General features: G+C 41.3%; 56 protein-coding genes, 5 pseudogenes and 1 riboswitch (2 of these 62 cut by a window edge). Of the genes and pseudogenes, 52 read left to right on the forward strand and 9 right to left on the reverse strand.

The window, feature by feature from the left end:
* The 6 genes from O3602_RS06030 to O3602_RS06055 all read left to right on the forward strand — a co-directional run.
* Positions 1-233: the 3' portion of a GNAT family N-acetyltransferase gene (locus O3602_RS06030; RefSeq protein ID WP_371611341.1), read on the forward strand. Its footprint begins 319 nt before the window's first position; the window shows 233 of its 552 coding nt (coding positions 320-552); the start codon falls outside the window, past its left edge; the stop codon is at positions 231-233.
* On the forward strand, positions 226-1,503 hold the full coding sequence (gene spxR, locus O3602_RS06035; protein WP_003011594.1) for a CBS-HotDog domain-containing transcription factor SpxR: 1,278 nt from the start codon (positions 226-228) through the stop codon (positions 1,501-1,503). Before O3602_RS06030 ends, spxR begins: the two co-directional genes overlap by 8 nt.
* 21 nt (positions 1,504-1,524) lie before the next feature.
* Positions 1,525-2,385: a methionyl aminopeptidase gene (locus tag O3602_RS06040; RefSeq protein WP_003012160.1), complete on the forward strand. Its 861-nt coding sequence runs from the start codon at positions 1,525-1,527 to the stop codon at positions 2,383-2,385.
* Between the two features lie 82 nt (positions 2,386-2,467).
* Entirely contained in the window at positions 2,468-3,439 is a 972-nt protein-coding gene (locus O3602_RS06045; protein WP_003012087.1) for a YihY/virulence factor BrkB family protein, read from the forward strand.
* A gap of 253 nt (positions 3,440-3,692) precedes the next feature.
* Positions 3,693-4,157 (forward strand): MarR family winged helix-turn-helix transcriptional regulator, encoded by a 465-nt coding sequence (locus O3602_RS06050; RefSeq protein WP_003012235.1) that lies wholly within the window; start codon positions 3,693-3,695, stop codon positions 4,155-4,157.
* Entirely contained in the window at positions 4,154-4,861 is a 708-nt protein-coding gene (locus O3602_RS06055) for a B3/4 domain-containing protein (RefSeq protein ID WP_371611342.1), read from the forward strand. Before O3602_RS06050 ends, O3602_RS06055 begins: the two co-directional genes overlap by 4 nt.
* A 24-nt stretch (positions 4,862-4,885) precedes the next feature.
* On the opposite strand, the gene O3602_RS06060 is transcribed toward O3602_RS06055, so the two are convergent.
* Entirely contained in the window at positions 4,886-5,329 is a 444-nt protein-coding gene (locus O3602_RS06060) for a GtrA family protein (protein WP_371611343.1), read from the reverse strand.
* 28 nt (positions 5,330-5,357) lie between these two features.
* A riboswitch (PreQ1 riboswitch) is annotated at positions 5,358-5,464 on the forward strand.
* On the opposite strand from O3602_RS06060, the gene O3602_RS06065 reads away from it, so the two are divergent.
* The 4 genes from O3602_RS06065 to pulA all read left to right on the forward strand — a co-directional run bounded on the left by O3602_RS06065 (position 5,462) and on the right by pulA (position 11,375).
* The gene (locus O3602_RS06065; RefSeq protein WP_003003677.1) at positions 5,462-5,971 is read left to right on the forward strand and encodes a QueT transporter family protein; all 510 of its coding nucleotides are present in this window, start codon (positions 5,462-5,464) and stop codon (positions 5,969-5,971) included. It overlaps the preceding riboswitch by 3 nt.
* Positions 5,972-6,056: 85 nt before the next feature.
* A complete protein-coding gene (ligA, locus tag O3602_RS06070) occupies positions 6,057-8,015 on the forward strand; it encodes an NAD-dependent DNA ligase LigA (protein WP_003012085.1) in 1,959 nt (652 codons plus the stop codon).
* Between the two features lie 9 nt (positions 8,016-8,024).
* Positions 8,025-8,987 carry a diacylglycerol kinase family lipid kinase gene (locus O3602_RS06075; protein ID WP_371611344.1) on the forward strand — a complete coding sequence of 321 codons (963 nt, stop codon included), beginning with the start codon at positions 8,025-8,027 and terminating at the stop codon, positions 8,985-8,987.
* A gap of 78 nt (positions 8,988-9,065) precedes the next feature.
* On the forward strand, positions 9,066-11,375 hold the full coding sequence (gene pulA / locus O3602_RS06080) for a type I pullulanase (RefSeq protein ID WP_151379005.1): 2,310 nt from the start codon (positions 9,066-9,068) through the stop codon (positions 11,373-11,375).
* Between the two features lie 52 nt (positions 11,376-11,427).
* Here the strand turns inward: pulA and O3602_RS06085 are convergent, their stop codons facing one another.
* Positions 11,428-13,587 carry an LTA synthase family protein gene (locus tag O3602_RS06085; protein ID WP_371611345.1) on the reverse strand — a complete coding sequence of 720 codons (2,160 nt, stop codon included), beginning with the start codon at positions 13,585-13,587 and terminating at the stop codon, positions 11,428-11,430.
* 217 nt (positions 13,588-13,804) lie between these two features.
* Here O3602_RS06085 and O3602_RS06090 point away from each other — a divergent pair, with 217 nt between their 5' ends.
* From O3602_RS06090 to O3602_RS06205, 24 genes and pseudogenes are all read left to right on the forward strand, one after another.
* Positions 13,805-14,968, forward strand: a complete 1,164-nt coding sequence (locus O3602_RS06090; protein ID WP_270298530.1) for a class I SAM-dependent rRNA methyltransferase — start codon at positions 13,805-13,807, stop codon at positions 14,966-14,968.
* On the forward strand, positions 14,965-15,642 hold the full coding sequence (gene aroD / locus O3602_RS06095; RefSeq protein ID WP_371611346.1) for a type I 3-dehydroquinate dehydratase: 678 nt from the start codon (positions 14,965-14,967) through the stop codon (positions 15,640-15,642). The genes O3602_RS06090 and aroD overlap by 4 nt, the downstream gene beginning before the upstream one ends.
* Positions 15,632-16,501 carry a shikimate dehydrogenase gene (locus O3602_RS06100; RefSeq protein ID WP_371611347.1) on the forward strand — a complete coding sequence of 290 codons (870 nt, stop codon included), beginning with the start codon at positions 15,632-15,634 and terminating at the stop codon, positions 16,499-16,501. The genes aroD and O3602_RS06100 overlap by 11 nt, the downstream gene beginning before the upstream one ends.
* 396 nt (positions 16,502-16,897) lie before the next feature.
* A complete protein-coding gene (aroB, locus tag O3602_RS06105) occupies positions 16,898-17,971 on the forward strand; it encodes a 3-dehydroquinate synthase (protein WP_371611348.1) in 1,074 nt (357 codons plus the stop codon).
* Between the two features lie 6 nt (positions 17,972-17,977).
* On the forward strand, positions 17,978-19,144 hold the full coding sequence (gene aroC / locus O3602_RS06110; protein ID WP_371611349.1) for a chorismate synthase: 1,167 nt from the start codon (positions 17,978-17,980) through the stop codon (positions 19,142-19,144).
* A gap of 16 nt (positions 19,145-19,160) precedes the next feature.
* Positions 19,161-20,267, forward strand: a complete 1,107-nt coding sequence (locus O3602_RS06115; protein WP_371611350.1) for a prephenate dehydrogenase — start codon at positions 19,161-19,163, stop codon at positions 20,265-20,267.
* Between the two features lie 100 nt (positions 20,268-20,367).
* Entirely contained in the window at positions 20,368-20,706 is a 339-nt protein-coding gene (locus tag O3602_RS06120; RefSeq protein ID WP_003011745.1) for a YlbF/YmcA family competence regulator, read from the forward strand.
* Positions 20,707-20,878: 172 nt separating this feature from the next.
* Entirely contained in the window at positions 20,879-22,162 is a 1,284-nt protein-coding gene (gene aroA / locus O3602_RS06125) for a 3-phosphoshikimate 1-carboxyvinyltransferase (RefSeq protein ID WP_371611351.1), read from the forward strand.
* The gene (locus tag O3602_RS06130; RefSeq protein WP_371611352.1) at positions 22,155-22,640 is read left to right on the forward strand and encodes a shikimate kinase; all 486 of its coding nucleotides are present in this window, start codon (positions 22,155-22,157) and stop codon (positions 22,638-22,640) included. Before aroA ends, O3602_RS06130 begins: the two co-directional genes overlap by 8 nt.
* Positions 22,631-23,485: a prephenate dehydratase gene (pheA, locus tag O3602_RS06135; RefSeq protein ID WP_371611353.1), complete on the forward strand. Its 855-nt coding sequence runs from the start codon at positions 22,631-22,633 to the stop codon at positions 23,483-23,485. The genes O3602_RS06130 and pheA overlap by 10 nt, the downstream gene beginning before the upstream one ends.
* A complete protein-coding gene (locus O3602_RS06140; RefSeq protein WP_371611354.1) occupies positions 23,482-24,795 on the forward strand; it encodes an LCP family protein in 1,314 nt (437 codons plus the stop codon). The genes pheA and O3602_RS06140 overlap by 4 nt, the downstream gene beginning before the upstream one ends.
* A gap of 64 nt (positions 24,796-24,859) precedes the next feature.
* Positions 24,860-26,215 (forward strand): 23S rRNA (uracil(1939)-C(5))-methyltransferase RlmD, encoded by a 1,356-nt coding sequence (gene rlmD / locus O3602_RS06145; RefSeq protein WP_371611355.1) that lies wholly within the window; start codon positions 24,860-24,862, stop codon positions 26,213-26,215.
* Between the two features lie 529 nt (positions 26,216-26,744).
* On the forward strand, positions 26,745-27,467 hold the full coding sequence (locus O3602_RS06150; RefSeq protein ID WP_000493320.1) for a MurR/RpiR family transcriptional regulator: 723 nt from the start codon (positions 26,745-26,747) through the stop codon (positions 27,465-27,467).
* Between the two features lie 8 nt (positions 27,468-27,475).
* Positions 27,476-27,937 (forward strand): MurR/RpiR family transcriptional regulator, encoded by a 462-nt coding sequence (locus tag O3602_RS06155; protein WP_371611356.1) that lies wholly within the window; start codon positions 27,476-27,478, stop codon positions 27,935-27,937.
* Between the two features lie 29 nt (positions 27,938-27,966).
* Entirely contained in the window at positions 27,967-28,227 is a 261-nt protein-coding gene (locus O3602_RS06160; RefSeq protein ID WP_371611357.1) for an SIS domain-containing protein, read from the forward strand.
* A 148-nt stretch (positions 28,228-28,375) separates the two neighbouring features.
* Positions 28,376-29,806 carry a 6-phospho-beta-glucosidase gene (locus tag O3602_RS06165; protein ID WP_371611358.1) on the forward strand — a complete coding sequence of 477 codons (1,431 nt, stop codon included), beginning with the start codon at positions 28,376-28,378 and terminating at the stop codon, positions 29,804-29,806.
* Positions 29,807-29,818: 12 nt separating this feature from the next.
* A complete protein-coding gene (locus O3602_RS06170; protein ID WP_001020606.1) occupies positions 29,819-30,121 on the forward strand; it encodes a PTS sugar transporter subunit IIB in 303 nt (100 codons plus the stop codon).
* A 10-nt stretch (positions 30,122-30,131) separates the two neighbouring features.
* Positions 30,132-31,445, forward strand: a complete 1,314-nt coding sequence (locus tag O3602_RS06175; protein WP_003011592.1) for a PTS sugar transporter subunit IIC — start codon at positions 30,132-30,134, stop codon at positions 31,443-31,445.
* Between the two features lie 13 nt (positions 31,446-31,458).
* Entirely contained in the window at positions 31,459-31,779 is a 321-nt protein-coding gene (locus tag O3602_RS06180; protein WP_003012163.1) for a PTS lactose/cellobiose transporter subunit IIA, read from the forward strand.
* A 29-nt stretch (positions 31,780-31,808) separates the two neighbouring features.
* A pseudogene (locus tag O3602_RS06185) lies at positions 31,809-32,255 on the forward strand (alpha-amylase family glycosyl hydrolase); the annotation flags it as partial.
* A pseudogene (locus tag O3602_RS06190) lies at positions 32,246-32,929 on the forward strand (recombinase family protein). The pseudogenes O3602_RS06185 and O3602_RS06190, both read left to right, overlap by 10 nt.
* 531 nt (positions 32,930-33,460) lie before the next feature.
* Positions 33,461-34,501 (forward strand): hypothetical protein, encoded by a 1,041-nt coding sequence (locus O3602_RS06195; RefSeq protein WP_371611359.1) that lies wholly within the window; start codon positions 33,461-33,463, stop codon positions 34,499-34,501.
* Positions 34,502-34,666: 165 nt separating this feature from the next.
* On the forward strand, positions 34,667-35,452 hold the full coding sequence (locus O3602_RS06200) for an alpha/beta fold hydrolase (RefSeq protein ID WP_371611360.1): 786 nt from the start codon (positions 34,667-34,669) through the stop codon (positions 35,450-35,452).
* A gap of 21 nt (positions 35,453-35,473) precedes the next feature.
* Positions 35,474-36,328 (forward strand): ADP-ribosylglycohydrolase family protein, encoded by an 855-nt coding sequence (locus O3602_RS06205; protein WP_371611361.1) that lies wholly within the window; start codon positions 35,474-35,476, stop codon positions 36,326-36,328.
* Between the two features lie 106 nt (positions 36,329-36,434).
* Here the strand turns inward: O3602_RS06205 and O3602_RS06210 are convergent, their stop codons facing one another.
* From O3602_RS06210 to O3602_RS06220, 3 genes are read right to left on the reverse strand one after another with little or no spacing between them, the layout of a single operon-like run.
* Positions 36,435-37,151, reverse strand: coding sequence for an ABC transporter permease (locus tag O3602_RS06210; protein ID WP_371611362.1), 717 nt, complete (start codon positions 37,149-37,151; stop codon positions 36,435-36,437).
* Positions 37,148-37,963 carry an ABC transporter ATP-binding protein gene (locus O3602_RS06215; protein ID WP_371611363.1) on the reverse strand — a complete coding sequence of 272 codons (816 nt, stop codon included), beginning with the start codon at positions 37,961-37,963 and terminating at the stop codon, positions 37,148-37,150. Before O3602_RS06215 ends, O3602_RS06210 begins: the two co-directional genes overlap by 4 nt.
* On the reverse strand, positions 37,960-38,763 hold the full coding sequence (locus O3602_RS06220; protein WP_371611364.1) for a MerR family transcriptional regulator: 804 nt from the start codon (positions 38,761-38,763) through the stop codon (positions 37,960-37,962). Before O3602_RS06220 ends, O3602_RS06215 begins: the two co-directional genes overlap by 4 nt.
* A 356-nt stretch (positions 38,764-39,119) precedes the next feature.
* On the opposite strand from O3602_RS06220, the gene O3602_RS06225 reads away from it, so the two are divergent.
* The 3 genes and pseudogenes from O3602_RS06225 (at position 39,120) to O3602_RS06235 (ending at position 40,903) form a co-directional block, all read left to right on the forward strand.
* The gene (locus O3602_RS06225) at positions 39,120-39,686 is read left to right on the forward strand and encodes a hypothetical protein (RefSeq protein ID WP_371611365.1); all 567 of its coding nucleotides are present in this window, start codon (positions 39,120-39,122) and stop codon (positions 39,684-39,686) included.
* Between the two features lie 142 nt (positions 39,687-39,828).
* Positions 39,829-40,048 (forward strand): annotated as a pseudogene (locus tag O3602_RS06230) (hypothetical protein); the annotation flags it as partial.
* Positions 40,049-40,096: 48 nt separating this feature from the next.
* Positions 40,097-40,903, forward strand: coding sequence for a hypothetical protein (locus tag O3602_RS06235; protein ID WP_155125803.1), 807 nt, complete (start codon positions 40,097-40,099; stop codon positions 40,901-40,903).
* A gap of 30 nt (positions 40,904-40,933) precedes the next feature.
* Here O3602_RS06235 and O3602_RS06240 read toward each other — a convergent pair whose 3' ends face one another.
* Positions 40,934-41,953, reverse strand: a complete 1,020-nt coding sequence (locus O3602_RS06240) for a hypothetical protein (protein WP_371611366.1) — start codon at positions 41,951-41,953, stop codon at positions 40,934-40,936.
* A gap of 118 nt (positions 41,954-42,071) precedes the next feature.
* Here O3602_RS06240 and O3602_RS06245 point away from each other — a divergent pair, with 118 nt between their 5' ends.
* The 14 genes and pseudogenes from O3602_RS06245 (at position 42,072) to O3602_RS06310 (ending at position 54,817) form a co-directional block, all read left to right on the forward strand.
* The gene (locus O3602_RS06245) at positions 42,072-42,578 is read left to right on the forward strand and encodes a YfbM family protein (RefSeq protein WP_371611367.1); all 507 of its coding nucleotides are present in this window, start codon (positions 42,072-42,074) and stop codon (positions 42,576-42,578) included.
* Between the two features lie 31 nt (positions 42,579-42,609).
* Positions 42,610-42,939: pseudogene (locus O3602_RS06250) on the forward strand (colicin E2 tolerance protein CbrC-like protein); the annotation flags it as partial.
* Between the two features lie 273 nt (positions 42,940-43,212).
* Positions 43,213-43,656, forward strand: a complete 444-nt coding sequence (locus O3602_RS06255; RefSeq protein ID WP_371611368.1) for a GNAT family N-acetyltransferase — start codon at positions 43,213-43,215, stop codon at positions 43,654-43,656.
* Positions 43,657-43,841: 185 nt separating this feature from the next.
* Positions 43,842-44,861, forward strand: a pseudogene (locus O3602_RS06260) (DNA/RNA non-specific endonuclease).
* 194 nt (positions 44,862-45,055) lie between these two features.
* On the forward strand, positions 45,056-46,813 hold the full coding sequence (locus O3602_RS06265) for a glycoside hydrolase family 13 protein (protein ID WP_371611369.1): 1,758 nt from the start codon (positions 45,056-45,058) through the stop codon (positions 46,811-46,813).
* A 110-nt stretch (positions 46,814-46,923) separates the two neighbouring features.
* Complete coding sequence (locus O3602_RS06270) at positions 46,924-47,235, forward strand: hypothetical protein (RefSeq protein WP_314652622.1); 312 nt, start codon at positions 46,924-46,926, stop codon at positions 47,233-47,235.
* Between the two features lie 521 nt (positions 47,236-47,756).
* Positions 47,757-48,164, forward strand: a complete 408-nt coding sequence (locus tag O3602_RS06275; protein WP_371611370.1) for an Ltp family lipoprotein — start codon at positions 47,757-47,759, stop codon at positions 48,162-48,164.
* 200 nt (positions 48,165-48,364) lie between these two features.
* Positions 48,365-49,252, forward strand: a complete 888-nt coding sequence (locus tag O3602_RS06280; RefSeq protein WP_371611371.1) for a DUF4300 family protein — start codon at positions 48,365-48,367, stop codon at positions 49,250-49,252.
* A 3-nt stretch (positions 49,253-49,255) separates the two neighbouring features.
* Positions 49,256-49,672, forward strand: a complete 417-nt coding sequence (locus tag O3602_RS06285; protein ID WP_371611372.1) for a hypothetical protein — start codon at positions 49,256-49,258, stop codon at positions 49,670-49,672.
* A gap of 22 nt (positions 49,673-49,694) precedes the next feature.
* The gene (locus O3602_RS06290; protein ID WP_371611373.1) at positions 49,695-50,450 is read left to right on the forward strand and encodes a lysostaphin resistance A-like protein; all 756 of its coding nucleotides are present in this window, start codon (positions 49,695-49,697) and stop codon (positions 50,448-50,450) included.
* Positions 50,447-51,202: a CPBP family intramembrane glutamic endopeptidase gene (locus O3602_RS06295; protein WP_371611374.1), complete on the forward strand. Its 756-nt coding sequence runs from the start codon at positions 50,447-50,449 to the stop codon at positions 51,200-51,202. The genes O3602_RS06290 and O3602_RS06295 overlap by 4 nt, the downstream gene beginning before the upstream one ends.
* Before the next feature lie 157 nt (positions 51,203-51,359).
* Positions 51,360-52,031, forward strand: coding sequence for an ankyrin repeat domain-containing protein (locus O3602_RS06300; protein WP_371611376.1), 672 nt, complete (start codon positions 51,360-51,362; stop codon positions 52,029-52,031).
* Positions 52,032-52,218: 187 nt separating this feature from the next.
* Entirely contained in the window at positions 52,219-53,727 is a 1,509-nt protein-coding gene (gene glpK / locus O3602_RS06305; protein WP_371611377.1) for a glycerol kinase GlpK, read from the forward strand.
* Between the two features lie 325 nt (positions 53,728-54,052).
* Complete coding sequence (locus O3602_RS06310; RefSeq protein WP_003006860.1) at positions 54,053-54,817, forward strand: (S)-acetoin forming diacetyl reductase; 765 nt, start codon at positions 54,053-54,055, stop codon at positions 54,815-54,817.
* Positions 54,818-54,931: 114 nt separating this feature from the next.
* Here the strand turns inward: O3602_RS06310 and O3602_RS06315 are convergent, their stop codons facing one another.
* The 3 genes from O3602_RS06315 to O3602_RS06325 form a co-directional block, all read right to left on the reverse strand.
* On the reverse strand, positions 54,932-55,174 hold the full coding sequence (locus O3602_RS06315; protein ID WP_023023047.1) for a type B 50S ribosomal protein L31: 243 nt from the start codon (positions 55,172-55,174) through the stop codon (positions 54,932-54,934).
* A gap of 161 nt (positions 55,175-55,335) precedes the next feature.
* Positions 55,336-55,920 carry a lantibiotic ABC transporter permease gene (locus O3602_RS06320; RefSeq protein WP_371611378.1) on the reverse strand — a complete coding sequence of 195 codons (585 nt, stop codon included), beginning with the start codon at positions 55,918-55,920 and terminating at the stop codon, positions 55,336-55,338.
* A 94-nt stretch (positions 55,921-56,014) separates the two neighbouring features.
* The gene (locus O3602_RS06325) at positions 56,015-56,959 is read right to left on the reverse strand and encodes a bifunctional oligoribonuclease/PAP phosphatase NrnA (protein WP_371611379.1); all 945 of its coding nucleotides are present in this window, start codon (positions 56,957-56,959) and stop codon (positions 56,015-56,017) included.
* 289 nt (positions 56,960-57,248) lie between these two features.
* On the opposite strand from O3602_RS06325, the gene O3602_RS06330 reads away from it, so the two are divergent.
* Positions 57,249-57,671, forward strand: the 5' portion of a protein-coding gene (locus O3602_RS06330) for a flavodoxin (protein ID WP_003007049.1). 21 nt of this gene lie beyond the right edge of the window; 423 of the gene's 444 nt are visible here — the first part of the coding sequence; its start codon is at positions 57,249-57,251; the stop codon falls past the right edge of the window.

Below are 57,671 nucleotides of genomic sequence, written 5' to 3' on the forward strand. Positions count from 1 at the left end.
GGGGAAAGGGTCTGATGACAGAAGCGGTCAAAGAGTTGGCCTACCTATCATTTGAAAAATTTCAACTGAAGGAGCTTAAGATTGTCACCCATGTTGAAAATGCAGGGAGTCAAAAGGTCGCTTTAAAGGCTGGTTTTCGTCTCTTTCGTCAATTCAAAGGGAGTGACCGCTATACGCGTAAAATGCGCGATTATTATGATTTCCGCCTAGGTAGAGGGGACTTTTATGAGTAAACACCAAGAGATTTTAGACTATCTCGAAAAATTACCGATTGGGAAACGGGTCAGTGTCCGCAGTATCTCCAATTTTTTGAATGTCAGTGATGGGACAGCCTATCGTGCCATTAAAGAAGCTGAAAATCAAGGAATTGTCGAAACGCGTCCTAGAAGCGGGACCATCCGTGTCAAATCGCAAAAAGCTGTACTAGAGCACCTGACTTATCGGGAAATTTTAGAAATCACCGGTTCTGAAATATTAGCAGGTGAGGAAGGTCTCGAAAAAGAATTTAATAAATTTTACATCGGTGCCATGACGGAGAAGCACGTCCTAGACTATGTGTCTGAAGGTGGGCTTTTGATCGTGGGAGACCGCACTAACATCCAACGATTGGCTCTTAAGCATGACAATGCGGTCTTAGTGACAGGTGGCTTTGAGGTCAGTGAGGATGTAATTGATCTGGCCAATCAGGTACAAATCCCAGTCATACGAACTTCACACGATACCTATACCGTCGCGACCATGATCAATAAGGCCTTGTCCAACATGCAGATTAAGACGGACATCTTGACAGTCGAGCAGGTCTATCGCCCCTTCCATGAGTATGGTTTTCTTTCTGAGACGGATACGGTTCGGGATTATTTAGATTTGGTCCGAAAGAATCGCTTTAGTCGCTTTCCGGTTGTCAATCAGCACCAGATGGTGGTGGGCGTCGTGACCATGAGAGATGCTGGAGATAAGGTGCCTCAGACGACCCTTGATAAGGTGATGTCACGGACCATCTTTACTACCAATTTGTCCACAAGCATTGCGACGATTAGCCAACGGATGATCGCTGAAGATTATGAAATGATTCCTGTTGTTCGTAATAACCAGACCTTGCTGGGGGTTATTACGCGGAGGGATGTCATGGATCGGATTAGCAAGGTGCAGTTTTCGAGCTTACCAACCTTTAGTGAGCAGATTGGTCAAAAGATTCAAACAGAGAATGACCATTACCAATTCACAGTGGAACCAAGTATGCTGGAGAAAAGTGGTGTTTTGGCCAATGGGGTGATGATCGAAGTGCTGATGAAGGTTGTTCGCAAGATGATGCAACACAGTGGGCGTAGCTTGATTGTCGAACAGTTGATCATCAATTTTTTACAGGCTGTGCAGGTGGATGATGTGATCCGCATTGAACCCCAACTTGTACGACGAACCAGACGTTCAGCCTTGGTTGATTTTAGCTTGTATTTAGATTTGCAGCTAGTCGCAAAAGCAACCATTACGATTAAGATTAATTAAACAAAAAGAAATGAGGAGACAATGATTACATTAAAATCACAACGTGAAATTGAAGCCATGGATCGTGCAGGAGATTTCCTTGCCAGTATCCATATTGGATTACGTGACTTGATCAAGCCAGGGCTTGATCTTTGGGAAGTTGAAGAATATGTCCGTCGTCGCTGTAAAGAAGCCAATGTCTTGCCGCTTCAGATCGGTGTAGAAGGCAGTCTCATGGACTATCCTTATGCGACTTGCTGTGGTTTGAATGACGAAGTAGCCCATGCTTTTCCACGTCATGTCATTCTCAAAGATGGTGATCTCCTCAAGGTAGACATGGTCTTGTCAGAACCGCTGGATAAGTCTGTTTTGGATGTTTCAAAATTAGATTTTGATAATGTGTCGCAAATGAAGAAGTACACTGAGTCCTATTCTGGCGGCTTGGCAGATTCTTGCTGGGCTTATGCGGTTGGAAATGTTTCTCAAGAAGTTAAAGATTTGATGGACGTGACCAAAGAATGTCTCTATAAAGGAATTGAAAAAGCAGTCGTCGGCAATCGCTTGGGAGATATTGGCGCAGCGATTCAAGAGTATGCAGAAAGCAAGGGCTATGGCGTGGTGCGTGATTTGGTCGGACACGGTGTCGGGCCTACCATGCATGAAGAACCAATGGTACCGCATTATGGTCGTGCTGGACGCGGTCTTCGCTTACGTGAAGGGATGGTCTTGACGATTGAGCCAATGATTAATACCGGTACTTGGGAGATTGATACAGATATGGAAACTGGTTGGGCCCATAAGACCCTCGACGGTGGCCTTTCTTGTCAATACGAGCATCAATTTGTGATTACAAAAGATGGTCCAGTGATCTTGACTAGTCAAGGTGAAGAAGGAACATACTAAAAAATAGAGAGGAAAGAATGGAGCTGAAGGCAAGTGTCTGGTTTCGCTCTTTGCTCTTTTTAGTAAAATGGGGAGGTGACGAATGAAAAAGATCCTACAAAAAGTACTGGGGCAGCCATTTATAAAGGGCTTCGTGCGGTTTTATCAGAGTGCAGAGTCTGATATCACCAGTATTGCGGTTGCCTATTATTTGTTGATCTCCATTTTCCCTTTGATGCTGATTGCAGCCAATATTCTGCCTTACTTTCATATTCGTCCTACCCAGATTCTTTTGAGCTTACAAAAAGTCTTGCCAGCGTCCTTATATAGAATAGTGGCACAGATGATTTCGAGTGTGTTGACCAAACCGTCAACAGGCTTACTGAGTTTTTCGATCGTTTCCGCTTTGTGGATCTTCTCTCAGAGCATTGCCTACCTCCAAAAAGCCTATAACAAGAGTTATGGGGTGGAAAAGGAGCGTGGTATTATCTGGGGGCGACTCTTTAGCTTTCTGATCAGTTTTGCCTTGCAGGGCTTGTTCGGACTCTCGCTGATCCTTTCCATGTTTGGGAAAATGATCGTTCGTTATCTCTATCAGACCTTTTCATTTGATCGGACGATTTATGTGCGCTTACTGAATTTGACAGAGCCGACCATCTATCTCTTGCTTTTTGTCAGTCTGGTCTTGCTCTATTACACCCTTCCAAATGTCAAAATTCCGAAATTTAGATATGTATTGCCAGGGGCGACCTTTGTTGTTGCTGTCCTGTATGCGATCTTGAATATCTTTTGGAAATATGTGGATCGTTATGTGAGTCATTTCTTAGATGCTCGTTTCTTCGGTTCGGTCGTCCTAGCGGTCATTATGTTCTGGTTCATCTTGGTAGCTAAAATCATGATTATTGGTTGTATTTTAAACGCTAGTATCCAGTTTGCTAGAGAAGCCAAGTTCCAAACACGCAATGGAGAAATTGTCTCCAAATTAAAAACAGAAGAAGTAGCCTTTCGGCATAAAGAAGCTTCACAAACATTAAAGCGACGGTTACGCTTGATAAAAAAAGATAAAAAGGAATAAGGGAGAGTGGGACAGAAATCGGTAATTCGTTAGAATTCGATTTCGTCGTCCCACCTCCGCACAGTTTAGTAGGGCTGTAAAAGCTGATGAAATCAGCGTAGTAGAGCCCACTCAACCACTGCGTCTTGCTCGACAATTCAAAAATAATTGAGAGGCTAGAACTTTTGTCCCAGCCTCTTTTTTTGTTATCTATTTTTGTTGCATTTGCAACAAAAATGTGTTATGCTATTGTCAATAGGAAAGGAGGAGTGAGATGAGTATTTTGCGTGAGATTGGCATCATTGCGCGAGCACTGGATTCTATAGCAAATATTGAATTTCGAGATTTGGATCTGGCGCGTGGTCAATACCTTTACTTGGTGCGAATTGCGGAGCAACCTGGAATGATTCAGGAAGAACTCTCTGAGCTCTTAAAAGTAGATCGCTCAACTGTTGCCCGATCCGTAAAAAAACTAGAAGAACGAGGCTTGATTCAACAGCGCCCAAGGGGTGAAAACCTCAAAACCAAGGAATGGGAATTAACTGAAAAAGGCAAGAAGATTTACCCCTTCATTTTAGGGGAGCATCTTTACTCTGAAACAACTGCCTTAAAAGGATTTTCCAAAGAAGAAGTCTCACAGTTAGAGGAGTATCTCATCCGAGTTCGTGAGAATATCACCTTGGATTGGGAGCTAGTCAAAAAAGGTCAAAAAAGAAATTATAGTGAGGTAAAGCAATGAAAGTGACAGTCGATCAAGCTTTTTGGGATTTATTCCCAACAGCTAGAATTACAGTGATGTCCTTGTATGGCATTGATAATACAGTAGATGAAGCCAAGGATCCTTATTTCAAAGAATTGTTGGACGAGGGTGCCAAGCGAGCATGGGAATTTATCGATGAAGAAAACTATACCCAGAGTGAGTTCGTTCAAGAGTGGCGCCAAGCTTTTAGCAAGTTTAAAACAAAAAAAGGAGCCCGATCTTCGATCGAGGCACTCTTAAAACGGGTTCATCAGGGACGTGAATTCTATCCGATTAATCCTTTGGTGGATCTTTACAATAGTGTGTCTATGGCTTATGCCCTTCCTTGTGGGGGAGAAGATATGGATAAATTGGTGGGGGGACTCTCTCTAGGACAAGCGAAAGGAGGCGAACCTTTCTTTCCGTTAGGAGCTGAAGAAGATGCGCCAGCTTTGGAAGGGGAGATCATCTACTACGACCAAGAAGGAGCCGTTTGTCGTTGCTTGAATTGGCGTGAGGCTCAAAGAACCATGCTAACAGAAGATACCAAGGACGCTATCCTGGTTATTGAAGCCATCAATGAGGAGCAGGCCAAACGGGCTCAAACAGCCATGCAGGAATTGAAAGATCTAGCCAAGGATTATTTTGGGGTTGAAGGCACCATCTATCAATTAAGTGCAGAGCATGCAAGTATAGAAGTTTAAAAGAATAAGGCTGAAACAATCGTTTCAAGCCTTGTTTTTATTTTTAAAGACGAAGAGTTTACTAAAGACGTAATTGAGGACCACAATGGCCACTTGTGCAAAGAGGGTTTCGATTAGATTGATCTGGCTTTTGTTATTGTGGACAAATTGCCCGATAATTCCTGGGAATTGCTTGACAAAGATTTCTGTTAAGGCCATGTCCAGTATAAAGGTCCCAGAGCGCGCAATCGAAAATCGGATTAGGCGCTGAAACCAGCCTTTTCTCTCTTGCTTAAAGACGATGGTATCATTGGTCGCAAAGGCAAAAAGGATCCCAGCAATGTTTCCAATCGCTGTCGCTAATCGTTCATCACGAGACATATGATAGATGAAGAGGCGGGTTCCGACGGAAACAATGGTTGTTGCTACTCCAAAAAATAGATAAGATAAAATCTCATTATCAAAAAATCTTTTAATTAGTGTTTTCATAAATTTAGTCTACCATAAAACCTTAAAATATGCTATACTTGAAAGGTTGAAAAAATAAATTATTCAACCCTTGGTGCTTAAAATCCTTTCGCCAAGCATATTATACGCGGGAAAACCGCTAAAGGAGAATAAATGAAACAGTTAACTGCTCGTGATATGGCACAAATTGCCATTGTTGCCGCGATTTATATCGTATTAACGATTACCCCTCCTCTCAATGCCATGGCCTATTATGGCTATCAATTCCGTGTTTCGGAGATGATGAATTTCTTAGCCTTTTACAATAAGAAGTACTTGATTGGGGTGACTCTTGGTTGTATGATTGCTAACTTATTTAGTTTTGGATGGATCGATGTCTTTGTCGGTGGAGGTTCAACCTTTGTCTTCTTAGGACTTGGACTCATTCTATTTAGTCGTTTCAAAAACAAGTTCTTGTTTGACGGTCTTATTCGCTTGGACCATTTCTTGTTTGCGATTTTCTTTTCCATCTCCATGTTTACGATTGCCTTGGAACTTTATTACCTTCAAGGCCAACCATTCTTCTATAACTGGTTGACCATGGGATTGGGTGAATTTGCATCCTTGATTTTTGGAGCGATTGTGATCAATCAACTTTCTAAACGGATCGATTTTACAAAATAAGAAAAGGGAGCTTTGGCTCCTTTTTTTAATGCTAAGAATGCAGTAAATTCAAGGCTAAATTAAGATTTTATGATAAAATAAGAACATGAAAACCAGAATGAAAGAATTAGTGGAATTACTCAATCGTTATGCTTATGAGTATTACACAAAAGATGCTCCATCAGTTTCAGATAGTGAGTATGATCAATTATATCGGGAGTTGGTGGAACTAGAAACTGCTCATCCAGATGAGATCTTACCAGAGAGTCCAACTCACCGTGTAGGTGGGGTGGTTTTAAAAGGCTTTACTAAATACCAGCACCAGTATCCCCTTTATAGTTTGCAGGATGCTTTTTCGCGTGAAGAATTAGAAGCCTTTGATCAGCGTGTCCGTAAGGAATTTCCTTCCATCAGCTATGTATGTGAGCTGAAGATCGATGGCTTGTCCATTTCCCTCACCTATGAAAATGGTGTCCTTGTAACGGGGGCAACACGTGGGGATGGTTCTGTCGGTGAGGATATTACAGAGAACCTCAAGAGGGTCAAGGACATTCCTTTGGTTTTACCAGAGCCAGTGAACATTACTGTTCGAGGCGAGTGCTACATGCCACGGGCTTCCTTTGATCGGGTCAATCAGATCCGTCAAGAAAACGGCGAGCCGGAGTTTGCTAATCCGCGGAATGCTGCTGCAGGAACACTTCGCCAATTGGATACGAAAATCGTGGCCAAGCGAAATCTAGCGACCTTCTTGTATCAAGAAGTGAGTCCGACCGATCAAAGCAGTCAGGAAGGCGTGCTTGAGAAATTAGCCCGCTTAGGGTTTGTCGTGAACCAAGAGCGAGTGCTGGCTGAAGATATGGAGCATATTTGGGACTTTATCCAAAAAGTAGCTCAGCTTCGAGAGGATCTTCCCTACGATATCGATGGGATTGTCATCAAGGTCAATGATCTAGCTGTTCAAGAAGAACTAGGCTTTACCGTAAAAGCTCCTAAATGGGCTGTAGCCTATAAGTTTCCAGCTGAAGAAAAAGAAGCGAAAATCTTATCAGTTGATTGGACGGTTGGACGGACCGGTGTTGTCACGCCAACTGCCAATCTAACTCCAGTCCAGCTAGCAGGAACCACTGTTAGTCGGGCAACCTTACACAATGTGGACTATATTGCTGAAAAAGATATTCATCAGAATGATACCGTCATTGTCTACAAGGCGGGTGATATCATTCCTGCGGTCTTGCGTGTTGTCAAAGATAAGCGAGTCTCTGATCAAGCAATAGCCATTCCAACACATTGTCCGAGCTGCCAGAGTGAGTTGCTTCATTTCGAGGATGAGGTGGCCCTTCGCTGTATCAATCCGCTCTGTCCAGCACAGATTAAGGAAGGATTGAACCACTTTGCAAGTCGGGATGCTATGAATATCACAGGCTTGGGTCCAGCTGTTGTAGAGAAACTCTTCGCAGCTCAGTTGGTAGAGGATGTAGCTGGGATCTATCGTCTGACAGTCGAGGATCTATTGACTTTGGAAGGCTTTAAAGAAAAATCTGCTGAAAAACTCTATGAAGCCATTCAAGCTTCAAAAGAGAATTCAGCTGAGAAGTTGCTCTTTGGTTTGGGGATCCGCCATGTCGGTAGCAAGGTTAGTCAAATCCTCCTCCAAGAATTTCATGACCTCGACCAATTGGCTACAGCTGATCCAGAACGAATTGCCAGCATTGACAGTCTCGGTATGGTCGTGGCTGAAAGCCTCAAGCGTTATTTCGCGCAAGAAGGATCCAAGCGGCTCCTGCAAGAGCTTAAAGAAGCTGGAGTCAATAGGACCTATCTTGGTGAAAAAGTCGCTACTGATGCAGCATTATCAGGAATGACAGTCGTTTTGACTGGGAAGCTGGAGCGACTCACACGTTCAGAAGCCAAGGCAAAATTAGAAAGTTTAGGCGCTAAGGTAACTGGATCGGTTTCCAAAAAAACAGATTTGGTCGTTGCAGGTAGCGACGCTGGTAGCAAGTTAACCAAAGCACAAGAATTAGGAATCCAGGTAGAAGATGAGGCCTGGCTTGAAAGTTTATAGAGGATCTTTATGGTAGAACGAATCAAAAAAGCCCGTTTAATTTATAATCCGACCTCTGGGCAAGAAATTATCAAGAAAAATATTGCGGAAGTCTTGGATGTACTCGAAGACGTGGGCTATGAAACCAGCGCTTATCAAACGACTCCAGAACCATTTTCTGCTCAAAATGAAGCAGAAAGAGCCGCTAAAGCAGGCTTTGATTTAATCATTGCCGCTGGTGGAGATGGTACGATTAACGAAGTGGTCAATGGGGTTGCAGGTCTGGAAAATCGTCCGCAGATGGCCTTTATCCCGACCGGTACCACCAATGACTATGCGCGTGCCTTGAAGATCCCGATGGGCGATCCTGTGGCAGCTGCTCGCATTATTGAAAAGAATCAAACCATTCAGATGGATATTGGTCGTGCCTATGGCAGCAAGTATTTCATCAATATTGCTGCAGCAGGAACCATGACAGAATTGACCTTCAGCGTTCCAAGTAGTGTTAAATCTCGCTTGGGTTACTTTGCCTATGTGGCAGAAGCTGCTAAAATGTTGCCACGAAACAAGGCTCGTAAGGTGCGGATTGAGCACGACAATGGTGTCTTTGAAGGGCTAGCGTCTATGATTTTTGTGGCCTTGACCAACTCCATTGCTGGTTTTGAAAGTGTCGCGCCAGACGCTAAGCTCGATGATGGGAACTTTACCTTGATTATCGTCAAGACTGCTAAGCTCTTTAACATGTTGTCTCTGATGATTCAGGCCATCAATGGGGGCAAGCATGTGCACGATGAAAATGTAGAATATCTCAAGACAAAGAAGTTGACGATCGAAATGCTAGGGAAAAATGCTCAACCATTCCGCCTCAATCTAGATGGGGAGTACGGAGGAGATACTCCAGTTGAATTGGAGGTCTTCCATAATCACTTGGAATTCTTTGCAAATATTGATGAAATCAACAACGATGCTTTGGTTCACACATCTGACGAATAAAAACAAAAAGTTGGAGTCCATTAAGTGTTTTACAAGCGGATGGTTCCTTCGGTATTAAATTGGAAATAGGAAAATGTTATGCGACAATACCATGTAAAGCTTCATTTTCATAAGCAAAAAGGAAATTATTTTGCCTATGATATGTGGCAATGGCAGGATCAAGTAGAAGGAAAATCAGTCTCATTCTCCAAGTTGGATTATTTTGGAGTAGAGGGAAATCTAATTTATGAGAGCGAAGAACCCTTGAACCGGGGCCATGTCTTGGTCAAAGAAGGGGATTGGCTCACTAAGACCCGTGATTTTGAAATCGAACTCTTACCAGAAGGCTATGTTCGAGAAGTGTGGATTCTCGATGGAGACGATACAGTCTATTATTCTTTGCAAGCTGCTTTGACGAGTCATGCATACAGCCATCGTCAGCCTCATGCCTACGATATGGCGATGCGCCCTAGAGAGTTTGATGCTAAATGGGCGTATCAAGGATGGCTCGGTCATCGGGAGGAAGAAGGGGAGCATTGCTTTAAACTGTGGGCTCCTACTGCTAAGAAAGTTGAATTGTTGCTTTATCAATCAACCGAGCTGGATGCGCCTATCTGGAAGAGTATTCCGATGACGCGCGGCAAACAAGAGTCTAGCTACCACCCAGAAAATACCCATGGTGTTTGGATTTTAGATTTTCTAGGAAATTTAAGTGGTATGGCCTATCAATATCGTGTGCATTTTGAACACCATACTCAAGTGACGCGCGATCCTTATAGCATTGCAACGACAGCAGACGGGATGCGCTCTGCCATTCTTTCAAGAGCAGATCGTCAGTTTGATTGGGGTCCTAAAAAAGGCGCCGATGCGACTCCTTGGCGCTTGGACAATCCTTGTCAAGCAGTGATCTATGAGATGCACCTTCGGGATTTGACCAAGTCACCGACTTCAGGTGTGGACGAGTCTTTGCGTGGGACCTATCTGGGAGCTTGCCAAGAAGGAACCGTCAATAGCCATGGTGATGCAACTGCCTTTGATTATATCCGTCAGTTAGGAGTCAATGTCGTGCAACTACAGCCCATTTCTGATCGCTTTAAACAGTACGACGAAGAAGGCCGGGTGACCTACAATTGGGGCTACGATGTTCAGAATTATTCTGCACCAGAAACTAGCTTTTCGACGGATCCATCCAATCCGAAACAAACCATGAAAGAGCTCAAAACCATGATCCGAGCTTATCATGAGGCAGGAATTTCTGTGGTCATGGATGTGGTCTACAATCATATCTATTCGACCGAGCATGGTCCTTTCCAAAATACAGTACCCGATTATTATTACCGGATGGAGCCAGATGGTCGCTTCCAAAATGGGACAGGTGTCGGGAATGAAACGGCTAGTGAGCATGAAATGTACCGCAAGTACATGATTGATTCCCTCACGCACTGGGTCAAGGAGTACCAGATCGATGGCTTCCGTTTTGATTTGATGGGCATTCATGATGTAAGGACGATGAATGCTATTCGGGAGGCTATGGACGATCTGGATCCTCGCATTCTTCTTTACGGAGAAGGTTGGGACATGGGAACAGGTCTCGCACCAGAGGACAAGGCTAAGAAAGACAATGCAGCGCAATTGCCAAGAATTGGATTCTTTAATGATACGGAGCGCGATGCCATTAAAGGGGCTGAGGTTTATGGTTCCATCAAACGTGGTTTTGTCAGCAGAAAATCAACAGAGAATATCGTTGCGCGTGCTGCTTTAGGTAGCGCAGAGCTTGGCAATTATTTAAGTCCCAATCAGGTCTTGAATTATGTGGAGGCTCATGACAATTATAATCTCTATGACTTGCTTCAGACCCTTCATCCGGATGAAGAAGTAGCAGGATTGGTCAAGCGCTCAGAGTTGGCTACAGCCATGAATCTGCTCTTTCAGGGCATGGCCTTTATGCAATTGGGTCAAGAGTTCATGAGGACTAAATTGGTAGCGACAGGTCCTGATGGTGAGATCACCCCTTTGGATCGTGAACAGGCCATGAATTCCTACAATGCTCCAGATTTTGTGAATCAGGTCAATTGGGATCTGGTCAGTCAGAACAAGGAATCAATTGCCTATATCCGAAGCTTAATCGCCTTGAAGACAAGTCTTCCTGTCTTAGCGCTTGAAAGCTATGATAAAATCTACCAACAAATCTTTATTCAATCTGCAACTGATACCAGTGGTCTTGTCATCTATGAACTTACAGGAAACAAGAAGTACTTGGTGATCTTCAACGCCAGCGGACTTCCATATTACCTCCAAAATTCAAATAAATTGAAATTGATGGTTGGGAATAGTCGTCATAAACGACCATTCTATGTGGAGAATTTAACAGCTTCTGTTTTTGAAGTCCTAGATGAAGATAAAGCGTAATCTTTTTAAAGAAATCACAAAATCCCTGAGTTTTTAAACTCAGGGATTCTTTTTATTTAGAAGAACTGCTACTGGTCTCTGTTGAGGAAGAACTATCGCCTTCTGGGTGCAATTCTTTATAAGTTGGTGCCTTGAAGAGATCAACGGTGGACTGGTTGCCACGTTGATGATAAAGGCTGGTTGATTTGTCACCTTTTTCCTTTTCAATCTTCTTCAATGTCTTGAAGGAATTGGTGTAGGAATAATCTTCTGGATTGACTTTTCCAAGATCATTGCCCTTGAAGAAGCGAAGGAGATCACCCGTTTGGATGCTATCGCTAATCCTCAATTGAAGGTTAGCAGCTTCTCGGATTTTATCCAGTTGTTCCTTGGTATTTTCATCTGGGTTGGTGATTTCCTCACCTGTTTTTGTGTAATAGGTCCGACCACTGTAACTCGTATACTCTGGAGTTACAAAGTAGTTAGCGGATCGGAAGGCGACGATTTGATCATGATCTGGTGAGAGCATATCTTGACCAACTTGGAGGAATTTGTTGGACTCAATACCCAGCAAGTGTTCCAAGGTTGGGAGCATATCAATTTCGCCACCAAAGGTATCAATGATTCCTCCTTTATCCATACCTGGAATGACTACCATATATGGCACTCGTTGCAACATGGCATTGTCATAGCTTGACCACGTTTCAGAGTTCTTGCCAAGTAGTGGAGCGAGAGCTGGGTTGCGAGAGTTTGAAATTCCGTAGTGGTCTCCGTAGAGGACGATGATGGAATTTTTGTAAAGACCAGATTCTTTCAGGTAATCAAAGAAGGCCTTGATCGAAGAATCTAGGTAGTTAGCGGTCGCAAAATAGCCATTGATGGTTTCGTCCTGTGTCTTAGCTAAAGGGAAGCCAAGATCATCTCCTGACAAGCTGGTTGTATAAGGATAGTGGTTGGAAACTGTAATGAACTTCGTATAGAAAGGCTGTTGCAATCTTTCAAGGTATTTGATGGAATCTTTGAGCATGTATTTGTCATTGAGACCATATTGGAAAGAATTACTGCTGTTTTGTTTGGTGAAGTAGCTGGCATCAAAGAAATAATTGTAGCCCCATTGTTTATATGCTGTATTTCGGTTCCAGAAACTTCCAGCATTCCCGTGGAAAACAGCGCTCGAGTTGTAACCATTTTTTGAAAGAATAAATGGTGCAGCCTGTTGGGTATTGGTTCCACCATAGTTCACCATAAAGGAACCTTGGTTGAGTCCGAAGAGGCCTGTTTCAATCATGGTCTCAGCATCGGACGTTTTCCCTGCTTTGACTTGGTTAAAGACATTTGAAAAGGCAAAGGTTTCCTTTGAGTGGTAAAGTGAATTTAAGAAAGGTGTTACTTCATATTCTTTATCATCTACTTTCAACTTGTAATCGATCAAGAATTGTTGGAAACTTTCCAAGTGAATGTAGATGACGTTACGGCCCTTGGCCATTCCAAAGTACTCAGGATTAGGCTTGGCATAATGCTGTTGGATATATTCTTCAACTGGTTTTAGATCTTCTTCGGAGGCTTTTGAACGCTCTTTGTTGGCAGCATAGGTCTGATTAGCGCTGTAACCCAGAAAGGCTGGTAAGCCTAGGGCACGAACGACATAGTAGTTTGAAAACCCACGAGTCAAGAGCTCAGGTCGGTCAATTTCTGCAAGGAAAAGGTTGGCAGAAAAGAGCATAGCTGATAAAGAGGTAACCGCAAAACTAGCTCGTTTATTGAAGGGCCGATTGTCCATTCGAATCCATTTCTTAAAGAAGAAGAAAGCGAGAATGGGGAAATCTAGAATATAAATCACATCCCAAGGGCGGAACAATTCTAGAGCCGCGGCTCCTAAACCAGCAGAAACCTTGCTGGAAGCCAACATGGTATTAACCGTTACAAAGTCTGTAAACTCTCGATAATAGATGGAGTTAGAAATCAACCAAATAAATAAGAGAAGATAGATCCCAAAGGCCAAACTATAAAAGAGCTTGGTTCGTTTGATATAGAGTGCTAGACCGATGAAGAACAGACTGATCGGCAATGGGTTGATCACTGCTAGAAAAATCTGATACGGTCCTTGAATGTCTAAATTAAAATCAACTGAATAGGCCCACATGGTTTTGAACCAGTAAAGCAGCAGAAGGGTCAAGACAAATCCTAGTCTGGTACTCATGAAATTGAGTATCGAATTCGTAATTTTTTTCACAAAATGTTACTTCCTTGTCTTATTTCCTAAAAATTTTCATATACAAGTATACCACAATTTTATGGAGAAAGAAAAAGATGACTGTAAAGAAGAGGAAAGAAATAGGAAAGATTAGGCATTATAAACCGTTTAAAGTAAATGATAAAATGGTGAAAAAAATTCCAGTAAATAAAGCCTCCCTTTGTGAAAACTGCAGACTTTTGCTATAATAGAGGATATGAAAAAAGTTACAGTCAGTCGCCAAGTCGCAACAAAAATCAAACAAGGACAATCTCTTCTTGAAAAGCAAGATTTTGACTCACTTCCTGCTTTGGATCAAGCGGTTCAATTGCTTTCAGGAGATGGACAATCCCTCGGAGTCGGATACTTATCTGAACAAAATAAAGGGATTGGATGGTTTGTTTCGCAAGAGTTGGTCGCTTTTGATCAAGACTTTTTTAAAAAACTTTTCATCAAAGCCAAGCAATACCGTCGTTCTTATTATGCGGATGAAACGACGACAGCCTTTCGTCTCTTTAACCAAGAGGGAGATGGTTTCGGTGGCTTCACGGTTGACTTGTATGGTGAGTTTGTTGTCTTTTCTTGGTACAATTCCTTCGTATTTCAGATCAAGGAAACTATTCTAGTAGCCTTTCAAGAGGCTTTTCCAGAAGTTCGAGGCGGCTATGAAAAGATTCGCTTTAAAGGCTTGGACTATGAATCGGATCATGTCTATGGAGAAGAAGCTCCGCAAGAATTTTTGATTCTTGAAAATGGGGTCTCTTACCAAGTCTTTCTTAATGATGGTTTGATGACGGGAATCTTTTTGGATCAGCATGAAGTTCGAGGTAGCTTGGTAGAGGGCTTAGCAGCTGGCAAGTCCTTGCTCAATATGTTCTCCTATACGGCAGCCTTCTCTGTGGCTGCGGCAATGGGTGGAGCAGTTGAGACAACATCGGTCGATCTGGCTAAGAGAAGTAGAGAATTATCAGAAGCGCATTTTGTGGCAAATGGCTTGGCGCTGGATGCTCATCGTTTTGTCGTGATGGATGTCTTTGACTATTACAAATATGCCAAACGCCATGACCTAAACTATGATGTGATCGTGCTCGATCCGCCTAGCTTTGCGCGGAATAAAAAACGGACCTTTTCAGTCGCTAAAGATTACCATCGGTTGGTCAGCGAGGCCCTTGAGATTTTACATCCAGGTGGGACCTTGATTCTCAGTACCAATGCGGCAAATGTGACCAAAGAAAAATTTAAAAAACAAATCGAAAAGGGATTTCAAGGCCGTAAGCATCGCTATCTAGCAGAATACGGACTTCCGGGAGATTTTCGATGGAACAAGAAAGAAGAAAGTAGTAATTACTTAAAAGTATTTACGATTAGGGTGGATGTATGAAGTTAGTTGTTTCGATTATGCCTCGCTCCTTAGAAGAGGCGCAACAACTAGATAGTTCGCGTTACGAGGATGCAGATGTTATTGAGTGGCGTGCGGACTTTTTAGAAAAAAGCGAGATCTTAACCGTCGCTCCTGCAGTTTTTGAGAAATTTGCTGGACGCGAAATTTTATTCACCTTGCGGACTCGAGCTGAAGGTGGAGAGATGGAGCTGACTAACGAGGAATATGTTGGGATCCTGAAAGATATTCAATCCATCTATCATCCGGATTATATCGATTTCGAGTTTTTTAGTCACCGTGATATCTTTGAAGAGATGTTGGAATTTTCAAATCTTGTTCTCAGCTACCACAATTTCCAAGAGACACCGGAAAATATGATGGAGATCTTATCGGAATTGACCAGCTTTTCTCCAAAATTAGTCAAGGTATCCGTTATGGCCCACAATGAACAAGATGTCCTTGATTTGATGAATTATACGCGTGGTTTCAAGACGCTGAATCCTGAGCAAGAGTATGTAACCATTTCCATGGGCAAGGTCGGGAAGATTTCGCGCTTGACAGCTGATTTGACAGGCTCTTCTTGGTCTTATGCTAGAGTCGGAGAGGAAAGTGCTCCAGGTCAAATCCCTCTTGAAAATATGAGAAGAATTCGGGAGTTATTGAATGAGGATTGACGGATATACTCGGATGGCAGCGGTCATTGCCCATCCCATTCGTCATAGTATCTCTCCTTTCATTCATAATCTAGCCTATGAATTAACAGCGACCAATGCTGCTTATCTAGCTTGGGATATTGCTGAAGAAGACTTAGAAAGCACCATCAGCCAAATTCGTAAGTTGGATATGATTGGGGCCAATATCTCCATGCCCTACAAGCAGAAGGTCTTTCCTTATTTAGATGAAGTGGATGAGATGGCCCGAAAGATCGGTTCTGTTAATACCATTGTTCACCGTGACGGCAAGATTAAAGGCTATAATACGGATGGGATTGGTTTCTTTCGTAGTTTACCGATGACCTTTTCAATTAAAAATGGAGTCATGGCGATTCTAGGTGCTGGGGGTGCAGCTTCTGCGATTGTGGCACATGCAATTGCTCAAGGAGCAGCAGAGATCCATCTGTTTGAGCGCTCGGAAGGCTATGAGACTTCCAAACAACGCTTGGACCAATTAGGAAAGAACCTTCAGTTCAACTTGCAATTGCACTATATCAAGGATACAGAGAAACTTCAAAGGATTCTAAATAAATCCGATTTGATCTTGAATGCGACTGGTGTGGGTATGGATGGTGAGTCTCTCCCCATTCCTGAGAACATTCAATTTCCAAAAGAAGCGATTATTGCCGATATAATTTATTTTCCAGCTGAAACTCCATTTTTAAAATTGGGTCGCCAACAAGGTAATCAGACGTTAAATGGACTGGGAATGCTATTTTATCAAGCAGAAAAAGCATTTGAGTTGATGACAGAGAAGGATTTCCCAGCGGAGGCAGTTTGGGAAGCCTTAAAAAATGAATATAGTCATTTTGTACATTAAAAAAACAAGAACTTGGTGTCTTGTTTTATAATGTAGACAACTTATTTTAAAGTAAAATAAGTTAAGTGATTCTGCAAAAAAATAAAAATGAGTTCCAATTTTTAAATCAATTTAAGAAAATACCGAAACTTTCCGCTGTGAGAAAAGTGCCTGAAACAATTACGTTTCAGGCACTCGGAATTATTGAGACCTTAGGCTCAATAATTAGTCATGGAACTTCAAAGAAGTTTGCTGACGTCCGTACTCACCTAAGGAAAGTTTTTAAGATGATTTTCTCTTCAATATGAAACAAGACACCTAGGTCTTGTTTTTTTCTTGCATAACTTCTTTTCAATGCAGACAAGGAGAAGGATTCATGGTAAGATAAATAGAGAACATGCTGAAAAGGAGATTCCTATGAACGTATCGGTACCTATTCCAGGACATTCCTATGATATTGTGATTGAAAGAGGTGGTCTCAACCAGGTTGGAGACTGGTTGCGCACTCTTTGGGGCGATAAAAAAGTCGCTATTATTTCCGATAACCGGGTGGCTAAGCTATATGCCTCTATCGTAGAGAAGAGCCTGGAGAAAGCTGGTTTTCAAGTGGTGCGCTTTGAGTTTCTTCAGGGGGAGGCCAGTAAGAATCTAACCACTGTTTCAAAAGTCTATGACTTTCTAGCTACCCAAGGCATGACCCGCAGTGATGGAATCGTTGCTCTTGGGGGTGGCGTAGTTGGTGATTTGGCTGGTTTTGCTGCCTCGACCTATATGCGGGGAATTTCCTTTGTTCAGATCCCGACTAGCTTGACCGCACAGGTGGATTCTTCTATCGGGGGAAAGACGGGAGTCAACACAGCACTTGCTAAAAACATGGTAGGGACCTTTGCTCAACCAGACGGTGTGTTTATTGATCCTGAAGTGTTGAGTACATTGGGGCAACGTGAATTGATCGAGGGGATGGGCGAAGTCATCAAGTACGGTCTCATCCAAGATACGGAACTTTGGGAAGAATTGGAAGCTATGAATGGTTCTGTTGAGAGTATTTTAGAGCATGCAGAGAGCATCATTTCTCATTCTTGCCTGGTCAAGCGAGACCATGTTGTAGCAGATGAGCTGGACAATGGCATTCGACTGTATCTCAATTTTGGGCATACCATTGGGCATGCCATTGAAGCGACAGCTGGTTATGGGCAGGTTATGCATGGAGAAGCTGTCAGTATGGGTATGGTGCAGCTGTCCCGAATTGCAGAAGAAAAGGGCCTGATGCCAAAGGGAATCACGAAAAAAATCGAAGAAATGTGCCGGAAATTTGGTCTTCCGGTGACCTATGAGAACTGGGATAAAGAAGCCCTTTATCAAGCCTTGACCCATGACAAAAAAGCGCGTGGGAATAGCTTGAAATTAGTAATTGTTCCAGAGTTGGGGCAAGCAGCGATTCGTCAAATCCCTCTTCAAGAAATGAAGGACTTTTTAGAAAGAAAGGAATAAGGTTGTATGAGATATTTAACAGCAGGGGAGTCCCATGGCCCTCGACTAACAGCCATCATCGAAGGGGTTCCTGCAGGCCTTCCTTTATCTGAAGAGGATATTAATAAAGAGCTCAAACGTCGACAAGGTGGCTATGGTCGCGGTGCTCGGATGAAAATCGAGAGTGACCGTGTCGAGATCACATCAGGGGTCCGTCATGGTTTGACCATGGGAGGTCCGATTACTCTGAACGTGACCAATCTGGATCACCAAAAGTGGCTGGAGATCATGAATGTAGCACCGGTCGAAGAGAAAAAGAAAAATCTGCGTAAGATTACCAAGCCACGTCCTGGTCATGCCGATCTAGTCGGAGGGATCAAATACCGTTTTGACGATCTTCGTAATTCCTTAGAGCGTTCTTCTGCCCGTGAGACGACCATGCGTGTAGCCGTTGGTGCAGTTGCTAAACGGATTTTAGAAGAGATCGGTATTGAAGTGGCCAGCCACATTGTTAATTTTGGGGGAATCGAGATTGCTATTCCCGAGAATCTAACCGTTTCAGAAATCAAGGAAAAGGCAGGTCAGTCGGAAGTGTCGATTGTTGTGCCAGAACAAGAAGAAGCTGTTAAGGCCTACATTGACCAAGTGAAAAAAGATGGCGATACCATCGGGGGAATTGTGGAAACCTTGGTTGGCGGTGTGCCTGTTGGTCTTGGATCCTATGTGCAATGGGACAAGAAATTGGATGCCAAAATCGCTCAAGGAGTGCTCTCTATCAATGCCTTTAAGGGAGTTGAGTTTGGTCTTGGTTTTGAAGCAGGTCGCCTAAAAGGTAGTCAAGTTATGGATGAAATCATCTGGTCTGAAGAAGCTGGCTATACCCGTCGCACCAATAATCTTGGTGGTTTTGAAGGGGGGATGACCAACGGAGAGCCCATTCTGGTTCGTGGCGTCATGAAGCCTATTCCGACCCTCTACAAACCCTTGATGAGTGTGGATATTGAGACCCATGAGCCCTATAAGGCAACGGTTGAGCGCAGCGACCCAACGGCTCTACCAGCTGCAGGAGTGGTAATGGAAGCAGTGGTCGCAACAGTCCTTGCTACAGAAGTGCTTGAAAAATTTTCATCCGATAACTTGGAAGAATTGAAAGAAGCTGTCGCTAAGCACCGGGAATTTACGAAGAAATTTTAAGAGAAAGAGTTTTCCTTTGGAGAAGAAAGTTGTTTATATTGCAGGGTTGGGTTTGATTGGTGCTTCATTAGCGCTAGGCATTAAGAGGGCACACCCACATGTGACTATTCTTGGGTACAATCGTAGTGAAGCCTCTCGAACCATCGCCCTTGAAAGAGGAATGGTGGATCAAGTGACGGATGATTTCGAAGCCTTTGCCCCTTTAGCAGATATCATTATTTTGGCCCTTCCCATCAAGCAAACCAAGTCTTACTTAGAAACCTTAGCTGGCTTGCATTTGAAAGACCGGGTACTAGTGACAGATGCAGGCTCTACCAAGGCAGAAATTGTTGCACAAGCTGAAAAGGTATTTACTGACAAGGCCGTACGCTTTGTGGGAGGACACCCCATGGCTGGTAGTCACAAGACAGGTGCTGCAGCAGCAGATGCAACTTTATTTGAAAACGCCTATTATATTTTTACTCCTTCAGACTTGACCACAGAAGGTGCCATGGAAGAGTTGAAAGAGCTTCTGAGTGGATTGGGATCTCGATTTATTGAAATTGATGCTGAGGAACACGATCGGGTGACTTCCCAGATCAGCCATTTTCCTCATATTTTAGCTTCGACTCTGGTCGAGCAGGCCGTAGCTTATGGGGAAGAGCATGAAATGACCCGCCGTTTTGCGGCTGGTGGCTTTCGGGATATGACACGGATTGCGGAAAGTGAGCCAAGTATGTGGACTTCTATTCTCTTGTCCAACCCTCAAGCGATATTAGAGCGGATTGCAGATTTCAAAGACCGTTTGGATCAGGTGGCTGAGACCATTCAAGCAGATAACGAAGAGGCCATTTGGTCCTTTTTCCATGAGGGGCGCAAGCACCGAAAAGAAATGCAGATCCATCAGCGTGCTGGACGCGATAGTGCCTATGATCTCTTTATCGATGTCCCCGATAAGGAAGGTGTGATCCTCGAAATATTACAACTCCTACAAGGGATTTCCTTGGTCAATATTCACATCAATGAAGAGAATCGGGAGGACATCCATGGGATTTTACAGTTGACCTTTAAAAATGCAGAAGATCAGGAGCGGGCCCAAGCATTGATCAGCCAAGCGACGTCTTATACCGTCCTTGCTCGCTAGGTCTAAAGAAGGATTTGCATCAAAAGGCCTGCTTCATTTTAGGAATATTGAAGGAAAAGCAGTATAATAGAAGTATCTTATCAGTAAAGGAGCCCATAAAATGGCAAATATTTATGATGTAGCAAACGAACTCTCTCGGACCCTGCGAGACCTTCCTGAATACAAGGCTGTCGTAGAAAGCAAAGAAGCGATTGAAGCAAATCCAGAAGCGAAAACCTTGTTTGACGAATACGTCGCTTTCCAAAATCAATTGCAAGGCTTGATGCAATCCGGTCAACTTCCAACAGAAGCTGTGCAACAAGAAATGAAGGACTATATGGAAAAAATCCAAGCAAGTCCGATTGTGAATGAATTTTTCACCAAACAACAACAATTGTCTATTTATCTTGCAGATCTTGAAAAGATCATCTTTGAGCCGATTCAAGATTTATACAAATAGAAATTTCTACCAGAGTTGTAATTTCGACTCTGGTATTTTCGTTCTCCACTAGAGGAAAACAAGCTCAAAAAATGCTTGGAAACATTCGTTTTTTGTTCCAAATTTTTGATCAAAAATTGAATTCATGTCCCAATTATGATAGAATATGAGGAAAAGCACTCTGGAGAAGGCAATGAAATTAAGAACTAATAGAAAGGGCCTCAGGGGCACCATTCGCGTACCTGGTGACAAGTCGATTAGTCACCGATCCATTATTTTTGGAAGTCTCGCAACAGGCGAAACTAAGGTCTATGATATCTTGCGAGGCGGAGATGTGCTTTCTACCATCCAGGTGTTTCGAGATTTAGGAGTCTCCATCCAAGATGACGGGGATGTGATTCAGATTCAAGGAGTAGGCTTTCAAGGTCTTCAAGCTCCGACCGCTCCCCTTGATATGGGCAATTCAGGAACTTCTATTCGTTTGATTTCAGGTGTCTTAGCAGGTCAGGATTTTGCTGTGACCATGGTTGGAGACGACAGCCTTTCCAAACGGCCCATGGATCGTGTGGCGATCCCACTGCGTCAGATGGGGGTAGAGATTGCTGGTCAGGGAGATCGCGATTGCCCACCTTTACATGAAAAAGGGACCCATCAGCTCAAACCGATTCATTACCGTTTGCCAGTGGCATCGGCTCAAGTCAAGTCTGCTCTCATTTTTGCGGCTTTACAGGCTGAGGGTGAATCAACGATTATCGAGAAGGAAAAGACGCGTGACCATACGGAAGATATGATTCGCCAATTTGGCGGAGAGATCCTGGTGGATGGAAAAATCATCCGCATCAAAGGTGGACAAGAGTTCCAAGGTCAAGAAGTCATCGTTCCTGGAGATATTTCCAGTGCAGCCTTTTGGTTAGTGGCAGGCCTCATCCTACCAGAGAGTGCGATTAAGATTGAAAGTGTTGGCATCAACCAAACGCGGACAGGGATTCTCGATGTGATTCAAGAAATGGGGGGAGATCTCACCATTGAGGATCGCGATGAAAAAGCGGTCTCTGCAAGTCTCACGGTTAAGACTTCGTCCTTAAAAGGGATTCGGATTGATGGGGAGTTGATTCCACGCTTGATTGATGAATTGCCGATTATTGCTTTACTAGCGACACAGGCAAATGGTCAGACAGTGATTGCGGATGCTGAGGAGCTTCGTGTGAAAGAAACGGACCGCATCCAGGTCGTAGTAGATAGCCTCAATGCTATGGGAGCCAATGTCGTGCCAACGAAAGACGGCATGATTATCACTGGACCGACTCCCCTACATGGAGCAGACTTAGAGACCTTTGGAGATCACCGGATTGGGATGATGGCTGCCATTGCTGCCTTATTGGTGAGAGATGGAAATGTGATGCTGGATCGGGCAGAGGCCATCAACACCAGTTACCCTAGTTTTTTCGAAGATTTGGAGACATTACTGCATGGCTAAAATTTTACTTGCTTTTATGGGGGCTGGGAAAACGACCGTTGGTCGCATTCTTGATCCAAAGTTCCATGATATGGATGAATTAATTGTTGAAGAGATCGGTATGTCGATCAATGACTATTTCGCAGTGGAGGGAGAAGCTGCCTTTCGTCGTCGCGAGGCTGAAATGCTGGAGCGTTTATTGGAAAATGAAGCAGCCATTATTTCTCCTGGAGGTGGGATTGTCGTCAACCCTCATAACCGTGCGCTCTTGGAAAAAAATCCTCACAACATTTATCTGCGGGTAGATTTTGAAACCTTGTACAGCCGGATTCAAAATGACAAAGCCATCCAACGTCCCCTCTTTTTAAACAACACCAAAGAAGAATTTAAGAAGATTTTTGATGGACGTTTGCCTTTGTATGAGGATATTGCTACCCATATTGTGGATGTTGAGGACAAAACACCTGAAGAAATTGCGGAGATTATTCGATGCTTGTAGGCTATCTTGGTCCAAAAGGGTCTTTTACCCATGATGTGGCCACTCATAGCTTTCCAACTTCTGAACGCATTGCCTATCGGACGATTACAGATGTCATTAAGGCTTATGAGAATCAAGAGATCGATTTTGCAGTCGTCCCTGTTGAAAACTCTATTGAAGGCAGTGTCCATGAGACCCTTGATTACCTCTTTCACCAAGGAACCATCCAGGCCGTTGCAGAAGTGGTATATCCCATTAAGCAACAGCTTTTGGTGGCTAAAAAAGATCGGCCCATTCGAGCGGTTTATTCGCATCCTAAGGCCTTAGCCCAAGGGAAGGCTTTTTTAAGAGCTCATTATCCGGATGTGGCTATGGAAATGACGGCTTCGACAGCCTATGCAGCTCGCTATGTAGCTGAGCATCCGGACTTGGAAATTGCAGCGATTGCCCCTCTGGCGGCAGCTAGTGAGTATAGCTTGGAAGTCCAGGCCAGAGACATCCAAGAAATTGAGGACAATTATACACGTTTTTGGATTTTAGGGGCTAAAGAGCCAGCGATGTCGGAAACTTTAAGTCCGGCTCTTCAAAAAATAAGCTTAGCCTTAACCTTACCAAATAACTTGTCAGGAGCCCTCTATAAGGGCTTATCTACCTTTGCTTGGCGGGGGATTAATTTAACCAAGATTGAAAGTCGTCCACTAAAAACGGCTTTAGGAGAATACTTTTTCATTATTGACCTCCTAAACGAAGCGCCTGATCTCATACAGTTTGCCTATCAGGAATTAGACAGTTTGGGCATACAGACAAAAGTCTTGGGTCGGTATCAGGTCTATACCTTAAAAGATAACGGAATGGAGAAAAGATGAGTAACGAATCCAACTTTCTATCTCACCACGAGCGAAAGCGATTAGAGTACTTAAACTCAAATTTTCATTATTTGAATGAACGAGAACAACTAGAATACAATTACCTGCTCAAGAGGAGCCAAGGAGCTTTTGAGGATGCAGAAGCCCTTCAACCTGAGGTAGACACCACAGAAGAAGTGCAAGGTGAGATTGCTGAACCAATTGGTGATCTCCCTGTTTACCAATCACGTAGCAAAAAGTCTAAGAAGAAAGCAGTTGCTGCGACGAGCGATATACCTAAGAAACCACTGAAAAAGATTAGTGTTAAACGGATCTTCAAATGGCTTGCACTCTTTTTATTGCTCATTATTGGTGGCATGGTCTTCATGTTTGTAAAAGGCCTGAACAGTAAGCCGACAGGGCCAGATGCCAAACCGGCTGTCGTTGAGAAATTTAACGGCAAGAAGTCGCGAGATGGGATCAATATCCTGATTTTGGGGACAGATGGTCGGATCGGTGAGAAGTCAGATGAGACCCGGACAGACTCCATCATGGTGGTCAATGTCAATAACAAAGAAGGTAAGATCAAGATGGTCAGCTTCATGCGGGATACATTGGTCCATATCGATGGAGTGAGCCAGCAAAATATTCCTGAATATGATGGCTACTACGACCAGAAGCTCAATACTGCTTTCACCATCGGGGAGCAAAATAACAACCAAGGGGCTGAATTGGTGCGCCAGATGCTTAAAGACAACTTTGACATTGATATCCAATATTACGCCATGGTCGATTTCAAGACCTTTGCGACAGCGATCGATACCCTCTTCCCAAATGGGGTCGAGATGAATGCGCAATTTTCAACGGTTGATGGCGAAAAGGTCAGTGAAGTAGAAGTGCCAGATGATTTGAACATGAAAGACGGTGTCGTTCCGCAGCAAACCATCAAGGTTGGAAAACAACGGATGGATGGCCGGACCCTTCTCAATTACTCGCGTTTCCGTAAGGATGATGAAGGAGACTTTGGTCGGACCCGTCGCCAACAAGAGGTCATGTCCGCCATCATGCATCAGATCAAGGATCCAACTAAACTCTTTACGGGATCGGAAGCCCTTGGGAAAGTCTTTGCCATGACGTCTACCAATGTTCCTTTCTCTTTCCTATTGACCAATGGACTTGGACTAGTCGGAAGTGCTGGAAAAGGAATTGAACGAGTGACCATCCCAGAAAATGGGGATTGGGTCGATGCCTACGATATGTACGGTGGCCAAGGCTTGCTGGTCGATTTTGACGCTTATAAAAAGAAATTGTACCAAATGGGACTGAGATGATATAATAAGGGGATAGGAGTTTTGAAAACTCCATCCCTTTTAATTTGTAGAAAGATTGAACACCATGTTAAAGAAAAATGAAATTGTAGACGTTGAGATTGTCGATTTGACACATGAAGGAGCAGGAGTGGCTAAGGTCGATGGCTTGGTCTTTTTTGTGGAGAATGCCCTGCCAGGCGAAGTGATCCGCATGCGCGTGCTCAAGGTCAATAAGAAGATCGGCTACGGAAAAGTTGAAGAGTATATAGAGAAATCCCCTCACCGCAATGAAGAACTAGACCTGGATTACTTGCGAAGCGGCATTGCTGACTTGGGTCACCTAGCTTATCGGGAGCAGCTGAAATTCAAGGCCAAGCAGGTCAAGGATAGCCTCTACAAGATGGCAGGAATCTCTGATATCGAAGTACCCCTGACCTTGGGGATGGACCACCCTGTCCAGTATCGTAACAAGGCTCAGGTCCCTGTTCGTCGTGTCAATGGTCAGGTGGAGACAGGCTTCTTTCGCAAGAACTCTCATGATTTGATGCCGATTGAAGATTTCTATATCCAAGATCCAGTCATTGACCAAGTGGTCTTGGCACTTCGGGATTTGATTCGTCGGTTTGACCTCAAGCCTTATGATGAAAAGGAACAATCTGGCTTGATTCGCAATCTCGTCGTTCGTCGTGGCCACCATTCTGGAGAAATTATGGTCATTTTGGTGACAACTCGTCCCAAGGTGTTCCGTGTGGACCAGTTGATCGAGCAGTTAATCAAGCAATTCCCAGCCATCAAATCCGTTATGCAAAATATCAATGACCAGAATACCAATGCGATTTTTGGAAAAGAATGGCGCACTCTTTATGGTCAGGATTACATTACGGACCAAATGTTGGGCAATAGCTTCCAAATCTCTGGCCCAGCCTTCTACCAAGTCAATACAGAAATGGCAGAGAAGCTCTACCAGACAGCCATTGATTTTGCAGACTTGAGAGCAGAGGATATCGTGATTGACGCCTACTCCGGAATTGGGACCATTGGCTTATCAGTTGCCAAGCATGTCAAGGAAGTCTATGGAGTTGAGGTCATCCCCGAAGCAGTAGAGAATAGTCAGAAGAATGCTAGTCTAAATGGCATCACCAATGCCCACTATGTCTGTGATACAGCAGAAAATGCTATGAAAAATTGGCTTAAGGAAGGCATCCAACCAACTGCTATCCTAGTCGACCCACCACGCAAGGGCTTGACCGAAAGCTTTATCAAAGCAAGCGCCCAAACAGGAGCTGATCGCATCGCCTATATCTCCTGTAACGTCGCCACCATGGCGCGTGATATCAAACTTTACCAAGAGTTAGGTTATGAATTGAAGAAGGTCCAGCCGGTGGATTTATTTCCGCAGACGCATCATGTGGAGTGTGTTGCTCTGCTCGTAAAAACCTAGAAACCTTTGAATGAAAGGGATCATGAAAAGCCTTGATTGCAAGGCTTTTTGTATTGGCGTGGGGAAGTATCAGAGTGAGAAAATTTTTGGAATGAATAGAAGTGATAGCTAGAAATTGTCAGTTTCTATTTCCATTTACCCTGTGGGTACGTGTTTGTTTCCATTGACAAGGAGTTTGTGGGAATAGAAACGTCCCCACCTTACATATCTCCAGAATGGGCGATTGAAATTGAGACAATTTAATAGAGATAAGCTCTTGTTATGTTTCTTTTAAGTCAATAAACTAACAATACTCAAAGTATGCTCAAAAATATGATATAATCTAGGACATAAGGCAATACTGTTTTAAAGTATTTTCTCTTAACCATGTCTCGTTAGACAAATCTGATTCGTCTGGTTTTCTAATAGATTTTAATGCTGACTTGGTTTTATAGCCATTATGCTCTCCATTATTTTAGTGTAGAACACTTTGATTATTAGTTTTTTGTTACATTGTAAGCAAATCAATGGAGATAGAAAAAGGGATTATATGTTTAGTTATGAGGTTGTAGCAAGTTTTAACGACTTAGAAAATGCTATTTATACAACTATTTTAGAAAATGAAAATATATCCTCTATGACAATCAAGGAATTGGCCCAACTTGCACATGTATCAGTTGGAACCGTACAACGATTTTGCAAGCATCTAGGATTTGATGGATATAGCCATTTTAAGATTGCTTATAAAGAATATTTAAAAAATGAGCAAATTATTTTAAACAATCAAGACAATCATTCTTTGAAGCTATTCATTGATTATACTGAGCAAGATACTTTTTTGCAGCTGATTATGGAGGCTGTGGCAATCTTAAAGAACGTTGAACAGATTGTTTTTGTCGGAATTGGTTCCTCTGGAACTTTAGGTCGATATGGAGCGCGCTATTTTTCAAATATTGGCAAATTTAGTATGTGTATTGAAGATCCTTGGCAACCAGTGCTACAAAACAGTATGGAAAAAACTTGTGTCATTGCCTTATCCGAATCTGGTGAGACTTCTCAAACATTGAAAATTGTACAAAAATTAAAGGAAAAAGGTTGTCCAGTTATTGCCATCACAAATACATTGGAATCAACATTGTCAAGGCTATCTGATTGCTCCATAACCTATCATGTCCCTCAATTATTTTTAAATGGGTTTAATATTACGACGCAGGTACCTGTTATTCTCATTATTGAAATGTTAATGAAACAACTATATACTACAAAAGCATAAGGGTGTCTATGAATTTATTTGATTATCATAAAGTAAAAGGGCTAAATAATAGTGAATTAAGCGTGTATAATTTTATATTGCAACATAGAGATAAAGTTGCTACGATGACTATCAGAGAGCTATCGACATCTATAAATCTATCGACAACAACCATCATTCGTTTTGCGAAAAAGATGGGATTTGATTGCTACAATGATTTAAAATATGCCTTGTCAAGGTCGGAAGATAAGGAAAATAAACATCGTCACTACTTTCCTATTGGTATTCCAGCAATACAATTTTTACAGACTAGTGTCCAAGATGAAGCTTTAAAAAAACAACTATCAGAGATAGCAGATTTGATCGTTCAAGCCAAACAAGTTATCTTTTTAGGGGTGGGTACTAGTCTAAGTTTGGCGAATATGGCTCATATCTTTTTTCTGGAATCGGTATTCTTAGCTTTGCTATTACTAACCCATTTTATTCTCTGAAATTGCATCATTCTAATTTGGAGGATGTTTTGGTTATTGCTCTAAGTGTCAGCGGTGAGACAGAAGAAGTTCTAACTCTGGTACAGGGATTCAAAGAAAGAAATGCTAAGATTGTTAGTCTGACAAATACAGATATTTCCACTTTATCACAGCTATCGGATATAAATTTATCCTACTTTATGCCAGTTGCCTACGCAGATTCCTCGCTACGTTCCACTAATTTGACCACTCAGATTCCAGTTGTCTATTTTTTAGAATCCTTACGTTACCAAGTTTATTTAAAAAAATAGGAGTGAAAACTCTTGTTTTTTTTATGTAACAAATATTGTTCGACTGTACATTTATTTTCTATCTCAATATCTATTGTCAGCAGGTACAGTATGTCGTAAAATAGACTTGTTCATAGCGCTAGTACAAAATACAGAAAGGATTGGTAAAATGGCAAAAATACCAGAAGGCTTTTTATGGGGTGGGGCAGTTGCTGCTCACCAAATTGAAGGAGGGTATGATAAAGGTGGAAAAGGCATTTCGATAGCCGATGTGATGACGGTTGGAAGTGCTAGTCACTCTCGACAGATTACTGATGGCGTCTTACCTGACGAATATTATCCGAATCATGATGCAATAGATTTTTACAGAACCTATAAGGACGATATACAATTATTCGCTGAGATGGGATTTAAGTGTTTTCGAACTTCGATTGCCTGGACTCGTATCTTCCCAAATGGAGATGAAGAAGAACCTAACGAAGAAGGGTTGAAATTTTATGATGATTTATTTGATCAGCTGCTAGCTCATCAAATTGAACCGGTCATCACACTCAGTCACTTTGAAATGCCCTATCATCTAGTTACTAAGTATGGTGCTTGGCGTAATCGCAAGTTGATTGATTTCTTTGTTCGTTTTGCGGAAGTCGTCATGGAACGATATAAGGACAAAGTTAAGTATTGGATGACCTTTAACGAGATCAATAATCAAGGTGCAATTAATGTTCCTTGGTGCTCATGGACTAATTCTGGTGTCATTTATCAAGAAGATGAAAATCCAGTTGAGGTACTACAGCAGGTTATCCATTATCAGTCAGTGGCTTCTGCAAAAGTTATACAATTGGGTCGGGAAATCAATAAAAATTTCAAAATTGGTTGTATGCTGGCAATGGTACCATTTTATCCGAATACATGTGATACAAAAGATATACTTGCTAGCCAGAAGGCAATGGAGCATCGTTTATTTCACTATGGAGATCTTCATGTTTTTGGAGAGCGTCCTTACTATATCGAGGCCTTTTGTCGAAAAAATAATATCAAACTGGATATTTTACCAGAAGATCTAGAAACTCTAAAAGAAGGTTGTGTAGATTATATTGGCTTGAGTTACTATATGAGTGATACAGTAACTGCTACAGCATCTGAGGAAACAGAAGAACTTTTCAAAGATGTTTATACTAAGAAAAATCCCTATATTGAATCAAGCGATTGGGGTTGGCAGATTGACCCTGAGGGATTACGCTATAGCTTAAATCTTTTATACGATCGCTATCACTGTCCGCTTTTTATAGTTGAAAACGGATTCGGTGCTTATGATAAGGTAGAGCCTGATGGAATCCATGATTCTTACCGCATTGATTACCTCAAACAACACATTGAACAAATGATGTTAGCGATTGAAGAAGATGGCGTAAATGTCATTGGTTATACCCCTTGGGGCTGTATCGATATTGTTAGTGCTGGTACAGGTGAAATGGAGAAGCGTTATGGCTTTATCTATGTCGATAAGAATAATAATGGCGAAGGAACTTTGCAACGAATGAAGAAAGATTCCTTTACATGGTATCAAAAAGTGATTACATCAAATGGAAACGAATTATAAGGAGTAATTAAAATGAATATTGGATTGTTTTGTGCAGCAGGTATGTCAACAAGTATTTTGGTTGAGCGTATGAAAGAAGCGGCTCAGAAAAAAGGGAAAGATGCAACAATTGCAGCTTATTCCATCAGTGAATTGGAACAAAGAGTTGGAGATATTGATGTGGCTCTATTAGGCCCACAGGTTGGTTTCCAACTTGAAAAAGCAAAAGAAATTTGTGCTTCTCACAATGTTCCTGTAGAAGTGATTGCAATGGCTGATTATGGCACTGCAAACGGTATGGCAGTTCTTAAACAAGCTTACATGATGAAAAAATAAGGAGAAGATGATGAAGGATAAACTGATTAAAAAGTTTGTTGATAGGATGATGGCCTTTGTCAATACCAAAGGTGTAACAGCGATAAAAGATGGTATTGTTTTCTCTATGCCATTGTTGATTGTTGGCTCCATCTTTCTTATCTTGGCCAATCTTCCAGTTCCAGCTCTAGCAACGATGTTAGAAACTAGTGGTATTACCCCTGTCCTCAATCAAGCAATTGGTGCAACCTTTAATATCAGTGCGATTGTAACAGTCATTGGGATTGCGTATACCTATGCTAAGCTAGAAAAACAGGAGCCACTTGGGGCAGGTGTCATTGCCCTAGCAGTTTTCTTGCTAATCCAGCCTTCCAGTTTGATTTCTAAAAATGGGGATGTAGTTGGTAACATTATTCTGAAGGATTGGACTTCCGGGAAAGGGATGATCGGTGCCATTATCGTTGGTTTGATTGTAGGAGCAAGCTATTCTTGGTTTTTGAAGAAAAATATCAAAATCAAAATGCCAGATGGCGTACCAACTGGTGTAGCCAACGCATTTTCAGCCTTGATTCCTGCTACTGTTATCATCACAGCGGCAACGATCTTTGTCGGACTTGTTGAACAATTGTTTAAGTTCACAACGATTGAAGTGATTTATAATCTTATTCAAACACCAATGCAAGGCTTGACTGACTCATTGTTTGGTGCGGTGCTTATGTGTTTCCTTGTACCATTCTTATGGATGTTTGGGGTGCACGGCTCAACTGTAGTTGGTGGCATCATGAGTGGCTTGCTACAGGCGAATGCTTTGGAAAACCAAGCCATTTTAGATAAGGGCCTTGAATTAAATCTAGCCAATGGTGGTCATATTGTGACGATTCAATTTTTTGATCAATTTATCAATGTTACAGGTGCCGGGATTACGATTGGTTTGGTAGTTTACATGATTGCATTTGCAAAATCAAAACAACTAAAAATTCTTGGACGTCTTGAAATGGTTCCAGCCATCTTTAATATCAATGAGCCGGTGCTCTTTGGTTTGCCGATTGTAATGAATCCAGTTTTAGCAATTCCCTTTATATTAACGCCTATTTTATCTTGTATCATCCAGTATTCAGCGATTTATTTTGGACTGACACCTATGTATGGTGCCGTTCAAGTTCCGTGGACTTGTCCTCCAATTATTTCAGGATTTATCATCGGTGGTTGGAAAACAGCCTTGTTGCAAACACTTATTTTGGTTATGTCTTTCTTTGTTTATTATCCGTTTATTAAACAGATGGATAAACAAGATTTACAAGCTGAAATACAAGAAACAAGCGATTTAGAAGACGAAGATTGGTAAGAGAGGTATTAAAATGGACGAAAAAGTACTCGAAGTGTGTTTTCAAATTATCACCTATGTAGGAACAGCAAAATCTATGTACATCGATGCTATTCAATTGGCTAGGCAGGGTGAATTCGAGCAGGCTAAAGATAGAATTAAACAAGGCGAAGAAGCATTTGTACAGGGACACAATGCTCACCACTCACTTTTGACAAAAGATATGAATGGGGAATTAAGCCAAACAGGTCTACTTCTGATGCACGCTGAGGATCAGTTAATGAGTGCAGAAGGTTTTCGAACGATTGCTGAGGAATTTATAGCAGTCTATAAACGCTTTGAGGAAGGTAAATAGAGCAAGTTATGAAAGTAAAAAATTAAGCAATGTTAATTACCTATTCAGACAGTCTTGGAAAAAGTCTGAAAGACTTGAAGTAGGTCTTAGAAGGCCCTTTGAAAGATGTGGTCGGTGGTGTCCACATTCTTCCCTTCTTTCCATCGTCAGGCGACCGCGGGTTTGCACCCATGGACTATAGCAAGGTTGATGAGGCTTTTGGAGATTGGAGCGATATTGAGGCACTCAGTCAAGACTACTACCTCATGTTTGATTTCATGATTAACCATATCTCAGCCAAGTCGCCTTATTTCCTTGATTTCCTAGAAAAGAAAGATGAGTCTGCCTATGCGGATTTGTTTATCCGCTACAAAAACTTTTGGCCAAACGGTGAGCCGACTCAGGAAGATGTAGACCTGATTTACAAACGGAAGCCACGTGCTCCCTATCGCATTGCCAAGTTTGCTGATGGTAGTGAGGAAAAAGTTTGGTGTACCTTGTGAAGTTCATTAGCCGTTTTTCCAGAAACACGCTGGACTGCTTAAAATATGTTCGGGAGTTAAAAGAACTAGGAATCGGGGTCACTTTTGAAAAGGAGAATATTGACAGTCTAGATGCCAAAGGAGAGGTGCTCTTGACTATTCTTTCTTCCTTGGCCCAAGATGAATCCCGTTCTATTTCAGAGAATGCGACCTGGGGGATTCGAAAGAAGTTCGAACGGGGCGAAATAAGAGTTAACACAACCAAGTTTGTAGGCTACGATAAGTGAGAGGACGGGAACCTCGTCATCAATCCGCAGCAAGCCAAGATTGTCAGACAAATCTTTCGGGATTTTTTACAAGGAGAAACACCAGAAAGTATAGCGAGAAGTCTAAAAGAAGAAGGAGTTCCAGGATGGAATGGGAAAGCTAACTGGTATCCCACTACCATTCAAAGGATGCTTCAAAATGAGAAGTACATGGGAGATGCCCTCTTACAGAAAACCTATACGGTTGATTTCCTTACCAAGAAGCGCAGTGAGAACCAGGGACAGGTGAATCAATACTATTTGGGAGACTTATATCTAAATATTAATTCAACTACCTACTTACCTTTTTATAGTTGTTCAGATTGTCGACGTACCTTTGATTTCAACCCTGTAATGGAAGATTTAAATAGAAGAATTAAATAATTTAGGTTACGTTTAAAAGTTTAATTCAAATACTCACCCCCCCTTTGTTTCGTTTCACAGTATAGGAAGCTAACGTCAGCACATGTTGAGGCCGTATCACTGCTTGTACGATCTGAGACATCAGCGAAGTAGAAGCAAATGTTCTGCCCATGGGATAGCTGTCGTAGAGTAAGGAGTTTACGACGAAACGATACGGCAACAGCGAACTGCCTAGTGTGGTGCTGCCTTTTACCGACTGATATAGGATTGTAGAGATGGTAAACTGGATAGGATTTTGGTCAAGTTGAGTAGTCATTTTGACAGGAATATCATGTGCCAATTTCTCGACAACATCACAATCTCAGGAAGTGGGCAGATTCCTGTAACTTTCCTTGAAGGAAGAGAAGTTGACTTGTAGGAAACTGCAATCGAAAGGTTGCAGTTTTTTGTGTTGTTTCGTGGTATAATAGGCTAAAACGATAAACGGTATGATTTGTTACTAGCTGCAGGAGTTTTATTATGGGTAAGTAGACTTGTCAATGCGGATATCCAATGAATGACCATGCTGCCCCAGACCCGAATGCTTTTTCGGTATTCTCGGATGAGTTATGGGAAGAGATAACGGATACCGCAGATGAAAATAATAAGATTGATTATTATGATATTTCTGATGCTTCATACTATGTCTGGCAATGTCCAAAGTGTCATAGCTTGATGGTATTCGGTGAGGATGAGAATCCAAATCGTTATACTTTCTATAAGTGGATAGATTTAGATAGTAAAGAAAAGGGGATTACTGATCAAGAAAGTGATTCAAATTCATCAGATACAGTTTACAGAGTTGCATCAGTCACTTTTTCAGAGTTTGGTGAGGAGTACATCTATATTTGTGAGGATGAATCAATCAGGGAAGACCATTTTGTAGTTGTTCCTGTTGGAATCAACAACGTTGAGAAGATTGCTCAAGTTGTGAAGGTATATCAGGCTTCGCAAAAAGACCTCTCATATCCAATTGACAAGTTAAAGCATGTGATTAAGCGTTATTCTGATTTTGATAAAGAGAAAGCAAAAGAGATTGTTGCGGAATTATTAAGATCAGGTCGATGTTTGCAAATAGATAATTTTTCTAAATCAGTAGCAGCAGACGAATATTTTGATATTTTGCACAATAAACTTGGATACTGGTGGTTGGAACTGAATGGCGTTCCCATTCCAATGAAGGTTGTCCTATTGAATACCAATTATGAAAAGTATCACGTTGACTGCGCTATACATATCAAACCTTACAATATGCACTATAGTACTTTCCAATCGTTGAAGTTATGTACTGACTTTGAGATTGACGCTTCCCGCTGGGTTGATGTCATTTCTGATGAATATGTTTGGGGAAATTCCTGGGAACTTGATGGTATCCAGTTTGGGATAACCTGTCAGGAATCATCAGAGGAGGATGAAGTGACACTTGGCAAATACAGCCGTGTCCCATATTATAACGACTGGCATCCAGATTGGAGCGATAGATACGGTTTTAATGTAGCTTGGAAACCACATGAATCTGATGAAGACTTGTCGGTAGGTTTTTACATTTCTTAGAGTAATAAATTTGCTCAACAATATAATAACAAAGCCAGACTTGTCACTTTTCGTTCTATAATATAGATGTTTGCTAGCATCAGATGTTGAGGCAGTATCACAGCTTGTAAAAAATGATTTAACAAGGATGTTTCTAGTGAAAATCCCACAGTAAGGAGTTTAAACATGAAATTCCATGAATTTGGTGATAGAAATTCGCCTTCTATCTTACTGATACATGGCGGTGGTAGTTCTTGGTGGAATTATCTTCGTCAAGCGCGGATTTTGTCAGAAGACTACCGTGTTATTCTACCCACTTTGAATGGCCACGGCGAAGAATATCAACTCGATTATGTTTCTACGGAAGATTCTGCTTTGGAGATCCTAGACTATATCAAAGCAAACTGTGGTGGGAAGGTGTTTGCGATCGGTGGTGTTTCTCTTGGTGGTCAAATTGCCATGGAACTTTTATCCTTAGATAGCGAGATAGCTGAGAAGGCCATCATAGACGGAAGCCTCTGTATTCCTCAGCCAGGGTTAGCTAAAATCAGCATCTTTCTAGTAGCTCTATTTGGTAAACTGATGTTTAGTAAATTTGCTTGTAAACTCCAGTTAAGCATGATGGACAAAATCTATCCTAAACTGGCTTATCCAGAGGAAATAAAAGCATATTATTTAGAGGATCTGCCAAGGACACCTATCAAAACATTGGTGACCATTTACAAAACCTATATGGGGCGATACAGGCTCAAGGACACAATTTCTGCTAGCAAGGCGCAGGTTCTGTATATCTACGGTGAAAAAGAATTGAACTGTGTGAAAGCATCAGCGAAATTATTTCATCAGCTACATCCCAACACGATCCTGTATGAAGCAAAGGGCTATAACCATGGCTATTTATCAGCTTACCTGCCTCAAGAATGGATTGATTTGGTTGAGCCATTTTTAAAGAGTGATCCATTGGAAATCTGATATGCTGTAAGGAGGAATCTTATGCTAGGAGCAATAGTAGGAGACATTGTAGGTTCTGTTTACGAATGGAGCAATATTAAAACGAAAGACTTTCCATTATTTCGTGAGGATTGTTTTTTCACGGACGATACGGTGATGACCTGTGCGGTTGCTGAAGCCATCATGAACGGTGGTCAGAAAGATGACTTTATTGATGCCATGAAGAAATATGGCAGGATGTATCCCGATGCAGGTTACGGTGCAAGATTTGGAAATTGGGTTGATGGCGACGATCGAGAACCTTATAATAGCTTTGGCAATGGCTCTGCCATGCGTGTTTCTCCTTGTGCTTGGGTCATAGATTGTGGTTTCTGTGCCAGAACAGGAGCCTGGCCGTCCAGAAGAACTCTTGCACAACTTTCTGCAGAAGTGACTCATAACCATCCAGAGGGGGTCAAGGGTGCTATGGCGACGTCTGATGCTATCTTTATGTGTCGTTATTACTTTGGAGGTTACAGTGGCGACTATGGAAAACCGATCAACGATAACCCTACAGAGTGCAAGAGACTCATCAAGGAATACATAGAGCAAGAGTATGGATATAATCTTTCTCAAACACTAGATGAAATTCGTCCTACTTATCGTTTCAATGAAACTTGCCAGGATACGGTACCTCAGGCCATCATTGCCTTTCTTGAAAGTACAGACTTCGAAGATGCTATCAGAAATGCTATTTCTCTCGGCGGAGATAGTGACACTCTTGCTGCCATCACAGGAAGTATAGCAGAGGCTGCTTATGGTATACCTGATTGGATTAAGAAAAAGGCCTATACCTATCTAGATGATCCTTTAAAGGATGTCCTCAGACGATGGGAGCAAGAAGTTTCAATAACATAACAGAGATTAGATAAAGACAATTAAAAACGGCAAAGCGACGAGATAAGTAACAATCTCGTCGCTTTTGCTTAAAAGTTAATGTTGTGCTATGGATTTATTCAGGTACCTAGTTAGATTTTTGCTGATTCAAGAGGAGGATACAAGTCATTACTGAGATACAGGATACAAGAATCAGATACCAAAGATTTTCAAGACCAAAGCCATGATCTAGCATCAATCGGAATCCCCAAGAAGCGGGGAAAAGACGCCCGATTGCTTGAAGAAAATCAGGTAGTAAGATGCTAGGAAACATGATTCCTGAGAGCATAATTGAGGGTAAAAAGACAAGTTGCGCTATCATGGTAAGCTTTGCTTGATTTTTTACAGTAAGGCCCAGTATACTTCCGATACTCAAAGATAAGAAAATGTAGATGGCCAGTGCGAGAAAGAATAGGGGAAGTTGATTTGGTAGACTTGCTTTAAATAAAATTGGAGCAAGTAGTAGGATCACCATGCAAGTCATTATCAAATGAACAAAGGCAGAGAGAACCATGGTCACTAATCCTAAGTGAATAGGCACACCATTTGCTTTATAAATCTTTTTTATGTCGCTTCCGTATGTTTCAATCAAGGAAGGCGGTAAGCCGAGAAAGGCCCCCATGGAAACACTCATGACAATCATTGACTGTATGAGTGTGCTTTCCATATCAGGTATAACGGAAGTAAAAATACCACCCATGAGAAGAAAGAAAATAAGCGGTACAATATAGTAAGTAACCAGGAGAGACTTACTTCGTATGTCCAATTTCCACTGTAATGCTAGGCTATATAAAAAACCATTCATTCCGATCCCCTCCTTGCCATTTCAATGAAATGCTGCTCCAGTGTGCCACGATCCACCTTAATATCCAGTATTTGGATATGTTTATGTTTGCATTCTTCCAATAATGAAATCAAAGTGTCCTCGATCGTATCTGTTTCAAAAGATTTCTCTCCGTCCTGGGTCTTTAAATGGATGAAATATTTTCTTCCCAACCTGTCTGTCAGTTCTGAAGGAGTACCACAAAAGACAATCTTTCCACTATTCAAAATAGCAATGCGGTCACATAAGGTTTCAACTTCGGCCATATCGTGGCTTGCCAAAACAATTGTCTTGCCCTGTGATTTGAGCTTTCGGATTTGTTCATGGAGGGATAGTCTTCCTTCAACATCAAGTCCCGCTGTCGGTTCATCGAGAAAAATAATATCCGGATTACTGATAAGTGCAAGAGCAAGATGTAATCTTCTTTTTTGACCGGTGGATAATTCTATGTATTGCGACTCCTTCATTTCTTTTATGCCAAGGGCCTTTAGCATAGCATCATCAATGTATGTATGATTCCATTTTGCAAAGAGCTTTATGGCTTCCATCGGTTTGATGTGGATGGGTAGAGAGGAGGACTGTAGTTGAATTCCGGTTTTCCCGTTTACAATTATAGTGCCTTCATCATATTTTCTCAGACCTTCGATACATTCAAGCGTGGTTGTTTTACCAGCTCCGTTCACTCCGAGCAGAGCAAAGATTTCTCCTTGTTTGATTTGAAAATCGAGACCTCTAAGAACCATATTGCTACCATAACTTTTCTTTAATCCAGAAAGCTCTATTGCGTCTTTCATGGTTCTACCTCCTCAAAGGGATTTGTTCCAAGCCTTGAAAAATAGACTTGTAAAGCAGGCCCTAAATAATCATTAACGATTTTTTGCTTTTCTTCCCAAGCGTTTGAGGCGGTATCGATATTCCCTATATCCATCAACTTCGGAAGCATGCTCATATCACCATTTGTAAACTCCGTAATCAAGCTCCAGTATTCTTGCACAACCTGTTGGCATTGTTCGCTTTCAGCTGGTACGTTTTCTTTCTGAAGCTCCACGATTTGATCACTTAGGCGGTTCAACCTATCCATAAAATCTTGCCCGCTTTTCTTGTCAAATCGACTGCGTATCTGGTCGAGCGTATCATCATCAAAGCGCTTAATGAGAGAGTAGGAGTCATTCTTCATCTGAAGATTGACAATAATGTCTGCATACTTCTTAAAATTGACCGTCTGTATTTGTAAAACTTCTGCCTTTAACTGCTCTATTGCGACTAAAGAATCCTTAAGTTGTTCAATATTTTTACGAAGAATATCTGCTTGCTCTGTAAGAGCATTGGCAACATCATCAGGTGTTTTCAAAGAGATCAAACGCCCCTTTATATCCTTGAGAGAAAAGCCTAATGATTTTAATGATAGAATCTGATGGAGTAGCACTATATCTTTATCGGTATAAAGCCTGCGACCTCCCTCACTTTCTGCCGATGGGGAAAGTAGCCCCTCTTTATCGTAATATTGTAGAGTACGGATGGTAATGCCCATTTTCTTAGCAAGTTCCCCCACTGTCATAAATCCTTCCGGAATTGCTCTATATTTAGCCATCATTACCCACCTCCTCATACCTATTATACATCATGACGTAAGGTCATAAACAAGGATTTTTAATAAAATTTAAACTGTAAATCTTTTAGCATTAATGAAGAATCTCATAAAAAATATAGACTTGATGAATTGGTGAGCTTGTTTTCTATTTCAAAAGGTTATTTGGTCCAATAATAAATATCTGATATGTGAGTGGAAACGTGTTATAATTGAGGATGAGACAAGAGGAGGTAAGCTGGTGAAATTTTTAGCAATCAATCCTATTTAGTAAAAATAATGCTTGAATCTCTATCCTCACGTGTTGAGTATATTAGTTTGCTAAAAAACTATCTTCTATCTAAATATTGAAAGGATTAATGATGTATCTATTAGAATTTTACCAAAACAATTATTCAAAAGATTTAGTCGTGTTTGATTCTTTAGAAGAGGGAAGAGCCTTTGTAGCGCAAATCCCGGGATATACTTTAGAAAAAGAAGATAGTTTTGATGTGGAGTATTTTAATCCAAAAAATCTACCGGATTATATGGAGATTTTCTTCAATGGAAATATTGTCCCTTTATCTAGATTTTCGTTTAATTCTGAGGAAAATGTGGACATTATTTGGAAAGAAATTTCGAATCTATCCGTTAAAAACGATAAAATGATCGAAGGAGCTACAAAAGTAGATGCTTATGTCGTGAATAACGATGAAGTGAAAGCTTATGTCGAAGCACGAGAAGCAAACTTCCGCAAGGCAAAAGCATTCCTAGAAAACAAAGGGTATGAAGTTGACAGAAGCTTTTTCGGAAGTGAAGACGGCGAAGCGATTCTCTACAGAAAACGCGGCACCGAAGATTGGCACTTCTTATGCCACTTAGACCCGCTGTTTGTAGAGATTGAAGATGTCGAAGAATATGTGAAAGAAGCAATGGAAGATATTCAATAGTCAACCAAAGTTCTTTGTGAGTGTATGCCACTGCTTGAGTAGACGGATTGAGCAGTAAAGAGAAACATTTAGCACTATCTAGCTTCTTAAGGAGAAATATCTATCATGAAAATGGAAATCAGGAAAACCTATCTTGTAAAATAAGATTATCGCATTAATTCCTCAAGATATGATTAAACGGTCCATTTTTTGTTAGAAAACATGCCATTACACGTACTGTTAAGAGAGTATCGCTCGAGTATCCGGAGTTGTATACAGTAGCTGAATAAGAAGGCCAACTTCCTGAAAAGGAAGCTCAAGAATTGCAACAAATTCTTACAGATATTTTCCAAGAGAAAATGAACAAGCATAAGATTAAATAAGCTTTGAGATTTATCAATAAGATGTCGATTGAGCATTAGGAGTTGAGAATGGCAATTGATGGCGTTAAAATCATTGACAGTGATCAAGGGTATGACATTTACAATGAGGTAGTTGGTCGCTATAGAGATGGTGATCATGTAGCCAATATTATCAAGGATATCCTCGATGCAGAGAAAGATTACTGTCAAACAGACTTTTTTACAGAAATTTATTGGACTGCTCTTGCCTACTCACTGTGGAAGATTGGTCACCTGACAGACGATATCAGAGATAAAACCTTGGAGCTTATCAAAAAAGGGGCTGATCCATTTTGGTTGGAAATAGATTCAAAGGCTTTGAAGCAAAGGCAAAAGGTCTTGGATAAACTTGCTATCCATTTGCAAACTGAAAATCCTAGACCTCTAAAGGTCACTAAAGCTAAAACTAAACGTAAACCTTATTTTGAAGAAGGAGATCTCCTTACTGTTAAGTTCCAAGATGAGTATGGTCTTGTCTTTGTATCTATGGTTGAGCAGAGTCCTAGAAAGCTTGAGTATCATTTGGCTTGCACACGCCTCTTACAAACCAAAAAGCCCTCCATCGATGATTTTTTGACCAGTCAAATCTCCTGTAAGATGGACAATACAAAGTTTGCTCTCGTTACAGATTGCTGGTTCAATCACAAAGATTTAGGGCAATTATTAGAAAATATTGAAAAAATTGGACAGGTGAAACTTAGACCTTTTAGTCTTTGGATGTTGGCACCTGCCCAAAATTTAGAAGATATTTATGAAGAAATCACTAGAGATAAAGGTTCCTCTGGCCTTCGATTCATCGAAACCTATAAACTTGTCGACGATATTTTTCCTGTTTAATGCTTATGTGATAAAGGGAGAAATGGTGAATCATTCCCACATGCTATGCTGGGCTCTGACTCCATAGCTATCAATCGAACCATCTGAATTGAACTTGGATTCAATCCGGTATCTTTTCCAGAGGTCGTAATCTGCTGTTTGGATGGTTAGGATAAAGTTGGTATCTTTATCAGAGACGTTATAATCAGCTGGATTGACTTCAAAGATATCGATTAATTTTCGTGTTTGAAAATCTTGGAGCTTGAGATTTGCTAGCTTGACATGATTGATGGAAATTTTTTCTAGTTGCTTGCTATCCTTAGGTGTTCTGTAATAGGTGATGACGCAGTTTTTGAGTTGATCAGTATCTTTTCCTGTAGGAGTAAGGCTCATATAGCCATAGGACTGATTATCCCGCTTGACTTCAAGAAGCTGACCGTAGTAGAAGTGGTCGTTTTTGGGATTGGGGATGGAACTCTCTGCGCCTTTATCTCCAAAGGTAAAGCCTTGGTCTAAAAGCTCGGAAGCCTTGGTCTCACCGATAATGACAGTGGTATCTTGAATGGATACTGGAACAGGTTGAGCTGGAAGGCCACTCATCATGATGCAAAACATAAAAACATAACTCGTTAAAAAAGCTGTCCCGACAAAAGCGTTGGTTGCTGCATAGACATGACTGTTATGAAAGTTTTTGCTTATAGCCAGTACAACAAATTTACCAAGACTTTTTAAAACCATACTAACAAGTACGATAAAAAATTGTTTTTTCAAACATTCATAAATGGCTTGAGGAAAGCTATTACCATGATAGTAGAAGACAGCCAATACCAGTAGATTTACGATTACATAGATCAGCAAGAACCAATGAACCTCTTTAATGGCATTGGCATCAGTGATTTCTTCATAGTCAACGTGAATTCTACCTTGAATGGCATGGCCAAGTTTATAGATCCATTTTGGGACATCTTTCCCTTGTCTGACCGCAACTATGAGTCTGATATAGAGATAGATAGTAAAGGATAAGGATAGAAAGAAAAGAGCATAAAACCCTAAAACAATACTAGTGAACATGACTATTCCCTCTATTTAACATTCAATAAAACAATTTCTTAGCTCCATTATAGCATTTTCTATAGAAATAGAGCTAGAAATATCAGTATTATCCTACAAGATTCAAAGGAGAAAAATCATGGGAATGATTGCCAATTATCAATATTTACCAGACAATGAATTAGAACAAATCAAAGCTCTTTCTAACCAAGAAGATGACTTGTTAGACTTTGCTGAGGACTCCTCTGACACTCATGATATCATAATAGATATCGACAAAATGTGGGATGCTCTTCTCTTTGTTATGACAGGATTTAGTAGTTCAGAATTATTGGATGACAATCCCTTGAGAGAAGCTGTTTTAGGGGTGACTCCTCTAGAGGATGTATCTGAATATATCGCCTATACTGAAAAATCGAGAATTGCGGCTATCAGTCAAGCTTTAGAAGAATTTGATATGGACAAGGCTTTGAAAGACTTTAGTATGGAAGCATGCAAGAAAGCTGACTTGTATCCTGATATTTGGGATTATCTTGAGGAAGAGGAAGAAATCAAGGATGATATTTTAACCTGTTTTGTCAAAATGAAAGACTTTTACAAGGAAATCTTAAACCACAAGGGGAATGTCTTAGTGACTATTTGTTAAGGTTTTTATATTCCATTAGAAAGGTAGTCCCATGAATCCATTTCTAGAAAAGTATATTGCTTTAAAAAAGCAATACCTGGAACAAGATGGAAATTCTTCCAGTGTTGCGGCACTCTATGGTTTGGCTGATGAATTAGCTAAGTCTGATGATTTAGAAGCTAAGAAAGTCTTAGTTGATCTCTATGACCAATTGGGTCTCTACACTAGTGCCTATAGCTTATTTACCGAAATTTTAGATAAACCAGACCGAAAACAATTAAAGAAACTGAGCCGTTTACAAGAAATGAGTCAGAGTCATGGCGATCGTTTTGCCCTTCCTCGTCCTCTAAGAAAAGAAGAGAAGAAGCAAAGGCAGGACATAGAATCTGTAACGCTCTTACCAAATACTGCTAGAGGAGAGTATGATAATGGTGGTGATATGAGTGGACATTACCATATCTATTTTACAGCCTACGTCAATCATAATCGAGAGCGAACGATAAGCGTAGAACTATTCTTCCCAGATGCCAGCATCCCCCCTTTCACCTTGTTTCCTCCCAACCCTTATAAAAACAAGGGCAAAAAGATGTCCAATTGGTTGATGGGGAATATTGAAGTTTCGGAAGAAACATCTAAATAGAAATAAGAACAAGTCATGATGAATAGAATAGTAGACGAACAGATCACTCTTATTCCTTATTATATGAATGATGACATTTCCCTTCTTTGGTATCAAGATAGTGAGGTTTGCAAACAAGTGGATAATACTAATCAGATTTACGATCTAAAAAAACTTCATAAAATGTATGATTACCTAACTTCACACGGTTCTTGCTATTATATCCAATATGAGGGAGTGTTAGTTGGAGATGTGACACTTCAAGATAATTCAGAGCTTTCTATAGTGATCAGCAAAGAGTATCAGAATTTACAGATCGGAAGACGGTGTATTTCTGAAATGATACAGCTGGCCAAAGAGAAAAAAATGGTTAAAGTAACTGCTCAAATTTATCCTTTTAATACTCAAAGTCAAAGAATGTTTTTAGCTTTGGGATTTCAGAAAGTAGATGAAGAGTGGTATGAATATAAGTTGCTTTAGAATAGTTGTGTATTATTTTATGTATTAAAATAATAGTCCTTATTTTAAATACTAAAGAATATTAAAGTAAAAATAAACTCATTAAAAAATCTAATTGACATAGGAGAAGAAATTGCCTATCTTCTATGTTTGTAACCGCTTTTTATGCTATAATATCACTAGATAGAAATGTGGGAGTTTCAATCATGGTTACAAAACGCTTTTTGAAAAATGTTATTGTTGCGATGGTCTCGGTATTTATGTCCTTGGCCGTTGTTCAAGGGGTTCAAGCCCAGCAAACGGGCCTCGATTACCAGAGTCTTCATTTACTGCCTTTTAATGGCAGTAAGCAGCTCGTTCTAGGTGATTTTGATCATTTAGGTCGTGCGACCTCAGCCCATATTTAGCTTCAGGACAAGGATGAGCCAAAGAAAAAAAGAGAACCACATCTCAACTATAATCCGGTTGGCTGGCATAATTATAAGATTGCTTATGGAAACAAAGGGAAGAAGGCCTGGCTGTTTCATAGAGGACATCTGATTGGCTATCAATTTAGTGGACTGACCAATGAAGGGAAAAATCTGGTTCCTCTAACTGCCTGGACCAATACGGGGAATTATAAAGGGACAGCGGATAGTAATGTGGAAGGTATGCTTTACTACGAGAAACGGCTCGATAGCTGGCTGGCTACCCACCCCAATTATTGGCTGGATTATAAGGTGACGCCTGTCTACACGGGGGATGAATTGATTCCTCGGCAGGTGACCTTGCAATATGTAGGAATTGATCGAGATGGCAACCTTCTACCAATCAATTTAAGTAGCCCCAAAGAGTCGGTAGATGCTTATGGGATCACCACCGTTACCTTGGATAATTATTCCAAGAATGCGACCATTGACTATCTGAAGGGAACCGCCAAGCCATCTTTAGTGCCAACGGAACCAAGTAGTCAATCACAACCAGCTAGTCCTTCTGTAGAGACGCAACCAAGTCAAGCCCCTCAACCGAGTCAGCCAGCAGTACCTGCACAGCCAGTTCAACCTGTAGAACCTGCAGCGCCAACTCGTCAACTGGCTCCAGTTGTTTATGTGGCCAGAAATGGAAGTGCTGATGTTTATTGGTACTCTTTGGACAGTATGCCTCGCAATACCAATTTTTCTAAGGTAGTTCAGATGTCAGAAGAGCAAGCGCTTAGTCTTGGAAAGCGGCATACAAGTAAGGAATGAGGGTCAGTCATTTAGATGATGAGAAAGCCCAAATACTGGGTGCATTACAATCTTAAAAAGTGAGTAGTCTAAAATTATCTCACAAGATATTGCAAACGTTTTTATAAAGTAGTATACTAGAATGAGTTTTTGTGTAATCGTTTGCATAAATTGATGAATGATGAAAAGAGAGAGAAAGTAGGAGACGAGGACAGATGGAATTAACAGCGATTTATCACCGTCCTGAATCGGAGTACGCCTATCTTTATATGGATGGCCAGCTCCATATTCGCATCCGGACCAAGAAAGAGGATATCAAACGGATTGTCTTGCACTATGGGGATCCTTTTATTTTTATAGAGGATCTATATGAAGCAACCAAGGAAATGGACAAGGTGACGACCGACGACCTCTTTGATTATTGGCAAGTATCGGTCTCTGTCCGCCATGCCCGGATCCAGTACCTCTTTGAATTAGAGGATACAGCGGGAGAGAAGATCTTGTACGGAGATCGAGGTGTGGCAGCCTACAACAAGGAGAACCTGGACTTCGTCATGAATGGCTTTAAGCTTCCTTTTATCCATGAGATCGATGGGTGTGCTGTTCCGGATTGGGTGGCTCAGACAGTTTGGTATCAGATTTTTCCTGAGCGTTTTGCCAATGGGAATCCAGCCATTTCCCCAGAAGGTGTCCGTCCTTGGAATGCGTCAATTACCCCTACCATGTTGGATTTCTTTGGTGGTGATTTACAGGGAATCATTGATCACTTGGACTACTTGCAGGAGTTAGGAATTACAGGTCTCTACCTTTGCCCGATTTTTGAATCTCCTAGCAATCACAAGTACGATACCATTGATTACTTTGAAATTGATCGACATTTTGGAGATAAAGAGACCTTCCGCCAACTGGGGAAAGAGGCTCACGCGCGTGGGATGAAGATCATGCTGGATGCCGTCTTCAACCATATTGGCTATGATTCACCTCAATGGCAGGATGTGGTCAAACATGGAGAAGATTCGATTTACAAGGACTGGTTCCATATCAAAGAATTCCCTGTCTCCTCAGATAATCTGTGGAATAGTCGCGATTTGTCTTACCATGCTTTTGCCTTTGCAGGCTATATGCCTAAGCTCAATACGGCTAATCCAGAGGTGAAGGCCTATCTCTTGAAGGTGGCGACATACTGGATTGAAGAGTTTGACATCGATGCTTGGCGATTGGATGTGGCTAATGAAATCGATCATCAATTCTGGCGAGATTTCCGTAAGGCGGTCTTGGCTAAGAAGCCAGACCTCTATATTCTCGGGGAAATCTGGCATTCATCCCAACCTTGGCTCAATGGTGATGAGTTTCATGCGGTGATGAATTATCCACTCTCTGAAAGTATCAAGGATTATTTCCTACGGGGGCATAAGGAGACACAACGCTTCATTTGGGAGATCAATAGCCAGTCTATGTACTACAGGCAGCAGATCTCTGAGGTGATGTTCAACCTCTTGGACTCCCATGATACAGAGCGCATCCTGACAACGGCCAAAGGTGATCTTCAGTCCGTCAAGTCTGCTCTTTCCTTCCTATATCTGCAACGAGGAACGCCGTGTATCTATTATGGAACGGAGCTAGCCCTCATCGGTGGCCCAGACCCAGATTGCCGCCGTGTCATGCCTTGGGAGCGCGTGTCAGCAGACAATGATATGCTAAACTTTATGAAGGACTTGATACAGCTCCGAAAAGAAGTGGCAGAGTTGATCCAACATGGAAAAGTGAGTCTGAAAGAAGTAGAGCCAGATGTAGTGGCAGTAGAATGGCAGCATGAAGGCAACCTTCTCAAAGCCTACTTTAACCACTCTAAGAAAGACTTTGTCTTAGAAAGAGGACAAGCAGATCTGATCAGTCTGGGGAGCGTCTCTGGTGAACAATTAACCATCCAACCAAATGGATTTGTTATTTATAGGGAAGAGTTGAACGGATAAATCAATGTCTAATGAATGCATTTGTGTGCTATTTTCCGAAATCCTTTAGTTGTACATTCCTCTACATAGGTGTATAATGTGTCCTTAGATAAACAAAATAGGAGTTTACTATGGAATTGAAAGATTTTACAGAAAAAGAACAAGAACAAATCAACCAGGGATTGAGTACAGCTGAGATTTCTGATAAAGAAGCAGCGAAGAAGTTGCTCGCTTTAGTCCCGCAAGAATGGATCAAGCGTATTCCTTTCTTTGTCAGAGGGCATGCGACGACCAAGACAGTTGAGCGTGTAGCTAAGCAATACCCTGAACTCTATGCTGTGGCGAAACGTCAAGGGGATCTTCCCGAAAAAGAAGGAGAAGAGCTTCGCAAGATTATGACAGGCATCTTTGAAGAAAAGATGAACAAACATAAGATTAAATAATCTTTTATAATACTTTGTTTTTTATCTCACAAATGAACGAGTGATTGCAGTTGAAAGATTGCAGTCACTTTTTTATTCACTAGCATAAAGACTTTTATACTAGTAAATAAAAAAGAACATTATTTCATGATATAATACTAATGAAAGCAGTTCCAGAGGGATGAAAAATTTCATTGGAGAAAAACAAGTAAAGGTATTCATTATGAAAAAATTTTTGATAGTTATTTTTACAATTTTTGGATTGTTTGTAGGATGGATAGCTTTTATGGTATATAGTTATGAAAGAAGTTATAATGAATGGAAAAGTTCATATTCAGGATCATTAGTTACTAATTCTGAAAAAAAAATACTCTACTTCAAGTTCTAGTACGAAGTATTATGATTATAAAAAATACTCTACTTCAAGTTCTATTACGAAGAATTATGATTATAAAAAATACTCTACTTCAAGTTCTAGTACGAAGTATTATGATTATAAAAAACCAAATGAATTTACAAGTGCATATGCAAAAGCTATCTCTTTGTCAGAAGAATCTCATTTATCGAAACAGAAAATTGAACAACATCTAACGGGATTTGAAGGGTATTCAGAGGCTGCTACTCAATACGCTTTAAATAAGCTTAATGTAGACTGGAAAGAGCAAGCACTTTTAAAAGCAAAATCACTTCAAATGTTTCATTTTTCAAAAGAAATGTTAGTTTGGCAACTTATAAATGTTGAACGATTTACTCAAGAAGAGGCTGACTATGCTATAGAACAAGTTAATTTCGATTGGAAAGAGGAAGCTGTGAAAAAAGTGGAAGCTATTGCAAACCCTGGAAACATGTCGAAAGAAGAGTTATTAGAATTACTTGTCAAAAAAAGAAAATTTACTCAAGAAGAAGCTGAGTACGCAATAGAACATGCTCAAGTAGATTGGTTGAATTAAACAATAGTTTTAATTTTGATTTTTTAACATATTGAAGAGCTGGACAGTTTGCCAGCTCTTTTTTGCTACTTATAAACTTTTCTCATTTCGTAAAAAATAGTTGGAGCAAAGTCAGTTTTAAACTATAATAGAGGAAAAGGATTATCGATATGAAAAATTTATAGTACAAACATTTTAATCAATAGAGAAGGAACCATTTTATGAAACTATCCAAAAAAATCATGCTCCTTACTAGCTGTGCCTTGGCGATCTTTGCTTTAGCGGCTTGTAGTAGCAACCAAAAGCAATCCAAGGAAAAGAAGGAAAGTTCCACTGTGCAGAAATCTAGTTCAGATAAGGAGCGCTACAAGGGAAGCTACAGCAACCTCAACAGCAAGGCGAGTGTCGAAGAAGTGCGGACTCTTTTGTCTGCTTATTTGGATCAGGACAGTGTAGATAAATTTTTGGGTCTGGTAACAGATTACGATAGCATTGTCGGCTCGGTCGGCTTGACGGGTGACTTCAGCACCTTCAAGAAAACAGACTACAATGTTGAGAAGATCAGTGACTTGTGGACCAAGAAAAAGGGCGATTTCGTTGGGACCAACTGCCGGATCAATAGCTATACTCTTCTGAAGAATCGCATCGAGATTCCTAAGATGAAAGCGGATAGTGAACTTTTGTTCGTGGACAATGATGCGATTGACAAAGGGAAGATCTTCGGTGAGGCAGACAAGGAAGCCTTTAACATTCTGTATTCACGGGTTCCGACAGAAGCGACAACAGATGTCAAAGTCCATGCCAAGAAGATGGAAGAGTATTTTGCTCATTTCAAGTTCAATGAAAATGCCCGCATGCTTTCCGTTATCGTTCATGACAACCTAGATGGTAACACGCTTTTTGTCGGTCACGTCGGTGTCTTGGTTCCTGCCAAGGACGGCTATCTCTTTGTCGAAAAGCTGACCTTTGAAGAGCCCTACCAAGCCATCAAGTTTGCGACCAAGGAAGATGTCTACAAATACTTGGAGACCAAATATCAAGACTACACAGGTGAAGGTCTGGCTAAGCCCTTTATCATGGATAATGAAAAATGGGTTGAGATGAAGTAGAGGATGAAGGACAGCGTGTTAGAATTTAGAAAGATGATGGAGAGTGCTCCGATCCTATATGTGCTAATTTTCTTGCTTTTTTTCAGTCTTCTCCTTTTCCTGAGAAGAAGGGCAATCGTGAGACGTAGTGGAGGTCCCTTCTTTGCCCCTTTCCATATTAGCTATGGAATCTTCTATATCCATGTCGCTCTGTGTTTCAGTCGGCGAATGATCCCACTGAAAGAGATCAAGCAAATCACCTATGCAATTTTTCGTGGACGATCTGGTGGCGGGGCTCGCTATGCTTTCTATATCGAACTCAGAAATGGAAAGACCGTTCCCTTCTTTTTTGGAAAAAGTAAGCGGAATGAAGAGCTAGTGGAGAAGCTAAAACGAAATGCTGGCAGGTATGGGTTTAAGGTAGATAGCACTGGAAATTAATTGAAAGAAAAAGGAATCACGAATGAATAGAAAGCAAGCCCTATCTATGTATTTGTTAGGGACCTTTGGTCAAGTATTAGGAGTCTGCCTTCTGGTTTGGTTTTTAAGAGCAGGAGGAGTCAAAGTTGATTTTACATCATCATTTGGGATCATCGCTATTATTGTAGGTGGCTTGTCATCAGCTTTGTGGGGCAGTCTTGCAAGCATTAGTTACCATCAATCTAGTTTCAAACAAATTCTAAAAGATTTTTTTCAAGTCAAAGACAGTTTAGCTAATTATTGTTTAGTGCTCGTTTTCTTGCTGCTCGACTTTTTCCCCTTTATCTTTGGTGGTAAGATCACCAGTCAATCGTTGGTCTTGCCAGTAGTGCTCTTTTTTAAGGCTCTTCTTTTTGGTGGGATTGAAGAAATTGGCTGGCGTTATTTCTTTCAGCCAACTTTGCAGGAAAAAATACCTTATCTTTCAGCTACTTTGATCACCTTTTTAGCCTGGTTTAGCTGGCATCTTTTTTACTTCTACATTGATGGTTCTTTAGCTGTCATTCAATTGTTTCCGTTTCTAGTAGGTCTGCTAACTAACTGCTTTATCTTATCGGCCTTGTATCATAAAACGCAAAATTTATGGATCTGTGCTATGACCCATGCCTGTATCAATTCCTTGTCTCAGATTCTAGTGAATGAAGAGGTATGGCTATCTATCGTCAGTAAAATTCTTATTATTAGTTTAGCAATCTGGATTGCAAGAAAGAAGTATGTAACTGTAAAGGAAGAAAAATGAGCAAATTGATTTCAAAACAATCAGTCGCTAGTTGGTATGCACTGACTGCCCTCCTTGCTACATTTCTAGTAGGGCAAATGATCCTTTGGTTTTTCCCAGATAGGAGTAGTTTGGGTGCCTCACTACTGTTTATCCTAATGAACTTGATTCCCATGATGATGGCGGCTGTCTTTTCTCTTGTGGTGAGTGAAGTCAAATCCTTGGGTGAATTTTTCAAAAAGGTCTTTCTTCAAAAAGAAAGTTCCCTATCTTGGATCCTAGCTTTCTTCATCCCCGTCATCTATTATGGGATTTCCATCCTGCTTATGAACGTTCGCTTTACTGGGAACTCCCTCTTGGCCTTCTTCCTTTATTTCCCCTGGACCTTATTATATGGAGGCCTAGAAGAAGTCGGTTGGCGTTGGTTTTTACAAGATCATCTTTCCTTTAGTAAGCACTTTATACCTAAAATGATGGTTCTCTCCATTGTCTGGTTCCTCTGGCATATCCCTATTTATCAACTCCCTTGGATTACAGCAGGTTCGTCCAACTATCTCATCTTTTACCTGATGATTTTAGGGAATACCTTCCTGTTTGGAGCGCTCAAGGAGTACTCGAAAGGAGCTGTTCCTTGTATCCTCGCTCATATGCTGATCGATAGTCTAGCTGTTCTCATGCTGGTTCAGAGCTCGCTTCCTCAGATTATCCTTCTGGTTAGTTTCGAAATTCTAGTATCCTCTTGGCTAGTGGCTATACGAAAATCAGAGAAATAGAGTTGTATCTCTTTCGGTGGGAGTCTGTCATCTTTAGCCTTTAGGACTTCAATGTAGAGTCCATAAAATGGTATAATCAGTTTAACGAAGATGCTAGAGATAGGATCAAAGTATCAACATAGTGTTATTTTTATCTATAATGAGAGGGGAAAAGACCATGCAAAAAACCTTTCAGTTGTTGCGAAGAGGAGATATAGAGGGAGTCCGTCAGATATTGGATAAAAAGCCTGAAGAAGTCAATGCTGTTTCGGGTGACAAACCTAAAAGAGATCAGGGACAGTCGCTCCTTCAAGTCGCTATCAAATCGGGACATTTAGATATTGCAGACTTACTCATTGATAGAGGAGCAGATCTTAACTTTATTGAAGAGCCGACAGAGCTGAATCCATTTTGTCAACCGGTCCTCCAAACAGCGGGTGGACGAGCTGTATTTGACTGTAGGCGCATGATCAAACGTTGGAATGGCCAATATGAGATGTATTCGTCTAAGGAAAAAGCTGACAAGTCTTTCAAGGTTTTTGAGAAAATGTTGGAACTTGGGGCTGATATTTCTCAGAAGGACAGCCATGGTGGGACTTTGTTGCAAACTATTTTAATTGAAACCAAGGAAGTGCTGCCATCTTATTATTGGAAAACAAAAGAAACAAGCGATAATGTCCTCATAACGGATGAATTGCGTCATGATTTAAATCGTATTTATGATCTATTAATTCGTTACGGTGTGACTGCGGACGAAATAGCGGTCTATCAGAAGATTCCTCTCAAAGAACTTTACCAAGACAGTCCGACCATGGAGTTCTTAAATCGGTTAGATCAAAGTAAATCTTGATAAGCATTTGAACTACTAGTTAAAAGAGCCTCAGGGCTCTTTTTGCTTGGTCTGATAGAGCTGGAAGTACTAGGAAAATGATAGACCGGATTTTCTTAAATAAATGGATACAAATCCTAGATGAAATAGAGTATACTAGTTTATGAAAGAACAAGATTTTTAAGTATCGAATCTAGGAGGGCAGTTTATGTCTCAAGAAACTTTCATCATGGCGATTGACCAGGGAACCACTAGTTCGCGGGCCATCATTTTTAATAAAAAAGGCGAGCAAGTTAGCTCTAGTCAAAAGGAATTCACTCAGATTTTTCCGCAGGCTGGTTGGGTGGAGCACAATGCCAATGAGATTTGGAACTCGGTTCAGTCGGTGATTGCTGAGGTCTTTATCGAAAGTGGCATCAAGCCCAATCAAATCGAGGCGATCGGCATTACCAATCAACGGGAAACGACAGTTGTTTGGGATAAGAACACGGGCCTTCCTATTTATAATGCTATTGTCTGGCAATCACGTCAAACTGCTCCACTGGCTGAAGAACTTAAAAACCAAGGCTATGTAGGAACCTTCCACCAAAAGACAGGTTTAGTCATTGATGCCTACTTTTCAGCTACTAAAGTCCGTTGGATTTTGGACCATGTAGAGGGAGCACAAGAGCGTGCGGAGAAGGGCGAATTACTTTTTGGAACCATTGATACTTGGTTGGTCTGGAAGCTGACGGATGGAGCTGCCCACGTGACAGACTATTCCAATGCAGCCCGTACCATGCTTTACAATATCAAGGAACTGAAATGGGACGATGAGATTTTGGAAATTCTCAACATTCCTAAAGCCATGCTTCCTGAGGTGCGTTCAAACTCTGAAATCTATGGCAAAACAGCGCCTTTCCATTTCTACGGTGGACAAGTACCGATTGCTGGGATGGCAGGAGACCAGCAGGCTGCTCTCTTTGGCCAATTGGCCTTTGAACCTGGTATGGTCAAAAATACCTATGGAACTGGATCTTTCATCATCATGAATACGGGTGAGGAGATGCAGTTATCAGAGAATAACCTGCTGACGACGATTGGTTATGGGATTAATGGCAAGGTCTACTATGCATTAGAAGGATCAATCTTTATCGCTGGGAGTGCTATTCAATGGCTTCGTGACGGTCTGCGTATGATCGACAGTTCTCCTGAATCGGAAGCCTATGCTCTGAAGTCCCAGAACCAGGATGAAATCTACGTGGTCCCTGCCTTTACGGGTCTTGGAGCCCCATACTGGAATCAAGAGGCGCGTGGTTCTGTCTTTGGACTTACCCGAGGAACGACCAAGGAAGACTTTATCAAAGCAACCCTTCAATCCATTGCCTATCAAGTTCGCGATATCATCGACACCATGCAGGTAGATGCCAAAACTCCTATCCCTGTCCTAAAAGTAGACGGAGGAGCAGCGAAAAATGATTACTTAATGCAGTTTCAGGCAGATATTCTTGGAATTGCGATTGCTCGTGCCAAAAACTTGGAGACGACGGCTTTAGGAGCAGCCTTCCTAGCAGGTCTGACAGTAGGCTATTGGAAGGACTTGGAAGAATTAAAATCTCTTCATGGAGCAGCACAAATCTTTGAACCAAAGATGGATGAAGCTCGCAAAGAGAAATTGTACAAGGGGTGGAAGAAAGCAGTCAAAGCCACTCAAGTATTTGCGGACTCTGATGACTAAAGGGATCAATCAAACGAATAGTTTAAGAGAAGCCTTCGAAAGAAGGCTTTTTATGTAGGGTTTACAGAATAGAATAGTGATCCGTTGTGAGTAAAAGACATACTCTATCTCATGGTTTAGTTCATTTATCACTAAATTAAAATACCATATAAATAAACTATTTTTTTCAAAAAATAGGCTAGAGTTTGAAATGTTTTTCACAAAAGAGTATACTATTAGCATAGTTTTGTCGGAAATTTATAATAGACCCCATCAAAACTAGTTGTCAACCCTTGCTGTTCTATATGAACGTTTGCTGGTATCGATGATACCAAGGAGGAATCATATGTCTAAAGTAGCTATTGTCACAGGTGCTGGTCAAGGAATCGGTTTTGCAATCGCAAAACGTTTGGTGCAAGATGGCTTTAAGGTTGGAGTATTGGACTACAATGCTGAAACAGCTGAAAAAGCAGTTGCTGAGTTGTCTGCAGAAAATGCTTTTGCGGTCGTTGCTGATGTATCTAAACAAGCAGAAGTAGCTGCAGCTTTCCAAAAAGTTGTTGACCATTTTGGAGATTTGAATGTTGTTGTAAATAATGCAGGTGTTGCGCCAACTACACCACTTGATACGATTACAGAAGAACAATTTACACGTACATTTGCTATTAACGTTGGTGGTGTGATTTGGGGTGCACAAGCAGCTCAAGCTCAGTTCAAAGCACTCGGTCATGGTGGGAAGATCATCAATGCAACTTCACAAGCTGGTGTCGTTGGTAACCCTAATTTGACTGTCTATGGTGGTACTAAATTTGCTGTGCGTGGGATTACGCAAACCTTGGCGCGTGACTTGGCAGATTCAGGCATCACTGTCAATGCTTATGCACCAGGTATTGTTAAGACTCCAATGATGTTTGACATTGCTCATGAAGTTGGGAAGAACGCAGGTAAGGATGACGAATGGGGTATGCAAACATTCGCTAAAGATATCACTTTGAAACGTCTTTCTGAACCAGAAGATGTAGCAGCAGCGGTTAGCTTCCTTGCTGGACCAGATTCAAACTACATCACAGGACAAACCATTATCGTTGATGGTGGAATGCAGTTCCATTAAGATGAAAAAAGAGGTTGGGATCAACATCCTAACCTCTTATTTTGTGCGTTCACAATAAAAGGAACAGAGATCAAAAAAACCACTCCCGAAAGGGAAGTGGTTCTGTGTTGGTTCTTATTTGAGACCGTATTTTTTGTTGAAACGATCCACACGTCCATCTGCTTGAGTAAACTTTTGACGTCCAGTGTAGAATGGGTGTGAGTCTGATGAAATTTCAACACGGATCAATGGGTAAGTTTCACCTTCGAATTCAACTGTTTCGTTAGAGTACTTAGTTGAACCGCTGAGGAACTTGTAACCAGTAGTAGTGTCCATGAAGACAACAGGGCGATATTCTGGATGGATATCTTTTTTCATTTTGCAATATTTCCTTTCTGCCATGGTCTCTTTCCGAGCCATAGATTGTTACTTAGCTAGTGTACCAAATTTCCAGGATCTTGACAAGTATTTTCACTAATTTTATTTAAATTAATGATCAAAAAAATCACCCTGGCTAAGCCAAGGTGAATCTAATCTTATTATTGTTCAGGTTGATTTGGATCTTTTGGTGCTTCCACTGGTTGATCAGCTTGTCCATCAGTGTGTTCGTGTGTTTCTTTTTTGATTTCATCTACAGCAGTTTTTACAGTAGAAGTTGTTACGCGTCCAACAGATTGGGCAAATCCTTTACCAGATTCAGCAAGTTCTTCAAATGTTCCTTTAGTGATTTTACCACCTGACATCGCCAAGAGACCAGTCACAACAATAGCGATACTTGCAATTAAAGCAAGGATCAAACCAAAGCCCATTGAAACGCCATAGCCATTGAAATTAGCAGCGTACTTATTCACACCGAAGACATCAATCAATGTTACAACAGTTGAGAGAGCCCCAGATACGATAACACCGATTGCAAAACCTTTTGGTAGTGAAGTTTTTACATCGTTCAAGCAAGCAAGGACAATCGCAACGACTGCGAAGATAATAACAAACCATCCATCTCCGCGAAGGCCATTCCAGCTGTATGAACCAAAAGCACCAGCATTCAGGCTTGCCCATGGCAAGAAAGAGCTAAGAATCGCTACCGCAGCAGAGATAATGATAAACAAACGATTTTTTTCCATAATAAGTCTCCTTAAAATTTATTAGCTTTATTTTACCATAAGAAATATCAAATGAAAACCCCATGACCAAGATAAAAAGGCTGAGAAACCGTTCTCAGCCTTCGTTCGTGCGAGCCACTTCTTGTAGCTCTTTGTAGATTTTGTCGTTTTCCTCAAGAGAGTAGGAGTTGGCTCCACTAGCTAGTGGATGGCCACCACCATTATGACGTTTGGCAATTTCGTTGATCACTTTTCGTTTGCTACGCATCCGGACACGGAAGTGACCGTCGGCCTGCTCGACAAAGATAGCCCAAACAGACACGGTATCAATTCGCCCAGGTGCCCCAACAATTGCAGCAGTCTCTGAATCCCGTAGATCAAATTTCTTCAAGAGCTCTTGTGTCAAGGTCACACGCGCAGCACCATGTTCATCGATCTCAAGATGGTCATAGACATAGCCTTGAAGCTTAGCTGTTTTGAGATTGATCGTATCCATCTGACGAGCAAGTGCTGTAAAATCGAAGGGAATGCTGCGAAGGGTTGCAGCGATCTCAAAGGTCCGAGTCGAAGTAGCAGGATAAAGGAAGCGACCAGTATCGCCGACAATCCCAGCATAGAGAAGACGCGCAGCACTCACAGGAAGTTCGAGCTCCAATTCCTTAGCAAAAAGTGCAATCAACTCACTGGTAGAGCTAGACTCAGTATCGACCCAGAGCAGATCTCCATAAGCATCGTCATTTGGGTGGTGGTCGATCTTGATCAGGAAATCACCGTTCGTATAGCGCTTGTCATCGATACGGGGAGTATTGGCCGTATCACAGACAATCACCAAAGCTCCATTATAATCCTCATCGCTGACAGTATCCATCTCAGCAAGCCAAGTCAAGGTCGGTTCATCATAGCCAGTTGCCAAGACCCGCTTTTGAGGGAAGTGCGCACGCAGGAGATCCCGCAAGCCCACCTGGCTACCAATCGCATCCGGATCCGGATTCTGATGACGGTGGATAATAATCGTGTCATAAGCTTGAATCTTTTCAAGAATTTCATTCATTACGTTCATACATTACCTCATTTTCTCTGTCAATTTTAACATAAGAAAGGCCCATCCAGCAAGCATTTATCACTAATTAGGAGCTGTGGAAGCGGTTTTACAGAAGTTCAATATTTTGGTAGAATGGATGGATATGATGAAAGAAATGAAACAATCAATTAAATGAAAACGAGGGTGATTAAGTTGAATCGGTCCAATTTCTTGAAACGTGTCCCTTCTTTCACCTTATCGGGAAAGGTTTCGTGCAAAATGCTTGAAAAAGTGGTATAATACGGGAAATAGCTTTTGGGAGGAAATTATGACTGTAGCGAAGATTGTTTTTGCTAGTATGACCGGAAATACTGAAGAAATTGCTGATATCGTAGCGGACAAATTCCGTGATCTTGGTGTCGAAGTAGATGTGGATGAGTGTACAACTGTGGATGCGGAGGACTTCCTTGATGCGGATATCGCAGTGGTAGCGACTTATACTTACGGTGATGGAGAGCTTCCAGATGAGATCCAAGATTTCTACGAAGATTTGGCTGGCCTTGATCTCAAAGGCAAACTTTACGGTGTGGTAGGATCAGGTGATACCTTCTACGATGAATTCTGTAAAGCAGTTGATGATTTCGACCGTTGCTTCGCTGCGACTGGTGCTGAAAAAGGCTCTGAGTGTGTCAAAGTTGATTTGTCTGCAGAAGACGAAGATATTGAAAAATTAGAAGCCTTTGCAGAAGAA

This window comes from Streptococcus sp. 27098_8_186, from assembly GCF_041432055.1.
Lineage (GTDB): Bacteria > Bacillota > Bacilli > Lactobacillales > Streptococcaceae > Streptococcus > Streptococcus dentalis.

Bases quoted from the DNA above. Each gene is read 5' to 3' on its own strand.
- spxR (WP_003011594.1), top strand. From the start codon at position 226: ATGAGTAAACACCAAGAGATTTTAGACTATCTCGAAAAATTACCGATT.
- O3602_RS06040 (WP_003012160.1), top strand. From the start codon at position 1,525: ATGATTACATTAAAATCACAACGTGAAATTGAAGCCATGGATCGTGCA.
- O3602_RS06045 (WP_003012087.1), top strand. From the start codon at position 2,468: ATGAAAAAGATCCTACAAAAAGTACTGGGGCAGCCATTTATAAAGGGC.
- O3602_RS06050 (WP_003012235.1), top strand. From the start codon at position 3,693: ATGAGTATTTTGCGTGAGATTGGCATCATTGCGCGAGCACTGGATTCT.
- O3602_RS06055 (WP_371611342.1), top strand. From the start codon at position 4,154: ATGAAAGTGACAGTCGATCAAGCTTTTTGGGATTTATTCCCAACAGCT.
- O3602_RS06060 (WP_371611343.1), bottom strand. From the start codon at position 5,329: ATGAAAACACTAATTAAAAGATTTTTTGATAATGAGATTTTATCTTAT.
- O3602_RS06065 (WP_003003677.1), top strand. From the start codon at position 5,462: ATGAAACAGTTAACTGCTCGTGATATGGCACAAATTGCCATTGTTGCC.
- ligA (WP_003012085.1), top strand. From the start codon at position 6,057: ATGAAAACCAGAATGAAAGAATTAGTGGAATTACTCAATCGTTATGCT.
- O3602_RS06075 (WP_371611344.1), top strand. From the start codon at position 8,025: ATGGTAGAACGAATCAAAAAAGCCCGTTTAATTTATAATCCGACCTCT.
- pulA (WP_151379005.1), top strand. From the start codon at position 9,066: ATGCGACAATACCATGTAAAGCTTCATTTTCATAAGCAAAAAGGAAAT.
- O3602_RS06090 (WP_270298530.1), top strand. From the start codon at position 13,805: ATGAAAAAAGTTACAGTCAGTCGCCAAGTCGCAACAAAAATCAAACAA.
- aroD (WP_371611346.1), top strand. From the start codon at position 14,965: ATGAAGTTAGTTGTTTCGATTATGCCTCGCTCCTTAGAAGAGGCGCAA.
- O3602_RS06100 (WP_371611347.1), top strand. From the start codon at position 15,632: ATGAGGATTGACGGATATACTCGGATGGCAGCGGTCATTGCCCATCCC.
- aroB (WP_371611348.1), top strand. From the start codon at position 16,898: ATGAACGTATCGGTACCTATTCCAGGACATTCCTATGATATTGTGATT.
- aroC (WP_371611349.1), top strand. From the start codon at position 17,978: ATGAGATATTTAACAGCAGGGGAGTCCCATGGCCCTCGACTAACAGCC.
- O3602_RS06120 (WP_003011745.1), top strand. From the start codon at position 20,368: ATGGCAAATATTTATGATGTAGCAAACGAACTCTCTCGGACCCTGCGA.
- aroA (WP_371611351.1), top strand. From the start codon at position 20,879: ATGAAATTAAGAACTAATAGAAAGGGCCTCAGGGGCACCATTCGCGTA.
- O3602_RS06130 (WP_371611352.1), top strand. From the start codon at position 22,155: ATGGCTAAAATTTTACTTGCTTTTATGGGGGCTGGGAAAACGACCGTT.
- pheA (WP_371611353.1), top strand. From the start codon at position 22,631: ATGCTTGTAGGCTATCTTGGTCCAAAAGGGTCTTTTACCCATGATGTG.
- O3602_RS06140 (WP_371611354.1), top strand. From the start codon at position 23,482: ATGAGTAACGAATCCAACTTTCTATCTCACCACGAGCGAAAGCGATTA.
- rlmD (WP_371611355.1), top strand. From the start codon at position 24,860: ATGTTAAAGAAAAATGAAATTGTAGACGTTGAGATTGTCGATTTGACA.
- O3602_RS06150 (WP_000493320.1), top strand. From the start codon at position 26,745: ATGTTTAGTTATGAGGTTGTAGCAAGTTTTAACGACTTAGAAAATGCT.
- O3602_RS06155 (WP_371611356.1), top strand. From the start codon at position 27,476: ATGAATTTATTTGATTATCATAAAGTAAAAGGGCTAAATAATAGTGAA.
- O3602_RS06165 (WP_371611358.1), top strand. From the start codon at position 28,376: ATGGCAAAAATACCAGAAGGCTTTTTATGGGGTGGGGCAGTTGCTGCT.
- O3602_RS06170 (WP_001020606.1), top strand. From the start codon at position 29,819: ATGAATATTGGATTGTTTTGTGCAGCAGGTATGTCAACAAGTATTTTG.
- O3602_RS06175 (WP_003011592.1), top strand. From the start codon at position 30,132: ATGAAGGATAAACTGATTAAAAAGTTTGTTGATAGGATGATGGCCTTT.
- O3602_RS06180 (WP_003012163.1), top strand. From the start codon at position 31,459: ATGGACGAAAAAGTACTCGAAGTGTGTTTTCAAATTATCACCTATGTA.
- O3602_RS06195 (WP_371611359.1), top strand. From the start codon at position 33,461: ATGAATGACCATGCTGCCCCAGACCCGAATGCTTTTTCGGTATTCTCG.
- O3602_RS06200 (WP_371611360.1), top strand. From the start codon at position 34,667: ATGAAATTCCATGAATTTGGTGATAGAAATTCGCCTTCTATCTTACTG.
- O3602_RS06205 (WP_371611361.1), top strand. From the start codon at position 35,474: ATGCTAGGAGCAATAGTAGGAGACATTGTAGGTTCTGTTTACGAATGG.
- O3602_RS06210 (WP_371611362.1), bottom strand. From the start codon at position 37,151: ATGAATGGTTTTTTATATAGCCTAGCATTACAGTGGAAATTGGACATA.
- O3602_RS06215 (WP_371611363.1), bottom strand. From the start codon at position 37,963: ATGAAAGACGCAATAGAGCTTTCTGGATTAAAGAAAAGTTATGGTAGC.
- O3602_RS06220 (WP_371611364.1), bottom strand. From the start codon at position 38,763: ATGATGGCTAAATATAGAGCAATTCCGGAAGGATTTATGACAGTGGGG.
- O3602_RS06225 (WP_371611365.1), top strand. From the start codon at position 39,120: ATGTATCTATTAGAATTTTACCAAAACAATTATTCAAAAGATTTAGTC.
- O3602_RS06235 (WP_155125803.1), top strand. From the start codon at position 40,097: ATGGCAATTGATGGCGTTAAAATCATTGACAGTGATCAAGGGTATGAC.
- O3602_RS06240 (WP_371611366.1), bottom strand. From the start codon at position 41,953: ATGTTCACTAGTATTGTTTTAGGGTTTTATGCTCTTTTCTTTCTATCC.
- O3602_RS06245 (WP_371611367.1), top strand. From the start codon at position 42,072: ATGGGAATGATTGCCAATTATCAATATTTACCAGACAATGAATTAGAA.
- O3602_RS06255 (WP_371611368.1), top strand. From the start codon at position 43,213: ATGATGAATAGAATAGTAGACGAACAGATCACTCTTATTCCTTATTAT.
- O3602_RS06265 (WP_371611369.1), top strand. From the start codon at position 45,056: ATGGAATTAACAGCGATTTATCACCGTCCTGAATCGGAGTACGCCTAT.
- O3602_RS06270 (WP_314652622.1), top strand. From the start codon at position 46,924: ATGGAATTGAAAGATTTTACAGAAAAAGAACAAGAACAAATCAACCAG.
- O3602_RS06280 (WP_371611371.1), top strand. From the start codon at position 48,365: ATGAAACTATCCAAAAAAATCATGCTCCTTACTAGCTGTGCCTTGGCG.
- O3602_RS06285 (WP_371611372.1), top strand. From the start codon at position 49,256: ATGAAGGACAGCGTGTTAGAATTTAGAAAGATGATGGAGAGTGCTCCG.
- O3602_RS06290 (WP_371611373.1), top strand. From the start codon at position 49,695: ATGAATAGAAAGCAAGCCCTATCTATGTATTTGTTAGGGACCTTTGGT.
- O3602_RS06295 (WP_371611374.1), top strand. From the start codon at position 50,447: ATGAGCAAATTGATTTCAAAACAATCAGTCGCTAGTTGGTATGCACTG.
- O3602_RS06300 (WP_371611376.1), top strand. From the start codon at position 51,360: ATGCAAAAAACCTTTCAGTTGTTGCGAAGAGGAGATATAGAGGGAGTC.
- glpK (WP_371611377.1), top strand. From the start codon at position 52,219: ATGTCTCAAGAAACTTTCATCATGGCGATTGACCAGGGAACCACTAGT.
- O3602_RS06310 (WP_003006860.1), top strand. From the start codon at position 54,053: ATGTCTAAAGTAGCTATTGTCACAGGTGCTGGTCAAGGAATCGGTTTT.
- O3602_RS06315 (WP_023023047.1), bottom strand. From the start codon at position 55,174: ATGAAAAAAGATATCCATCCAGAATATCGCCCTGTTGTCTTCATGGAC.
- O3602_RS06320 (WP_371611378.1), bottom strand. From the start codon at position 55,920: ATGGAAAAAAATCGTTTGTTTATCATTATCTCTGCTGCGGTAGCGATT.
- O3602_RS06325 (WP_371611379.1), bottom strand. From the start codon at position 56,959: ATGAACGTAATGAATGAAATTCTTGAAAAGATTCAAGCTTATGACACG.